Genomic DNA, 57,671 nt, shown 5'->3' with positions numbered 1-57,671 from the left:
TCCGGCTTCTTTCCAGGCGGCTTCCTGAAAGGCGTTCCGATTGGAGGCTTCCCTCAGGGCAGATGTGGCTACTGCACGAATTTCGGCCTTGGAGTTTTCGGCTATAACCTTGAAGCGTTTTAAGCATTCGATGGCGCGCCGAAATGCAGGCGGGTCGATTTCTCCGCCTTCTTCCAAACCGCTTCCTAAGCGGACGTTTTCTTTTTCTCTGGTCAGGGCTTCGAAGGTGCCGTTTTCACGCACCCGGACCACGATCATATGAAAGGAGTTTGTGCCAAGATCGATGGCAGCAAGGGTGTTTGCCCGAACCATAATTTCCGCTAAGTTTCATCGGGCCCGTAGTGTTTCCAATTTGTTTTTCGTTTTTTTTGTTTTGGAATTGCCCGTACGACTTGCACGAGAAATATTGAATTGGATCAACCACGGAAAAATCCTGATGATTTTTCCATTCTTCGCAGATAATACAAAGAGAAAGCCCCCGAAAGTGGCAGAAAGGGAAAGTAATGATATTCGATAAGCTCTACGGACTATTTTCCAATGATATGGGAATCGACCTCGGAACCGCAAACACGTTGGTTCACGTGAAAGGCCAGGGGATCGTACTCTCCGAGCCTTCCGTAGTAGCGGTGCACGCTGCCACCGGAAAGGTTTTGGCGGTAGGACAGGAAGCCAAAAGAATGCTCGGGAGAACACCCGGTGAAATCGTCGCGATACGACCGATGAAGGACGGAGTTATCGCCGACTTCGAAACCGTGGAAAAGATGATTCGTTACTTCATTGCAAAGGTTCATAATCGGACCACATTCGTGAAGCCACGGATTGTGATTGGAGTTCCCTCGGGAATCACCGAGGTGGAACGTCGTGCCGTCCGAGAATCCGCTGAACAAGCAGGCGCTCGCGAAATCTTCCTAATAGAAGAAGCTTTGGCGGCTGCGATCGGCGCAAACATTCCAATTAACGAACCAGCAGGAAATATGATCGTCGATATCGGCGGCGGGACAACCGAGATTGCGGTGATTTCTCTCGGAGGAATGGTAATCGCAGAATCGATCCGAACCGGCGGGGACGAATTTGACGAAGCAATTATCAAATATTTACGGAATCAGTACAACCTCGTCGTGGGGGAAAGAACTGCGGAAGATATCAAACTGACCATCGGTAATGCCTATCCGGAAAAGAAAACGGAGACCATGGAAGTTAAAGGCCGGGATGCTATTTCGGGTCTGCCCAGGACGTTAGAATTGGAATCGAACGAAATCCGCAAGGCTCTCAAAGAGCCTACCGACGAAATTCTAGACGGGATTAAGAGAGTTTTAGAACGGACTCCTCCTGAACTTGCTTCGGATATAGTGGAGCGCGGAATTGTGCTAACAGGAGGCGGATGCCTTTTACGAGGGCTGGAAACCTATCTTTCCAAGGAAACCGGTGTGCCAGTTTTCCGAGCAGAGAACCCTCTAACTTGCGTTGTTTTAGGTACTGGAAAATATCTAGACGAGTTGAAATATATAAAACCAGGAATCCGTTAAGGGTTCCTTCGGGGGACATCCCGCCCGAGTCGCCGGTCCGAGCGATCTAAGGCTGGGCGGGTTGCTAAACGTTACATGCTTTGGATTCAGGTCAGTAAGAGTAAGGAAACTGTCTCCCTCCTTTTTTGTATTCTATTCTCTTTATTATCGCTAACATTTAAAAGTAATGTGCTAGTACGAGGGATTGCAAGCTTTCAAAGAGTGGGGGATACGGTTTCGGGTTCAATCGACGGAATCGGTTCCTTCTTTAAGGGCGCCTATACGAAACTTGAATCTTTCGAAACCGTTCGGCAAGAGCGAGACGCTTGCGTCGCCGCCATGGATGAATATAAACTTCTTCCGCAAGACCTGGATCGTCTAGGGAGGGAAAACGAGACGCTCCGTCGAGAATTGCATTTCAATACGAGGCAAAAGTTTTCCAGCGTGAAAGCGGAGGTTCTTTCCGTTCGTTTGAATTCGATATATAGAACGATCATCATCGATAAAGGTTCCGAAGCAGGGATTAAACCTTATATGCCAGTCACGGCCCGTTCAGTGGATCAAAAGGGCGAAATCATCGAAGCGCTTGTCGGCAAGGTGATAGCAGTCACCGGAGGATCGGCAGTCGTTCAGCCCTTAATCAATTCCAATTTTAATATGGGGGTTTCGATTCCGGACAGCAACTTGTGGGCAAGTCTTTCAGGGAACTCAGGACGCGGAACGGAAGCATTGATGAATTATATCGATAGCGGTATCGTTATCGATCCGAGGGTTTTTGGAGATTATCCGATGGGTCCCACCGAAATGATCCAATATACGGAATCTCTGAGCAAGATCGGAAAGGCCGTTTATTCGTCCGGGTCTTCCGGAGTGTTTCCGCCGGGAATTCCCGTCGGGATCATCACGGAAGAAGGCCCTAGGAACGGAAGTTTCAAGACTGCATTTTTGAAACCTTTCGTTCGCTTTGATATGCTGGAGTCAGTTACGATCGTAATGAAACTTCCGGAAAAATGGGCGGAGACTTGGCCTGAAGGTCAAAATATTAATATTGAAAATCCTTATTTTGGGGAGTTAAATTATCCGAAGGAAGATCGGGAGCCAAAGAATCCGGTTCCTCCGGTGCAAGGCGGAACAATTCCTCCTCAGCCTCAGAATAGAAAGCCTGTAAAACCAAAGGTGGATGGCGGCTCCGGCTTCTCCGAAGAGGAACAAAACGAATGATCCTCGAATATGTAGTCATAGCTGCGGGCATTTTTATTTCTCACTTCCTAAACGGGACAAATGCCTTGGAAATGTGGGGAAATAAACCGGACTTTATGGTCCTGTTCGTACTTTTCTTCGCGCTTCGAAAGGGCGCAATGGCCGGGATTTGGATCGGCTTTTTCGGTGGGTTACTCTCCGACTCCGGTTTGGGGGGAGAGATAGTCGGGAATGTAATGACTTATAAGATCGGATTACATTCCTTAACGTTCTGTGTAATGGGATATTTGATCGGTAAATTCGCCAGGTCGGCATACCATGAGAATTATCTTTCTATAACTCTTTACTCTTTGGTAATCACCCTAATCACGCGAGTGGCCACTTATTTTCTATTTTCGCTTTTCTTTCACGAGAATTTAAGCTATTCTATCTTCAGTACGTCGATTTACAACGCGATCATCGCTCCGTTGTTCTTTTATTTACTCGGTAAATTGTACAGACTGGAACAAGTGGAGGCTTAAGTGCTCGGAGGATCTCCCACATCCACAGAGTTTAAACTAGAGAGGAGCTTTCGAGTTCGTCTTTACGTATTTTCCGGTTTTGTGGTATTTACGTTGGCCTCCTTCGTGATCCAGCTTTTTAATCTGCAAATCGTTCAAGGGACGAATAATTCCTTAAAAGCTGAAAAGTTCGTTCGAAAGAGTGAGACGATTCCCGCAGCTCGCGGAGAAATGTTTGATCGGAATTTTCTTACTCCGGAGACTTCTATGGCACTGGTCTCCAATTATTCCAGTTTGGACGCCGTCTTAAATACGTCTCTTTTAAAATACGATCCTTCGAAAGTTCGAAATTTCTTGCATGAATTCGCTAGAACGCTTTCGATTCCGATGTCGTACTACGAAGAGGATTTGATAGAACCGAGATTCTCCAAGAATATTAAATCGAAAAAGCCCTTCGTTTTGCTTGAGGCGATCAGCAAGGCGCAACAGGAAAGGATTTCGGTATTCGATACGATTTCGAAATACGTAATTTTGGTCCCGTCGCCTCGACGCATCTACAAAATGGGTCCGGCTCTCGCGCATGTCACGGGATATATCGGGAAACCGTCCAAAACGGATCTTTTAACACGAGAGATTAAATCCTATCAATGGCTTGGGAAGAGCGGCTTGGAATTGGAATATGACGACAGATTGCGCGGAACAGACGGTTTTCGAATCCAAAAGCGCAGTTCCGAAGGCAATATAGAAGAAGAGAGAGTCGTGGAGCATTCGACTCCGGGGAACAACCTGATCCTCACGATCGATAAAGACATCCAGATCGCAGCTTATAAAGCGTTAAAGGGAGCGAGGGGAACGGCAATCGCGATGCGTCCTGCTACCGGGGAAGTATTGGCAATGGCTTCTAATCCCAGTTTTGATCCTAACGTTCTATCGGGCAAAAACCGGTCCGAACGAACGGCGCATTATAAACGCGTAGATTCGAACGGCGGATTTTTAAATTTAGCGATACAATCGAAATTTCCTCCCGCGTCCACATACAAAACGTTAGTTGCTTTAGCGGCGTTGGAGAGCGGTCATAAAGTGGATTACACTCCCGAGACCACATACAGTTGTAATGGAAGTTTTATATTAAAATCCACGTTTGCAGGAGTTCCCGATCAGGTTTTCCTATGTTGGGAAAAAGGCGGCCATGGAACAAATGATTTGGCACACGCACTACAAAAGTCCTGTTCGGTTTACTTTTATAATCTCGGCTACAAATTGGGATCCGATCCGATCCTAACGTATTCTCGTCTTTTCGGATTGGATGCAAAATCCAATATCGATCTTCCGGACGAAAAGCAAGGCTTTGTCCCTTCTTCGGCATGGAAGAAGAGAACGTATGGAACGAAATGGTTCGACGGGGATACGATCAATCTTTCCATAGGACAGGGCTTCATGTCCGTAACTCCACTGGGAATGGCGCTTTTTTACGCAGGTTTGCTTAATCGAGGACAAATCTATCAGCCCTATACCGTAAGTGAAATTCGAGATCCCGTAGATAATTCGATTATCAATCGCACTGAACCTCAGATATTAAGAGACATCCCGATCCAGCCTTCCACAGTCGAGGCCATTAAGGCAGGACTACGTTTGGTGGTCAAAAGCGGAACTGCGTCTTACGTTCTTAACAAACCCGGATTACCGGATATCGCCGGAAAAACGGGAACAGCCCAAACTAGAAGAAGAGGTTCGTCGGGATCGAATCATGCTTGGTTTGTAGGATATGCGCCTGCTAGTGCGCCCGTAAGCGAGCAGGTTTTAATCGCAGTCTTCGTCGAATACGGTATCGGTGGGGCCGCGGGCGCGGCACCGGTCGCAAGAGAAATGTTTCGAGCAGCCTTCCCACCGGGTAGTTTCAAACGGGTCGTGGAAGCTCCAGAACCCGGTTCCCCCGTTCTTCCGGAGAAATCCAATGATGTCAGATAGATCCATCGATCGCATCGACTACTTTCTCGTGATCTCGGTAGTTATAGTCGTTTTATGCAGCGTACTTACTTTATATTCTCAGGAATTCAATTTCGACGACCAAGGATCAGGGTTGTTCGCTCATAAATGGGCGAGACAGTTTCTGTATTTTCTCATAGGGTTAGTCGCAATGTGGTTCATCTCTCGAGTGAACTACCAGTTGATCGGTTCGTATGCATTGTTCATTTACTTATTCGTAATATTCCTTCTTGTGCTTACTTTGATTCCGGGAATAGGTTATTTGCCTTCCGGTCGCGGAGCTCGTTCCTGGTTGAAAATCGGACCGGTTGGAATTCAGGCTTCGGAATTCGCTAAATTATCCACGGTAATTCTTCTCGGACAATATCTCGTGCTGAGAGAAAAGGAAATGAAGAAAATCACGGTTTTGATTCTTCCTTTCGTGATCGTGCTCGTTCCGATGGCGTTGATTCTTTTGCAGCCCGATTTCGGGACGGCAGTCTCTTTTCTTCCAATTTTATTCACAATGCTGTTCTTAGGCGGAGCTGACTATCTTCACATTAGTTCTTTCCTGACTTTGGGGGGAATTTCCTTGTTGATTCCTATGTATGTGGAGTATTCACGTTTGACTTTGTTAAACGATATTTTGGCCTTCTTGCAGAGGACTGGGAAAACGGATTTATTATCTATCGTAAACCGACTTGGGGGAAAGATTTGGCAGGTCCTTGACGGAAAAGATATCGCAGGCGTAAATCTAACGCCTAAGACGTTGGGCTCGTTACGAGAAGCCGTCGATCAGGTAATCGATTTAGAAGCGAGTTTTGTTTTTAAACTTTTGTCCAATCAGGGATTGTTGATCGGAGTAGGCGGGACTTTAATCGTACTGAGTGTAATCATGATTCTGCTCCGTATCGCTCGAGGCGCAAAAACTTTAAGAACGTATTATATTCCTCTCGGAATAGTCGGGATCAGCATCCTTTCCGCCGTTGTGGTTATGAAAACAGTTCCCTTTCGTGAAAATCAGGTAATTCGTTTAACGGCGTTCCTCAATCCGGACGAATTTAAGCAGGGAGCCGGTTATCAATTGCGCGCATCCAAACCGGCCGTCGGCTCCGGAAAGCTAGTAGGGAAAGGGTTCTTAAACGCGGAAATGACCGAAGGGAAAATTCCTCACGTTCCCGAATCAAGTACGGATTTTATTTTCGCCTCTTGGGCAGAACAGACCGGATTTATCGGTTCGGTCTTTTTACTTTTCTTCTTGTTTTCCATTCCTTTACGAGGCCTGCAGATCAGTTATGAAAGTAAGGACCGTTTCGGATCGTTACTCGCTTCGGGTATTGTTGCCTTACTTTTCTACCATATGGCGATTAATATCGGAATCGTCTTAGGGCTGATGCCCGTAACCGGGATTCCTTTATCATTCATGAGTTACGGAGGTTCGCACCTAATTATGTCGATGATCGCCGCCGGAATTATTCTTTCGATTAAGATGCGAAAACACGCAAACTGATTCGGCGGATAGAAAATCTCGGCTAAACATATTTTCCTATTCTTCAAGATGAACCGATAATAGTAGGACTACCCCATGGAACGAGTCAAGGATTCCCGATTTCTTTTCGATTTAAAACGTAGATTTCGCTACATATTGGAGGAAGTTGAAAAAAGTACCTTTGATAGAAATACCGAAGTCCGTGAACTGGAAACTTTATGGGAAGAAATGTTCGACGTTGCCAGCAGGAACGATACTCCTTATTTTCGAGCGAGATTGGCTAATTTAAAACGCCAGTTGGACGGCTTCGTAAAGAACAAAGCATATGAGAAGCGCGAGTTCGACATTATTTACCGACAGTTAGAAAAAATTAGAAAAGACGATACCGTAGAATTTTTAGACGATTCGATGAGAACAAAATTGGATCGTATTACCAAGAGCACTGGCTCTTTGACGACGCAAGTGACACCGCCGTTAGGAATCGAAGGAATGACTTTTTCCGGAATTCCTCTATTCTTAACCTTTCGTTGTGGAACCATTAACTTTATTATTAAAAGCGGTCCCAAAAAAATTTTTCGAAACGTTGATAGAAGTAAGGATAGGGTCTTGTACGAAGGAAGAAAGTATCCAGTCTTTCCAAGTCGCACAATCTACTTTACTTGGGAAGGGGAAAGGCATTGGGAGACCGAGCCGGGAAACCTATTAATGATTCGTAATGCAAGAGGAATCCGTTTTTTTCGTTACGATACCTTGGGCGACACGTTTCGCATTCCCGAAGATACATTTAGAAGGCGCTTAAAAGTGGTGGAAGGTTGGACCGGGGAAATTACAAGATACTTTCGAAAGGCTGGAACAAGATACTACTATATCCCTGAAGAAGATTAACTCCGGTCTAATATTTCGGAATGGCCGTTCCGCCTTTTGGGCCGACGGCCCCCACCCAGGTTCGGGTGGTGGAGGAGGGCTTGTGGGAGAAACCCGCAGCCCTTATATCATACATATCCATTTCTTGCAACGGATTTTCTCGCTCTACATCTTTGTTGGAGCTCCCACGGCAATCCTCGAAAATTCTCGTTCGAGATTTAAGAAAAACGCGGAGATATTATTCTTCTCCGTCTTCCATCAGATTGTTTAGGCTCTCAATCAGTACTTCTACTTCTACACCATAGCCCATGCAAACTTGTTCGATCGTCTCCAGTTCATTGATGGAACAATGAGAACAACCGCCTAAGTGGTAACTTGAAAAAACGAGGCCGGCTTCCGGATGCAAAGCAATCGCTTCACCCACCGTCATTTCCTTATAAAATCTTGGCTTGACCGCTTCCGACATGTGGAAAATCTCCTATTAGTACGGGTTTCCTTCCAGTATATAGACTCCCGGACCGTTAGTCAATTCCATGTTTTTTCAAGAAGCAGGCAAATTCTATATCCGGATAGAGGAACGCTTTGAATCCTCACATTTTCTTTATAAATATTTCCCAGACGGCTCTGATGAGCCGATTCATGGCCATTCCTTTAAAGTGGAAGTTTATTTATCCGGAAGAAAGAATATAGGGAAAGACGGGATTAGTTTCGATTTTCTTACTTCCAAAAAGAAGCTTAGGGAGCTGGTCTCCGAATTGGACCATATTCTGATTAACGAACATATCGATTTTAGAAAAATCAACCCTACGTCGGAAAATATGGCTCGCTGGTTTTATAGCGGTCTCAAAGAAAGCGTGAGCGCAGCGGACGGGAGAGTGGAGAGAATTGTGATCCACGAAGGTCCGGAGAATCTGGCCTTTTTTGAACCTTTACAAGGTTAACGTCGTCTTTTTATATTTTTCCGTGAAGAATCAAAAAGGCAAGATGCGCCACAGCAAATGCTAAAGTGAAATAGAAACCGACTCTAAGCGGCTTGGGAAGCTGTTTCAATCCGCAAATAAGAGAGTGAAACGCTAAAAAACCCAGTGCAATAAAGTTCGTCCACAGCGCGGCCTTCACCGGCGCCGGTTCCGGACCGAATAAAAGTAAGAGAGTCGTCGGGAGTAGGCCTAAAAAACTCATAAACCCTCCGGTTGCGATCCAGATCATTAAAATCAGGCGAGATTGCCTTTCGTCTGGATGTTGAAAAACCGAAATCGCCCCTCCGACGATCAGTTGGTGTATGAAACCGTGCCCGGCATAAAGAATGCTAATGCATAAAAACAAAAGAGTCGGGACGTCAAAATGGGTCTGAAAATTGAGCAAGTGAATTCTCCCGCCACATAGTTAAGTGATTCGCTCTACTTACTCAACCAAATTCCTGTTGACCAAAGTGGGATTTTTCTCAAGCATTACGTGCCGAATATGAACGAACCGATTTGGAACCCAAATACCGAACAGATTGCTAATTCCCGAATGACGAACTTCCAACGGTTTGTCGAAAAAAAAACGGGAAAATCATTCCTTAGCTATTCGGAATTGCATTCTTGGTCCGTAACTTCCTCCGCAGATTTTTGGGGACTTCTTTGGCAGTATGCTCCCGTCATTCATTCTCACCCTTACGAGGAAATTTTTCGCAAAGGTAAAACGTTTCGGGACGTAAGGTTTTTCCCTGGCGCGAAACTGAATTTTGCGGAAAATTTATTACGCAGAAAAGACGACAAGCTTGCAATTATTTATGCCGGAGAAAGCGGAGCCTTAGAAGATCTGACCTTTTCCGAACTCTGGCGGAGGGTAGGAGCCTTATCCGAGTATTTTAGATCCATAGGTATTTTGCCAGGCGATAGAATTGCGGGTCTGATGCCTAATGTTCCGGATACTGTCGTTGCGATGCTTTCCGCCACTGCAGTTGGAGCCGTCTGGTCATCCTGTTCTCCCGATTTCGGCGCCAAGGGCGTTCTAGATAGATTCGGGCAGATTCAGCCGAAAGTTTTAATAACGACGGATCGTTACGAGTTTAAGGGAAAGAATCTTCCATTATCAACAATCGTTAAGGAAATATCGGAACAACTTACATATCTGAAAGTTATCTTAGTATCGACCTATCCGTCCGTTCAGAATGCAAATTCTACAGAAGGATTACGAAACTTCCCCTCGATTGCGATGCCTCTCTATGATGCTTCAAAAGCGTTTTTAGGAAAAAGTCCGCGATTCGAGCAGCTTTCTTTCGATCATCCCGTTTATATAATGTATTCTTCCGGAACGACCGGACTCCCTAAATGTATGGTCCAGGGTGCAGGAGTATTTCTCAATCACTGGAAAGAACTCGCCCTACATACCGATCTAAACGAGGAGGATCGGATTTTTTATTATACGACCTGCGGATGGATGATGTGGAATTGGCTCGTCAGCGCTCTATCCATAGGAGCGACAGTTCAACTTTTTGATGGAAATCCTTTTTACCCTGACCCTGGTGTCTTATTTAAGTATGCTACCGAAAAGAGAACTAACGTTTTCGGAGTCGGAGCTAAATACATTTTAAGCCTGGAGAAGGACAAATTTCGGCCGACTCAAAATTTATCGTCCTTAAGGACGATTCTCTCCACCGGTTCTCCGCTACCAGGATACGGTTTTCGATACGTGTATGATTCCTGGAAAAGAGACGTTAGGCTTTCCTCGATCTCCGGAGGAACGGATTTAAACGGCTGTTTTGCATTAGGAAATCCGAATTTACCTGTTTATGAAGGTGAACTCCAATGTTTGGGACTCGGGATGTCGGTTCAAATTTTTGACGATGCGGGAAACCGAATGCGTGAAGGCAAGGGTGAATTGGTTTGCACTCAACCATTTCCTTCCATGCCTCTTGAGTTTTGGAATGATACCGATGGAGAAAAATATAGAAGCGCATATTTCGACGTTTTCCCTGAAATTTGGCGACACGGCGATTTTGCGGAAATTACCGAGCATGGAGGAATGATCGTCTACGGCCGATCCGATGCTACGCTAAATCCCGGAGGAGTCAGAATCGGCACTGCAGATTTATACAGTTTGCTCGAAACGATTCCTGAAATAGCCGATTCCGTCGTAATCGGACAGGATTGGAAAGATGATGTTCGGGTTGTCCTATTTTTAAAGATGAGCCAGGGTAAGAATCTAACTCCCGAATTTGAAAGTTTTATCCGGAAGGAGATCAAGGATAAAGTCTCTCCCCGGCATGTTCCTTCAAAAATACTAGAAGTGCCGGACATACCGTATACTAGAAATATGAAAAAGGTCGAAATTGCGGTTAAGCGGGCGGTCCAACAGCAACCGATTTCGAATAAGGATGCCCTTTTCAATCCTGAGTGCTTGGAATTCTTTTCTCAAATACCGGACTTACAACGGGATTGATCGAAATAGAACTTAGACCGGAATGGCCGTTCCGCCTTTGGGGCCGACGGCCCCCGCCCAGGTTCGGGTGGTGGAGGAGGGCTCGTGGGAGAAACCCGCAACCCCTATATCATACATATCCCTTTCTTGCAATGAACTTTCTTGTGCAGGGTCTTGTGTGAGCTCCCACAGAACTCAGTCCTTATAAGTTCGCGGTTCCTAGTTTTATTCTTTGAAAAATTTTGAGAAAGGAAGTGCGCTTTTACTCCGGTTTTGATTCTGAATGGGAATTACGCCGACTTCGATCGTTCTGCCAAACCAGCTCCCCCGAAATTGGGCAATGATCGGAAAGTCTTAGTTCTTCAGGCGGATTCCCGTCGTAATGTCCGTCGTCGGTTTTGAATTTAAATTGTCGAAAACTTCCGGGTTTCCATTCCTGATCTGTGATCAGATAGTCGATAAATCCTTTTTTATGCTGCCAACAATTTGATTTCGCTTTATAGTTGGCCGTTGCTAAGCGACGCTCTCCTTTCAGCATATTCCAAGACGATCTCTTCGATTTTAAGTTCTCGTTAAAATCGCCTAAAAGGACGAATCTTTTCTTTCTTTCTAAAATTTCTCCTAATACCTTTATTTGCTCTTGGCGTTCGGACTGATCTTCGGCGGATTTACCGGCCTTTAAATGAACGGAAATCACCGTAAGTTTTCCCTGCGGAAAAGAAAATTCAGCCATCAATCCTTTTCTTAAGCCTGGCCTGAGCGAAAGTTGCGGCAATTCGCTTAACATCGGATTCGGGAGCGATTTTTTCCAACATAGGCCCACTTCCTGGGAATATCCATGAGTTCTGGTGGCAGAGCAATTATAGTTTTCGTTGGTAACCATTCTGATCGCGGACTCGTTTTCGATTTCCTGAAATCCTATTATATCCGGAGAATTTTGCAGAACTATCGTCCGAATCGTCGCGAAATCCGCAGGCAATCTCGCTTGCCGATTTACCGGAAATTTACCCATATCCCCCTTTTCATCGTATAAGAACATCGCATTAAAACTGGAAATTGTGAGGTTGGAAGGAGAGTCATCCGCGGCAATGGAGGACATTATTATCAAGGCAGAAAGAGCAATCAGCGGAAATTGAAAAAATATTCGTCTTCGATCGTCGCATTTTAGATTTTTTTTTGCCCGTTTCATCATGATATTCGTCCCTCTATTTTACGTTTTTTGCAAGTTATTAAGAACGATCGTTCTGATCTTTTGTGCATAGAACGCTTTTCTCGACTCTATAGAAGCAGAAAAATTAAAAAGCCGCATTTATCGTTCATCTTTTTTACTAGCTTTTAATTGATACTTAGTCTCAAAGAAATTTTGCAGAGATCGCCGAATCCTTTGCGTTTTTAGGCGTTTACTTGCAATTTTAACCCAAGCCGAAATCTTTGTTCCAAACCTTATTTTGGACTCCACGGGACTTTTCACGAATGAATAAGAAAGCTTTGAAACTTTCGGTTCCGCTCATTGCTATTGCAGCGGTGGCCTACCTGATCTTTTCTCCCTCCAAATACGTGGGCTATTCGCCAGACCAGCCTATACCCTTTAACCATAAGATACATGCCGGAGACAATAAGGTAGATTGCCGCTATTGTCATACGGGTGTGGAAACGGGAGCTCACGCAACCGTTCCTAACACATCGACGTGTATGAATTGTCACTCTATGGTGGCAACTCAGAAGCCCGACATTAAATATCTTATCGAAACTTACCAGAAGAAGCAACCTCTTGAGTGGGTTAAGGTTCATGATCTTCCCGATCATGTTCAGTTCAATCACTCCCGACACATTCAGCGCGGTGTAGACTGTTCCCAATGTCATGGCAACGTTGCCGAGATGGTAAAAGTCAAGCAAGTCGCGTCCTTGAATATGGGATACTGCGTGAATTGTCACCGGGAAAACAATGCTCCAACCGATTGTTCCACCTGCCACAGATAACCAGGAGATAGCATAACAGATGGATAATAAGAATTTCCAGAAAGAAAAGAAAGCACACTGGCTCTCCTTCGAACTTCGCGACAAAGCGGAAGAAACGAAGGAGCTCCAACGCTCCGAATTCTTCACTTCTCCGGATCCGATCATCGCTAGGATTAAATCCGGTGAATTCGACCGAAAAACTTTCCTTAAATTAATGGGCGCGGGAGTTGCTATGACTTCCCTAAATTGCGTCCGTAAGCCTGTAGAAAAAATCGTTCCTTATGTCGACCTAAGAGTCGGTGACGAAGGAGAAACATACGATTTCGTTAAGCACGGCCATTCTTACTATTACGCAACCGTACACCGTGGAAACGGAATTCTTGTTAAAGCGAGAGACGGTCGACCTCTAAAATTGGAAGGAAATCCGGAACACCCGGTTTCTCAAGGGGCTTTGGGCGCGACTACGCAGGCGGCAATTTTCGATTTATACGATCCGGATCGTGCGCAAGATCCTGCGCTAATCGAAACCGGAAAAGAAAAGAAAATCGATTGGTCCGTTTTGGATTCGAAAGTTCGGGAAGCTCTAAACGCAAACAAAGGTAAAACGGTTATAGTAACTCCTCCGCTGGATTCTCCTGCAACGAAAGGACTCATTGGCGAGTTCTTAAAAGCTGTCGGAGGCGGAAAGCATTACGAAGTTTCCTTAACTTCCGCAGAAGAAGCGGTTTCTAAGGGTCAAGCGGCATCATACGGAAAAGCCCTGATTCCTAACTATCATTTTGACTTAGCAAATGCGATTCTTTCTATCGATTGCGATTTTATGGGTGGATGGCTTTCGGGTGAAGAACATCAGAAAGATTTTTCCAAACGTAGAAATCTCAGAAAGGGTGGAAAAGAAGTAAACTTCTATGTCGCGGCAGAATCCGTTCCGACTGTGTCGGGATCCAATGCCGATCTTCGTCTTCCGATTCGTCCTGGAGATCAGACAAAGTTCGCGCTTGCGATCGCTGCCGCCCTTGGAGAACTGGGAGCCAATACTAAAGACGCTCTGAACGGAGCTACGCTGGCAGGTTTGGCTACCGAGCTGGGATTGGATGCGGAGAATATTAAGAAAACTGCAAAAGCTCTTTGGCAAAACAGAGGGAAGTCCTTAGTAGTTGCCGGCGGACTTTCCGCAGCCACTAAAGATGCAGTCGATCTTCAGATTCTAGTGAACTATTTGAACTCCGCGTTGGACAACGACGGAAAGACTGTAGATCATTCCAATCCGAAAAAAGAAGGATCGGCCGATTATTCCGGAAATCTAAAAGAACTCGGCGCGCAACTCAAGCAAACTAAGGTTGGAGTTCTTTTTCTATACGATACTAATCTTGTTTATCAAGCAGGCGAAGAATGGAAAAACCTTCTTCACCAGGCAGCGTTGGTGGTTAGCCTTTCGGATCGTGCGGATGAAACTGCGATCGCATCCAATTACTTGGCTCCGACCACGCATTTCTTGGAATCTTGGGGTGACGCAGAAGTAACGAAAGGAATTTTCTCCATTCAGCAACCTGCAATTAGGCCTCTTTTCCGCAGCCGCTCTTTCGAAGACAGCTTGATTCAGTTCGCTGGAGGTTCTCTCGGCGGAGAAAGCGTATTTTATGAATATCTAAAGAATTCTTGGGTAAAAAAACTCGGCTCTAAGCAAAAATGGGAAGATCTACTTCGCGTAGGAACTACCGTAAAAGCTTCCGATAAAAAGATCGCGACCGGTGCATCTCGTGGATTTAACCGAGGTGCGCTTAAGAAGATTTCTTCCACGTCGGCTGGAATTCGATTGGCTCTTTACGAAAAGATTGCGATCGGCGACGGTAGAGGGGCGAACAATTCTCTTTTACAAGAACTTCCTGATCCGGTCACTAAGGTTACTTGGGACAACTATGTATTGATTTCTCCCCAACTTGCAAAAGAGAAAGGCATTCAATCCAACGACGTTGTTCTCGTTAAAACCGCAAATCATTCTATCGAACTGCCTGCACAGGTTCAACCCGGTATGCACAAAGATACGATAGGTATTGCCGTCGGCTACGGAAGAACCGCCGTCGGAGTCGTCGGAAACGGTGTAGGTAAGAATGCCTATCCGCTTTCGGAAGGCGGTGTGTTCTCGGGAATTTCCGTGACTTCGATAGAGAAGACCGGAAAGACATACAAGCTGGCTTGCACTCAGCACCACCATATGCTATCACCCGGTTTCGGTTATCCGGATCGGCCTTTAATCCAATCCACTTCTATCGAAGACTACCGTAATGATCCGGCCTCCGGAAAGGCGGAGTCTGAAATTCCGAAGATCAAAAAAGACGGAAAATTGGTGGATGCTCGGGGCGGGAATCCGGTGTTCGATTATCCAGGCTATCGCTGGGGAATGAGCATCGACTTGACTGCATGTACGGGATGCTCTGCTTGCGTAATCGCTTGCCAAGTCGAGAATAATATTCCTGCAGTAGGAAGAGACGAAGTTCGAGTCGGCCGCGAAATGCATTGGATTCGAATCGATCGTTATTATATCGGTAATCCCGATAAGCCGGAAGATCTGCAAATCGCGCATCAACCGGTGATGTGTCAGCATTGTGAAAATGCTCCTTGCGAAACGGTTTGTCCGGTTCTTGCGACTGTTCACGGTTCGGAAGGAACCAACGACATGATTTATAACCGCTGCGTAGGGACTCGTTACTGCTCGAACAACTGTCCCTTTAAAGTACGTCGTTATAACTGGGCGCAGCATTGGTATAACGAAACTGGAGCGCAGAAAGGTGCAAGAGCACCTCGCTATTTGGGACTCAATCCTGAAGTTACCGTTCGCGGTCGCGGGGTCATGGAAAAATGCACCTTCTGTTCTTCTCGTATTGCTGAGAAAAAGATCCAAGCTAAGAACGAGGGTCGCACTTTGAAAGACGGCGAACTTAAGACTGCTTGCCAGCAAACTTGTCCGGCCGACGCGATCAGCTTTGGAAATGTGAACGATAAAGTTTCCGAAGTCGCTAAACTCAGCACGGATCCAAGAGCTTATCGCTTGCTAGAATATCTAAACGTCGGTCCCTCGGTTGCTTACTTGACCAGGGTCAGAACCAAGATCTAATCCGGAGTAAAACGAAGCGCTATGTCTATACCTAACGCAATCAAAGAAGCCCTGGATATCCAGCCCCTGGTCACCGGCGGCAAATCCGTTCGTGACGTAACGGAGGATATCCTCAAGCCGGTCGAAGCCTTTCCTACTTCCTTATGGTGGAAGGCATTTCTTTTGGCTTTAACGATTACAGTAATCGATTTGGGTATCATCGGATACCTAGTGTATGAAGGCCTTTATATCCTCGGGATTAATAATCCTGTAGGTTGGGGATTCTTTATCGTCAACTTCGTGTTCTGGATCGGTATCGGTCACGCAGGCACATTGATTTCTGCGGTTCTTTACTTGTTTCGCCAAGAGTGGAGAACAGGGATTAACCGTGCCGCGGAAGCAATGACGATCTTTGCGGTACTAACTGCGGCATCGACATTGATCATCCATATCGGACGTCCGTGGATGGGTTACTGGTTGTTTCCGTATCCGAACGAAAGAGGGCCTCTTTGGGTAAACTTTAGATCGCCCTTAATTTGGGATACTTTTGCGGTATCGACCTACTTAACGATTTCGTTGGTATTCTGGTATATAGGACTCATCCCCGATATCGCTTCGGTTCGCGATCGGGCTACCGGCAAAGTTCGAAGAATGGTATATGATATACTTTCTTTCGGCTGGGTCGGTTCCAATAGGGCTTGGTCGCACTTGGAGACGGTTGCGATGATTCTTGCGGCGCTATCGACTCCTTTGGTTCTTTCGGTGCATACGATTGTATCCTTCGACTTCGCAGTATCGATACTTCCCGGTTGGCATACGACCATCTTCCCTCCGTACTTCGTCGCTGGGGCAATCTTCTCGGGCTTCGCCATGGTGGTAACTCTCATGGTTATCGCGAGAGAGGTATTCAATCTTAAAGATTACATTACTATGAAGCACCTGGAAAATATGAACAAGGTGATCATGGTAACCGGTTTGATCGTAGGACTCGCTTACTCGACGGAGTTCTTCATGGCTTGGTATTCCGGCAACGAATATGAAGGATTTGCATTCGTGAACCGAGCTTTCGGACCGTACGGATGGGCCTACTTCATTATGTTTAGCTGTAACGTGTTTGCTCCCCAGGTATTCTGGTGGAAGAAATTACGGACTAGTATTCCGGTTATGTTCATCATTTCGATTATCGTGAATATAGGAATGTGGTTCGAGCGTTTCGTGATCGTAATGACCCTGCACAGGGACTTCTTGCCTTCGAGCTGGGATGTTTATATTCCGACGGTTTACGACTTCATGATGCTTTTAGGAACCTTCGGTATCTTCTTCACCCTATTTTTACTCTTCTGTAGATTGCTCCCGGTAATCGCCGTTGCGGAAATAAAAACGGTTATGCCCCATAAAGATGGAGGCCACCACTAATGTATAAACCACTTAAAGAACAATTTCATTCCTTTCAGGAAACAGAATCGGGAGTATTCGGTTTATTCGATACCGCTTCCCAGATCGTAGACGCGGCTCAAAAGACAAAAGAAAAAGGTTATACCGGATTCGATTGCTTCACCCCGTATCCGGTCCACGGGCTTGACGATGCAATGGGTCTTTCTCGTTCGGGAATACCTTGGGTGACTTTCTTTATGGGACTTTTCGGTTGTACTGTAGGGTTTGGAATGCAATACCTAACGCATAAGTATGACTGGTCTATAAACATCTCCGGTAAAAGCCTGAATGCTTGGTTTGCATATATTCCGATCACATTCGAATTCACCGTTTTCATGGCGGGGGTTTCGACGGCTGTAGCATTATTCATTCTTGCCAAACTTCCGAGGTTGAATCGGAAAATCTTACATCCGGATATTACTAACGACAAGTTTGCGCTCTGGATTCCTTCCAACTCCGCAAATTATTCGGAAAGTTCCGTCACCGAGTTCATTAAAAGTCTAGGCGCAAAATACGTCGAGACGGTGAAATAGGAGAAACGAAATGATTTCCCTGAATAAGTTTTCCATCCTTTCATTCTCAGCTCTCTTACTTTGGAACTGCGAATCAAAGACGCCACCACTAGAATACATGCCCGACATGGCTGACTCAGTCGCAAGGGAAGCGCAGGAAGCTGAGCCTTTCTTTGCCAATAATTCGGCGGTTCGGCTCCCGCCCAAGGGCGCGGTTCCGGTCGACTACTATCCGTATGAATATAGAGGCCTGGATATTTCAGTAATTCCTAATAAAGGTCTCGCAAATCCATTCAAAGCGGATTTTGCAAATCTTAAGCGCGGGGAAGATAAATACCAGACCTATTGCAGTCCTTGCCACGGAGTCCGCGGTGCAGGAAACGGTTTCGTAGTAGGACCTGCTCCGAAATTAAATGCCGGACAGAGTGATGGAAGTCCTATGGCGGCTCTAATATCAGCGAGTGCGAAAGCGTATTCGGACGGGCAGATTTATCACGCGATGACCGAAGGGAAGGGACGTATGAACAGCTATGCTTCTCAAATCGCTCCCGAAGATCGTTGGAAAATCGTCCTCTATATCCGGAAGCTCCAGGATCACGACAATAAGACCAACAAGGAAACGGCTAAGAAATAATGGACGTTAAGGTAGAACAAAACCTCATCAACTATAAGCTGGATTCCAAAACCAGAACGGCGCTGATCGGAATGATTATTGTCGGTCTCGTCAGCCTCGCGATTGCGGCATTTGGCCTCGGTCATGAAAATCTACGTCATGACGGCGGACATTCCAATCCAGCTTGGTCTGCTTATCTGGTTGGAACCTTTTTCATTCTGGGTATCTCGATAGCCGGAATCTTCTTCACTGCTCTTGGTCATATAACCGGCGCCCATTGGCCCGTAACCTTGCGACGCATATCCGAAGGATACGGTATGTTTCTTCCTGTTGCAGGCGTATTATTGGTCATCCTAACTTTGGGCGCCCATGATCTATACGAATGGACTCACGAAGAAGTCGTCGCCCATGATCATCTTCTTCAACATAAAAAACCGCTGCTGAATATGGGTTTCTTCACCGGGATTCTCATTTTCTTAAGCGTGGTATGGTCCGCATTCGGTTATCTATTCTATAAGAGATCGGTCGCGCAAGATACGGATAAGGACGTAAAGCATACTCAATTCAACGCGAAACTCTCGGGTGGATTTATCGTTTTCTTCGCCTTATCTTTCTCGCTCGTTTCGTTCGAAGTGATCATGTCTCTTACCCCTCATTGGTTTTCCACCATGTTCGGAGTTTATTGCTTTGCGGCAGCTTACCAAGCAGGGCTTTCTTCGCTCGTCGTCGTGGCTTACTTTCTGAAAAAGAAAGGATACCTGGGAAATCTCGTGAATGAAAATCATATTCACGACTTAGGTAAGTTCATGCTCGGCTTCACCGTGTTCTGGGCTTACGTAGGATTTTCCCAATTCATGCTGATTTGGTATGCGAATATTCCCGAAGAAACTTTCTTCTTTGAGCAACGCTTAACCGGCGGTTGGGAATATCTTACGTTAGCGATTCCTGCAATTAAGTTCGCGATTCCTTTCCTACTTCTATTAAACCGCCCGAATAAACGAGATATTAATTTCTTAATGAAAGTCGCGGTTTGGATTCTATTTACGCAAGCTACGGAAATCTTCTGGCTGGTATATCCTGCAAACTTCGTGGATTTCTCGCTCGGCGGTTATATAACAAGTTTAGGTTCCGTAGTTGGAATGGTCGGTCTGTTTGGACTGGTTCTTCTAAAACGGTTGGAGAAAGCTCCGCTGATTCCGGTCGGCGATCCGAGGCTGGAAGATTGCCTCCATCATCACCAATAGAGGAAGGATCATGAAGAATAGAATAATTAATTTAGCGATCCTTGGAACGTTAACACTTGCGTCGGGAGCTTGCTCCAACTCGGCACAAATTGTAGGTAATGTAAATTGTCCTACTTTAGAAAAAGGGTTGGAACCTACGGTTGGAATTCTTTCCGACGAAAAGGAGAATCCAGTAATCGTTAACAAATTGCCAATTGGAACCGTGGTAAGAGTTTACGACTACAGAAATCATTCCATTCATCCAAAACCTTCGGTTCGTATAAAAACCGATAAGACCGAGGGCTGGGTGAGTCCGACTTGTTTGGTCGTAAATCAAAATCCGGAAAATTCCGTTTTTGCATGGGGTTATCGTAAGGATTATAAATATTTCTACGAGCCGGCCGATCTGGATCATTACTCAAAAGGATACGAATTCGAAGTTTATAAGAATCTTCCGAAGGAAAAAATTCCTTTAGCGGAGTTAGCTCCGGAATTAAAGGAAAAGAAAAACTAACAGTGATCTTAGGTTTCGGTTGGATGAATTCCTACCGAAATCTTTTTCTTCGATCCATGGCGAGTTAGTTTAGCGAAAGCCGTCGAGCAAATTGTTCGGCGGCTTTTTTATTTCTTTTCGGTTTCTATGATCCATCTCGTTCTTTTTTCCAGTTTCCCTGTCTTTAATTTGGGCGTGCGAGAATAGATTAATACAATGAAATTTATCCCAAAAAATCTTGCATCCATCTTCGTCGCGGTCTTGTTTCTCCTTTCCTGCAACTCTCATTATATTCTTAAGGAAGGAAAAAAAGATATTTCCTCCTTCGTACTCAAAAAAGGAGTTTCAGTCGTCATTGTAGGTTTTCTACCGTACCAAGTCTCATCAGCGGGTAGATTCTACACCGCGACTGTGAATCCTTCGCAACGGATTCAGCTTTCGGAAAAAATCGGGCAGCCTGCCGGCAATTTGAAAGTAAGAGGGATTCGAAAAGATATACCTCCTGAAAAAGTAAAAGCCTTTGTCGAAACTTATATTAATGCGGTCAAGAAATCGGGGATAGAGGAGATTTTATCCGTTGTCGATGCCACTAAAGAGGATCCGAATGCGAAAGAGTCTACGATTCGATTAAAGGATTTAGGAGCGGACTATTATGTTTTGGGGATTCTTAACCCGCCTTTTCAGAAATCTAATATAGGTCTAGAGATAATACACGCGTTTAGTCACTTGTTTTCCATGATAACCGTAGGATTAGTTCCATCCATTTTATGGTCCGATGCGAAAGCGACCGTCTTAGTTTATGATAAAAATTTAAACCAAATCTGGTCAAAAGAATACGATGCGCCGTATTTTGTGTATCGGGCGATTTGGGCAAAGCCCCATCCTAAAGAATGCGAACAAGGAAGAATTTGCGATTTTGAAAATTTCGGCCCGGTTCCGGCATTTGCGTTCAAACCGGTATTGCCGGAGCTTGAATCCGATTTGGCACAGTTTTTAAATTCAAAGTAAATTCTATCAAACGATATCGATACGCGATTTAAACTGACTTAGTATGAAAATCAAGGGATCGATAGACGGATTTCTTTCGGACCGAAGAATGTTTTTTTAGTGGATTTGTTTATAGATTTCATTTCAAATTCTATTCTTCGGAAATGAAATCTATGCCAAGAACCGTCCTGCTTATCTTTTCGATCTACGCATGTATTTGCACCTGCGCCTCTCGTTATTATACGAAACTACCGCAAGGAAAGCCGGAAATTCCGAAAGTAGATCGAAGTTTGCGAATTGCATATATCGGCTTTCATACCTTTCGTGCCTCGACGTTTAAGAATCCTGATGGCACGGTGGCTTTCGAAGCCTTAACCGAACCCGATTTGAGAACGTTGAAAAACCCTTCTATAGGTATTTTCCCATCGACAGTCGATCTCAAATCTACGGGGATTCGCAAAGATATTCCGCCAGAGAGAGTCCAATCATTCGTGAAAGCGTATCTTTCCGAAACGGGCCCTTCAGGGATAAGAGAATTGGAAAAATTTTTGGATATTAAAAAGGAAAGTCAATCCTATGTGTATTCCTTAAAAATTCTTCCTTTCGATTATTATATTGTAGGAATTCATACTCCGCCGTTGGAGAATTCCTCCCGAATATTTTGGAATTTTGTAACGCTAATATCGGAACTAGTAAGCATTGCAAGTTTGGGAATCCTACCGTCTTACGAAACGTTCGAAGCTTCCACTACTGTAATCTTCTTTGACGCTAATTTGAATCGGTTAAAGGAATTGCATTATAATAATAATTATACCGTCTTGAGAGCTCTCTGGGCCACCGCGAATCCGCCGGAATGTAAAATTGGAAATTTAAGTTGCTTAGGAATGTTTAGCCCGACGATTCGAGCGAATCAACCCATCGTTTTTGAAGGAATGATTCCTAGGATCAATGCAGATATCGTAGAGTCGTTGCGCACTCTTAAGTAGATTGGGGCTAAGAGATTTGCTAGGAGAGATCCGGTAACTCCGTCCCATGAAACGATGGAATTCTCCGCCTCTATCTTCTTTATATTGATCTTGCAAATTTACGGATGATATTAAAAATTTAATTATGGGAATACTGCGTCGGCTCTTTTTGATTTTACTGACATTTTCGATTATAGTGCCGATTTCGGCCCAAACTCTTTGGGATAATTTGAATTCGATGGTACCTGAAGGAAGTGGATTCGTTTATAGCTTCGATCCGAATAAAAAGACCGAAGCTTTCGATAAGACCGCGTTTTTTCTTTCCGATTACCTATATCGGGATCTTTTTTATATTACGGATTTGGATAGGAGAATCGAAGACAATTATAAGTTTAAAATTATCTCGGCTGTGTTGCATAATTTAACCGAAGACAATCCTCAAGTCCTCATATATAAAAATTATGTTGCGGGTAAATCGTTGAATGTGGCCATCCGATTGGTGACGAATAAGGAAAAGCCGACCGAAAGAGCAATTCTCTTCATGACGAACCTTATGCAAGGCGGAAAGTTGGCGGAAACTTCGGAGCAACTGGACCAATCTTTTGGACGAATTTTCGTCCTTACACCGACCGGAAAGCTGGTCCAATTGAACGATTTCGAAGATAAGAAGAAAGAAGAGAAACTGGATCGCAATCAACGAGCGGACGCATATCTTTTCGACGAAAAACTGGAGAATGATCAGAATATTCTCCCTCTCCTAACCGAACACTTAAAGGAAGAAAAGGACCCTTATCGGTTCTTTGTAGGGCATGTTACTATGGCCCAGTATTTCTTATCCGTAAATAAGTTTGAAGATGCGAAAATTTGGATCGAAAAAGCCGAACAACTTCGTATGCGGACAAAAGAAGGCGATGTAAGTTGGGATGCGCCGCTTCGACTAGTGACGTTTAATTACAATTATCTAAAGTTATTTGAAAAAGACGGAAATCAGCTCCCTGAAGGCGATAAGAACGAGTCGGCTGAAAATCCCAAGCCTTCCCAGAAATCAATGAAGAAAAGTAAAAAAGACAATCAGTAATCGCACTAGAGTGAATGGTGATCGCCTTATCCAGGAAGCCGATAATTCTTAAATTCCGGTTAGGGTTCAAAAAAATTCTCTAATCAGGATCAAAGAGGGAATTATGCGTAGAATTAGAGGATTGAGAGGAGATTGATCTAAATCCGTCTTACTCCCTCGAACGAGTAGACAAATTTTTCTTAATTCTTTTTTCTACGTTTCTTTAGATTTCCGAATTTATTAAAACCGTTTCGTTTTTGCTATTCTACTAAACTGACTTGCAGAATAAGTAACGTGTGGAAGTTTAGATGGATGTACAGTGTTAGACTTCTTTCTGCTCTAATCATGCTCTTATCGTTTCCCGTTTTTCCCTGGGGATCTCATTATCTAATCATGGACCGTGTTCTAGAACACAAATCGGTTTCTTACGCAAATGAAGAAGTTCCCGTTGAAGAATTAGAAACATTTGTTTCAGCCGAAGCGAAAGGGCTTAAAGGGGTCTTTGATGATTACTTTACTTGGTTAAAGAATCGAGGTTCTAAGCGATTTTTAAGTTATGAATTCAATATAGACGCTGCCCGTAAATCTCCGTTGGCTGAATTCTTGCGTGCAGCAAGATTACGCCCAGCTCATAAATTTTACTCAGTTCGAAGATTGCTTCCGGGCGAGACCGCCAAATATAATTTAGTAAATTCCTTTTTGGTATATCCTTATCTTGAGAAGAGAGAGATGGATCGATATTCGTTCGAGAATATTAAGACACGTAAAGTAAGCATACGATCGATTTTGACTACTTTTGTCGACGAACCGGATTGGGGAATGGATCACGAGCTTTGGAATGTCGTCGAATACGGATATGGCAAGCAGCCATTCGGGAATCCGAAAGGAGAAAGTAGTAAGGCTCCGTTTCATATGTATTTTCAGCACGAGAATTTTTTCGTCAGCAAATTCGCGCCCGAAATGACCAGCGGTAGCATGCTACCGGATCGCGTGGAATTATTTCGAAGACTTTCCGAATTTGCCGGAAAGACAAATCATCCTTTCTGGAAATATAGATTTGCGGCCTGGGCCTCCCATTATGTTCAAGATATCGCGCAACCGTATCACTCCAAGGCGGTTCCATCCGCAGGATATTATTATTATTTAAAATATGCGTTGGCTTCGAAGGAAAACAAGGTCAAGATAAAGAAGGACACGACGCAGGTTGTTGCTAACCGTCATTTTATATACGAGGATTTTGTTGCGTACGGCTTATATAAATCTTACACGGATAAGAATCCGATTTTTGAAAATTTAAAATCATATTTAACCGGTGGTGATGCATTTCTAACTGGCGTCGATTCGGTCGGCGAGCTATTGGAGGCGGTGGGAGCTAAGGCATCTAGTCATTCCCCCGATATAGATTCTACTATAGTGGCCATATTCGGAAAAACCATTACGATGGACCCGAATTACGATTTAGAACACGACCCTCATTATGAAATTTCGGCTTTCATCCGCGATATCGACCTCGAGAAAGGAAATGAACTCGTTAAAGAATCCGGAAAAGATTTTCAGACGACGGCGCAAGCTACCAGGTCCTTATTGAAATTATTAGGAGCTTATGGACCTCGATAAAAGTTTTGTGGATCGTACTTAAAAGGGAAGTCTTCCTTGATCATCGATAAGGGAATCGAAATCGTTAAAGGAAGAGAATTCGGACCAAACTTCTTTAAATGCGTTTAATAAAAGTTTGCGATAGAATTTTTTATCGTAATGGATTTGTTTGTCGGAAAGTTGAAGCTCTTCTTCGGGCGTATACCTGAGCCCTTTGGATTTCGATGCTTGGTTCAGAACCAGGTATTTGACTTTTTCTCCGGCCTGGACTTGCATTCCCAGTTCTCGAAGTTTATGCAGAGACAGAGAGGTTGCGCTATCCACTTCGTATTCTTCCAGATCTTTTGTAGTCGATCTTTTTACTAATAACTCCTTCCAGCTGACTTTTCCGTGTCTTAGTAGAGAATCATGCTTGGAATAAATCGATAATATTTCATTTTCAGAATGTTTTAAATCCCGCGTTGAAACTTTAGTACGCATCCATTCCAGCATTTCGGTTTGAGCGGTTCGAATAAATATCGGAAGATCCTTTCTCCTAGCGCAGATTCCTCTGAATTTTAATTTTCCGGATTCGAATCTCCCCATATATCGATTTGCAACCGGCATAAGAGGGTCCTGAGAAGAGGGTGGAAAAGCCAACCAAGTATAGATCCCGTCTACTTCGATTTTTACATCCGTTCGTTGAAAGATTTCCGAACAAAGATTTTCTAATTCCTCGGAAGTAAAAGCCGACGAATCTTCTTTACGGATAAAGATACTATCCGTAATAGCGTGTATGAAAACATAACCTCTTTCCTCGGTCGCTTCTTTGGCCGCTAACAGCTTTTCTCTCGCGAAGGCGTTAACGCTTTCGTGGCTTTCTAAACGACCGAACTTAGCATTTCTATAGCCTAGATAACCGAACGAAGTAACCAGCATCCATTTTAAACTAGATTGTCTGGCATCGTATTCGTCCTTCCTATCGTCGTTTTCGATTACTTTTCGTTTATAATAAGCCCTTCGATCCAATACGTGTTTTAGGGCTTCGGAAACGATACCGATTCTTTTATCACAAATATGATAACCGATACCGGGAACGATGGGAGTGTTAGGATCCGATTCGCAGCAGGAGCAATTTACGCATTCGGGAGAAATATTATGTAATACCATAACGCTCGGATACATTTGCGCAAAGTCGAGTTGTGCTACGTTCTCAGCCGTTTTCCCGAAAGATATATCGGGTTGAAAAACCAAACCTCCTTTGTCGGCTTCTAATAGTTGAAGCGCCGTTTTTGGAGATTCGACGGCGCTTTTTTGCCAAGGAACAAGATATCCTCTTCTTAACGCTACGTCCGTTTCTATATAAGTTAAGGCTTTGCCTGTAGAAGCTCTCGCCATTCTTTGAATCGGTAATCTAGATAATCTTGCCAATTCCACGATTCCTGCTAAGTACGCTTCTTTATAAACGAAACTATTGGAGGAATCTATATGCCATCTTCCGAATAAAGGATAGGAAGGTGCCCGGAAAACTATATTACCATAGGTGAAATAACTGGTTCCTTTTGTGGTAATATGTCGACGGATAGGGGCCGTCTTATCCCTATCAAAACAGGGAAGAAAACCCACTTTTTGCGCATAAGAGAATAGTTTCGGAAAGATGATATGGTCTCCGTAAGAGGAAAAAATAATATCCGGATCTTCTTTCTGAAGAATCGAGTCTATTTTGATTAGGAGCTCCCTGGGACTTTCCACGGAGAGTCTATATGAATGTTCGTCGGTTTGTAGGATTAGCGGATTATTTTGAAACCCTATTCTATGACTTTTTTCTAATCTCATATATATGGATTTAAATGTGGGAATTTTATAATCCATATCGGGAATTGAAGAACGGGATTTTATTTTCCTAATTTGTCTTCCGTTATCGAATACGATATAACTCAATTTTACTTCACATAGCGGGAACAGGCCTTTGTGAAACATATAACTCGTGGGAACATCTATATCGGAATGGTAGATATCGAATTTTCCATAAAGAGCATATAATTTTTTCGTAATTCTTGCTAGAATCGAAGGACGAGAAACGACTAATTTTAAAACCGGAACGGTCCGATTTTCGTAAAATAGATTTCGTTCCTCATACTGAGGGTGATCGCCTAAAGCATCAAGTTCATAGAGTCTCCGAACTAACTTTTTAAGAATTCCTTCGTCTCCTCTCGCGTAGATGATCGGCTGATAAGAATCAAAGAATAGAAGCGATTCTCCCGTATATGTTTTTATCCAGAGATAGATTTTATCTTCGGTATGATATACGTCGAATAAATATCCTTTTGCGAATTGAGATCGCTTAGGAGGCATCTCCCGCGTTCCCATTCTTCAATTTCTCGATTTCCCTTTTTAGAAGAGACGTTTCCTTTTTTAGATCTATGACCATTGTAAGTAGCATGGAATCGATCGGATAAGGAGACGAAGCCATAACGCCGGCTTGCACTTGCATTTTTGCGATCCGTATGAGCTCATCAAAAATCGCCTGGTCCGGTCTTCGCAAACCTCTTCTGAATTCATTCAAACTGGATTCCACTTGCTGCATTTGCCTGGAGTAGGGGATAACCGTTCTTCCCATATTTATTCCTCTTCTTCGGTTTTTAAAGGTGCACTTAACGTTCTATCCGAATGTAATAACCCTTTTCTTGTTTTTAAATAGGAGTGACCGCTTTCTATTTTGAGCTCCCAAATATCATCGGCTGTCGATATGAGTTTGGGAAAAAAACGTTGGAATGTGGGGTGGGAGTATCCTAAAGATTCGATCACTATGATAGGTAATTCCTTGTCCTTGAGGAGCTCCAAAACCAAATGCATTTTATCCAATAGGTAACGTCCTTCATCTTCCTGCACGTCCCCGTCGAAGAATTGTTTACATGGTGCCAAAAGGAAATAAATAGTGTCCTCTCTTCTGCTTTTCACAATCGATAATAACGAATCCAAAATTTGATACGGTGTAAAGGCACGTTGGATTAAAATATTTTGTAGGAGTTCCTCAGGGGGGAGTCGGTCTCTCCGTGTTTCTGCAGTGATCGTAAACGGGTTGAAGCGTATCGCACAGTCCAAGTTAAAGATCTTAAATCCGGAAGCCGCAAATGCATATTCCCAACGTAATGCTAAGCGATAAATGCCTTCCCGGCCCGTAAGCATACCGATTCCCTTACGATTCCAGCCCAGGATGGGGCGATATAAATCGGTAGCAAAATCTCGAAGGGAGTCTACATGCATGTATACTACATATACGATATCTATTTAAATGTAAAGTAAAAGATTTTGGGGAAAATCCCACCCTAACTTTGGGTGGGGGGCGGGGGTGGCTTTTTTTAAGAGTCGATTATGTAGCATAAAAAACAGAAATCGTCAATCTTAAATCGGAAAAAAGCCTGTTGGAGCTCCAACAAATTTGTAAATAAAAAAAATCTTGAAATAACGACGGGATGTATTGCGCACGTCGATGCGAATTGCTCATCGTGCTTCAAAGTGGAAAGCGGCCGGTTTCAAATCGGAATTTTTGACAGATCCGCCTCGGAATTAATAGAGCGCTAAATTAAACAAAAGATATATTCTATTTACATAATATTTGCGGCTATTTCTTAAATGTCGAAATTTTAAAGAATACGTCTTCGCATCTAAGATTCTTTCGGATTTGCTAACAGTGGCCCGATTTTAGTTGCTCGACCGATCCGAAATTGCAAAGGAATCACAAAGCTTGGGAGTAAATGCGATATTGTGAACAAGTATCCCAAGTTAAAGGAGCAGACCTATTCATATCGACAAAAGACTGACAAACAAGCGATTCTTAAAAACGCATTAAATGGGCGATCGATTTTAGCGAGAAATGGGGGTTCTATCGAGGACTCTTATTTTTCCGAAAAATTCGTTTATTCAAACGATATGTGAATTAAGACTCCGCAGGAATTCAAAAATATCCGCTACCGAATCGAATGAGAGTTTTTGACGGACCGACTCCTCGCTCGAAAGAGTACGGAACGATTCACTCATTAAACCATTTTTTTCTACGAAAATATAGCATCATCCAGGCAGGGATGCTTCCGATCGTCGCGATAGTGATCCAAAACATAATATCGCTGGAAAATGGCAGGTCGGTGAAATTCATCCCGAAAAAGCCGGTTAAGAAAGTTAAGGGAAGAAAGACCATAGATACCAAAGTCAGTTTCTTGATTATCTCGTTCGTCTTCTGAGACAATAGCGAGAAATACGCGTCCATCGAGTTCCCGATAAGGTCCCTGTCCATGTCGATGGTTTCCACCAGTCGGCTTAAATGATCGTAAACGTCCCTAAAATAGAATCTAATTCTTTGTGTCAGGAATTTGTTCTCATGCCGCATGATCAGATTCAGCACTTCTCTTTGAGGGGAAAGAACCCTTCTCATTCGAACTAGATTTCTTTTTAAAAAGAGCATATCTGTAACGAAGTCGGGCTGAACTTCTTTGGTAAGGATTTGGTTCTCCAGATCGGTGATCCCATCCGATACCTCGTCCAGAATCGGAAAATTCGAATCCACCAAAAAATCGAAAAGAACGTATAAAAGATGATCGGTTCCTTTGGCAACTAAGCTTGCCTCCGAACAACATCGGTTCCATAAGGTATCGATTATATTTTCATGATGTTCATGTACGGTGACTATGAAGTTATGGTTGAAAAACGCGTGGGTCTCTCTCGCTAAAAGCTGCTTGCTTCCTGGCGGGGATGAAAAGTTGTGTAGTACGATAAACGCATGATCTTCGTAATCCTCGAATTTCGGCCTTTGATTTCGATTAACGCAGTCTTCGATCGCTAAAGGGTGAAACCCGCAATTTTGGGAGAGAAAATAAAGATCTTCTTCGTTCGGATTTTCAAAGTCGATCCAAATCTTGGCTTTCTTACTTTCCTTATGTAAATCGAATTTGCGTCGTTGGTCTTTCTGGATTTCTAACGGAGAAGCTTTGGAGCCGGAAGGGAATTTTCCATTTCGGTTCATTTTCGGGAAGATTAGGATTCTCATCATAGAAAAACTCTTTATATAATCCGACGAGAAATCCGAGTTTTCTCAAAGTTTGATTTTACGTATTTTCGAGCGCATATACGATATAAGCTCGAAAATCTTCCAAACTGAATTCTTTCCTATTCGTGAGGTAATTTATCATATAACCGATGGTGGAAGAGGACAGATTTTTCACTTCGAATTCGGTATAGTTCGGTTTTAATGCGAGAATTACCTTCTTTGAATTTTCGTAAAAGATCAAATTTACGAGGTGAATATTCCGACGCTTCAGTCTATGTATTTTGGGTTGAAGCATAAGATTCCAATAGAGTCTTAAATATTCTTCGTTTTCCTTTACTAGCTTTATAATCTGTCCGGCAAGGAATTCTATCAATTCTTTTCGATCGTCGGGAGAGGTAAGATTCTCGGGAAGATACTTTTTTAGAATTTTATCATGCGATTGAATGATGCCCACTAAAATGGATTCTTTGGACTCGAAGTAGCGGTACGCTAAACCTAACGATAACCCGGCCCTTTGCGCGATTTGCCGCATCGTTGTGCCGTGATATCCCTGCTCCGAAAAAAGCCGAAGAGATGTTTTTAGGATTAGGTCTCGTGTATCCTTCGCCATTTTTTACCGGATAGAATAAAGAACCTTGCGAGATCCAATTCTTTCACGGTTTGTTTCCATGCGATTCTTATAAGCGAACGCTTTTTCCGGTTTTAAAATCGAAAGAAGATCATAGAGTTCGATTTCGAACTGAAGCATAGCCTCCGCTACTTCTTCAGCCCCTTTCTCTACTGACCGTTTGGCATCCACGCAAACGTGTCTCGAGTTTATTTTATCGGGCCCGATTTCTTCGGCTATTTTCCGGAAGTTCTGCTTCGTAATCGTTCCGCCGACGGAGGTTTTTTTCCCACGATCCTTGGAAATAGTCACGATCGTTTTGGTGACTTTCATGACTTCCTCATCGTCGGGAATCAGGCCCATCGAAGCGGATAAGTCGGATCGAGCTGCAGTCACTTGATCCAGCTCTTCGAAGGATTTTGAATCCACGATTTCGAGCAGATTCTTATATCCGGTAATCGTTTCCAGATTCATGGCTTTGAATACTTTTCGAAAAGTAACAGGGGGGAGCATGCTTCTGAGAGTGGCGATGAAGTTCTTGAGCGCATAGGCCGATTCGATCATCGGAGCCGAAATGCCTTCGATTTCCTCTTTTACGAGCATTCGGATATCCGTCCGCGCTTCCGGTCCCCCGATTTTGACCGTAACCGGCACCACGTCTTTGGCAACCAGGTGGAGAACCCTGATTTCCTCTGCGTCCATATCCTCGGTTTCCGTTCCACCCTTTAAGCCGACGATAGGATAGGTCGTCGTCAAAGAAACAAGGTAGCGGCGAAGTTCGATGATTTTACGGTCAATCTGCTCTTTCACCTTTCTAGTATCGTCCTTTCTATGAAAAGCGTAAGGATTTTTGGTGCGTGATTGACGGGAAATCCTAATCTCCTTTCAATAGACCTATGAGCGAGCCCCAGGGCATTCCATCTAAAAAAAGCCTAATTTCGGGATTTGTAGAAGACGAATCGATTTCTTCCACTTTTTCATTCATCGTAATCGTTGTTCTGGTTTTGGCATTTAAATCCTCGGTATTAGATGCCAATAATATCCCTTCCGGATCCATGATCCCGACTTTAAAAATCGGGGACTTTCTTTTCGTTAATAAGATGAGGTATTCCTTTAGAATGCCATTTACGGAAAAGGAACTGTTTCGATACGATAATCCTAAAAGAGGGGATATCGTAACATTTATTCCTCCGCAAAGGGCAATGACGGAACCGGGAGATACTCGGGACGGTTTTTTTCCTAAGCGTTATGTAAAACGGGTCATCGGTTTACCCGGGGACACGATTCGAATCACTTTGACGAATATTCGTAGAGACAATCACTATTCCACATACTCGGCGTTAGAGTACAAGGAAAAAGGGAGTTCCGAATTTACGAAGTATAAATATAGGGAGATCCAACCCGGCACCCTTTTGTATGACCTGGATAATACGCGGGCCTTGAGCGGCTTCTTATACAAAGAAGAAAAACCCGGTTTTGAGCATTACGTTTTAGAAGGGAGCGATTCCCTTTACTATCACGGGTCCGATTGCTATAAACCTAGCGGTTGTGAAATTCCGGCGGACCATTATATGATGGAAGGAGACAATCGCCCCGATTCTTCCGATTCAAGATATTGGGGATTTGTTCCTAGGGAAGATGTGCTCGGAAAAGCTGCCATGATTTACTTTTCCGTAAATTGGAAAGATTCCGTCTGTCAGTACAAGAGCGGTCAAGAATTAGCCGAGAAAGGTGTCCAGTATGCGGAACAGTACGAAGGCGCAGAACTAAAGAGTAGCTGCGGAGATCCTTCCGCAAATTGGATTCTCCGAACGATTTTATATAGAATTCCTAGAATGGAAGTTCGATGGTCCAGAATCGGGACTATCTTGCAGTAGGCAAACGTTATGCCCGAGCCCGAATCTAAGAAGCCGAAAGAAGCCTCCCCCTGGGAGTTAGCCGGGCTTGGAATGGAATTCTGCTTTATCGTTGTCGGATCAATCTTTATAGGGAACTACCTGGATTCCAAATTCGGGTTTTCTCCCTTCGGAATTTTAGGCGGCTCCGTGATCGGTTTTACTTACGGGATTTATTACATTCTCTATCGTGTCGCAAAGCATGAGAGAGGAGAAAAGTAGCTCTACCTTCGATGCAAGAAGGTCTATTAAATCCAAAAAAATACCTTTTCGGAGCGTTGCTAATAAGCCTTGCATTCCTCACCCTATTTCAGTTCGGACCCGACTTAAATTTTAGTTTCTGGAAAGGCGTTGTCTCATCTCTTCTCCTTTCTTTTTTCTCATATTCAATACGATTTTATATCCTTTTGAAGAATCCGACGGATGGTGTGAACGCGCAATTAGGAACGAACGTTCTATTTTTTTTCATTCATACGGCTTGTTTGTTTACGTTTTTATGGATGGGGGAACGTGAAGGATTTGTAATCGGTTTTTTTATTGCTCATTTCGCGAACATATTAATATTGGTATTCGCAAGGTGAAGGGACGAGCGCCGTTTAGAAGCGTTTTCGACCGATCCGAGCTGAACGTTAGAACCCCGGGGCTTTCTTCCCGGAAACCTGTTTCCCACAAAAGGAAACCGCGCATCTTTTTAAACGTATGTTGAAACGACTCTTTGCTGCAATCCTACTTCTTTCCGCCCTACCTGCGTTCGCGTCCGAATCTGCCGGAGAGGGATTTGATTTAAACGAAGTCTTGGTTCATCACTTGATGGATCACGCCGAGTTTCCTTTGAACATCGGCGGCCATAAGATCTATGAGGATCAGGAAGGTTTCGATCCTTCTAACGATACTATTTTCTTGGACCATCATCACAATAAAAGGTTCCATTTCGTTGGAGGTTTCGATCTCCACATCACTCGCAGGGTGACAATGATGTGGATCGTTTCACTCTTATTATTCGCAATTTTTATTCCTGCTGCTAAAATCATTTCCAAAAATCCTCTGAAAATCCAAGGCCGGTTTGCAAACGTAGTGGAAACTTCCGTCGACTTCCTGAAAAAGGATGTGGTGGATTCCAATATGGACGGCCACGGTCACGGATATTATCATTACATATTTTCTCTGTTCTTTTTTATACTTTTCTGTAACCTCTTAGGTCTGATTCCGCCTGTCGGAGAAATCGTAGAGTTAGGTTCCGAATTTGTACATAGTTACGTTCATGTGGGCGAAGAAGCTGACGAGGCGGTTTCCTCTAACTCGGCTAACGCTCATCACGAACCGATCTGGTTCGCGAAAGTTTGGAACGGGATTACCGTTACGGGTGACGTGTCGGTAACAATGACATTGGCGCTCATGACCATGGCGATGATTTATGCTGCCGGGTTTATATACCAAGGACCTAAGTTCGTGATTCATTCCGTTCCGAACGGGGTTCCTTGGCCTTTATATTTCTTAATGTGGCCTTTGGAGTTTATCGTTTCTCCCGCCGCAAAAACTTTCGCGTTAACCGTGCGTCTTTTAGCTAACATGACTGCCGGTCACGTTATTATTTTGGCATTGATGGGCTTTATTTTCCAATTCAAGGCCTGGGGAATTATTCCCGTATCAATGGCAGGAGCTGGAGTAATTTACGTTTTGGAACTTTTTGTGGCGTTCCTGCAAGCGTATGTCTTCGCCCTTTTAACTTCGCTCTTCGTGGGCTTAAGTATGCATAGGCATTAATTTTTAATCATTGTAAGTTCAAACAGGAGATAGTAGCAATATGGAATTCGGACTAGGATATATCGGAGTAGGAATCGCAGCTGGAATCGCCATCCTCGGTGCAGGTTTAGGAATCGGAAGAATCGGTGGATCTGCTGCAGAAGGCATTAGCCGTCAGCCGGAAGCCGGTGGTAAGATTCAGACCGCGATGATCATTTCTGCGGCTCTTATCGAAGGCGCGGCGCTTTTCGCTCTCGTTATCGCATTCCTCGCAGCAGGAACCTTAAACGACGCCGTTAAGTCTAGCGTTGAAAAAGCTAAAACTGCAGTTTCCGCACCAGCCGAAGGTAAATAATCTTGTTTCTCTTAGCAGCTAAGGGGCTAAACGGTCTTCTTGACGTAAATCCGGGTCTAGTTGTTTGGACCCTGATTACTTTCGGGATCGTCGTACTCGTCCTAAAGAAATTCGCCTGGGATGTTATTCTCAAAGCGCTCGATGAACGGGCTGAGACCATTCAAAACGATATTCGGAAAGCTGCGGACATCCGTTCGGAGGCAGAAGCGCTGCTCAAGGATTACGAAGCAAAAATCGCAGTAGCCCGCGATCAGGCAAACGGAATCGTTTCGGAAGCAAAATCCGATGCGACGAACCTTCGGAATAAGATGTTAGAAGATGCAGCTAAAGACGTGAAGCAATTAAAGGATAGCGCGGTAAAAGATATAGAGCTAGCAAAGTCCAAAGCCCTGGCGGAACTCCAGGAGCAGATCGTAGGTATGACCGTCCAAGTCGCGGGCTTAGTATTAGAAAAGCAGCTGAAAGCGGACGATTATAAATCATTTATCGAAAACGAGCTAGGCAAGATTAAGAAACTGAGTGCTTAATTGATATGAGCTATTCCGCGATTCCCAAAACCTACGCTGCCGCATTTGCGGAGGCAAGTACTTCCCTGGAGGAAGCCGAGCAAGAATTGGACTCGGTACTCCAAGTCATAAAATCGGAACACCAGTTTCGCGACTTTTTTGAGATCCCGTCCGTGACGAAGGAAGAGAAAGAACGCGTCCTAACCAAAACGTTTAAAGGAAAGATTTCGGAAATCACTTTAAACTTTCTGCAAGTGTTATTAAATAGAGGAAGATTTTCCTTTTTATCCGAGATTCATGATGCTTTCAAAGAAGAATTGGATCGGAAAAAAGGACGGGTTCGCGCGAAAGTTCGGAGCTATCCCGCTCTCGATGATGCGCAACTGACGAAATTGCGCGATGTTCTAAAGGATAAATTCAAGTCAGATTTCATTCTGGAAGCTACGGAGGATCCGAGCCTAATCGGTGGTTTTGTGGTCCGTTTCCATGACCTGGCGATCGATTCTTCCATGAAGAACCAGCTAAAGAAGGTAAGACAAGCCTTGCTGGAAACTAAACTACCGGTCGGAGTTGTGTATGAAAATTAAAACAGACGAAATTGCGTCGGTTCTTAAACAAGAAATTCTAAATTATAAAAAAGATCTAAGTGTAGAAGAAGTCGGAACCGTTCTGGAAGTAGGGGACGGTATCGCGAGAGTTTTCGGACTTAGAAACGTTATGGCCGGAGAGCTTGTTGAATTTCAAAACGGAGTTCGCGGACAGGCGTTCAACTTGGAAGATAATTCCGTAGGTGTGATCATTTACGGGGAATATAAGAATATCCAAGAAGGACATACCGTAAAACGGACTAATAAAATCTTAGAAGTTCCGGTCGGACCGGAACTTCTAGGCCGAGTGGTAAATCCGTTAGGCGAGCCGCTCGACGGAAAAGGCCCGATTAATACCAAGCAAACCAGACCTGTGGAAAGCCCCGCACCAGGTATCTCGATGAGACAACCTGTGGAAGAGCCGATGCAAACCGGTATCAAAAGTATCGACGCTATGATCCCGATCGGTCGAGGCCAACGTGAGTTGATCATCGGCGATCGTGGAACAGGTAAGACTTCCATCGCACTCGATACGATTATCAATCAAAAAGGATCCGGAGTGATCTGCGTGTATGTGGCGATCGGTCAGAAAGCCTCTACAGTAGCTACTACCGTCGAAAAACTCAAGGCTGTCGGCGCTATGGACTACACTATCGTAGTTTCCGCTACGGCTGCCGATCCTGCTCCTATGCAATACATTGCCCCCTATTCAGGTTGCTCTTTTGCCGAGTACTTTATGTATAACGAAAAAAAAGCGACCCTGGTGGTGTATGACGACCTTTCTAAGCAAGCAGTTGCATATCGTCAGATGTCTCTATTGCTTCGTCGTCCTCCAGGTCGCGAAGCTTACCCTGGAGACGTTTTCTATCTTCACTCTCGCTTATTAGAGCGCGCGGCGAAATTGGATGAAAAATACGGTGCAGGTTCTTTGACCGCACTTCCGATCATCGAAACGCAAGAAGGTGAAGTTTCCGCTTATATCCCTACGAACGTGATTTCCATCACAGACGGACAGATTTACCTCCAATCAAACTTGTTTGCTTCCGGCGTAAGACCTGCTGTCGACGTTGGTATTTCGGTATCTCGCGTGGGTTCTGCGGCACAGATCAAGGCAATGAAGCAGGTCGCCGGAAAGATGAAGTTGGAATTGGCTCAGTTCCGGGAACTTGAAGCGTTTGCCCAATTAGGAACGGAATTGGATCCTATCACTCAGTCTCAGCTGGATCGCGGTTACAGAATCGTAGAAGTCTTAAAGCAACCCGTATCGAATCCGTATCCCGTGGAAGAGCAAGTAGTGGAAATTTTTGCGGTAACTCGCGGACATATGGATAAAGTTCCGGTACCGAAGGCGCGTGAATTCGGCGTCCATCTGTTAAATACGATTCGTGCGCAATATCCTGAAGTTTTCAAAGCGATTCGCACAGAAAAGAAAATAGCGGATGAAAGCAAACTCGGCGAAGTCGTTTCTAAAATTGCTGGCGACTTCGTCAGGAACCTAAAGTAAGCGGGAGAAGATCTTGGCTACACAAAGGGAAATAAAAAAACGGATCGTATCCGTTAAGAATACCCGAAAGATCACTCGGACGATGGAGATGGTGGCAACCGCTAAATCCAAGAAGTTGAGTGATAGGGTAAACGCTTCCCATCCCTTTTCCAATAAGATTAAGGAGATGGTTGGATCTCTTGCTTCTCTTTCCGAAGTAGTCAAGAGTCCTTATTTGCGGAGACCTAAAACGATTCGCAGCGTGGCGCTTCTTGTAATTACCGCAAACCGAGGGCTTTGCGGCGGCTATAACTCGAACGCCAACCGTTTGGCAAAAAGTCGAATTCTCGAATTAAGAGGAAAGGGCATCGATGTAAGATTGTTCGTAGTCGGGAAGAAAGGTACTTCTTTCTTCAAATTCGCCGGCGAGAAGATCGAGAAATCGTACACTCATATCAACGACAAATCGGGATATAAAGAAGCGGAAGAATTTGCCGATTTTTTCCTGAATCTATTCGCGAAGGAAGAGGTAGATTCGGTCGAAATCGTATCTACGGTTTATCACTCTTCGGCTTCCCAACGTGCGGAAGTAACTAAGATTCTTCCTTTTGAACCGAAAGGAGAAAGCTCTGTCGGAGACAGCGTGGTTTATGAGCCGAGTCCCGAAAGCATTTTGGAATCCTTACTTCCCTTGGTAGTTAAGACGGCTTTTTTAAAGGCGATTTTGGAAGCGAACTGCTCGGAACAGATCGCGCAGCGCATAGCTATGAAGTCCGCAACCGACGCGGCCTCCGATATGATCAAGGTGTTGACCCGCGGATATAACCGTGTCCGTCAAGCTAAGATCACTCAAGAGATCTCGGAGATAGTTGCAGGAGCGGATTCGCTAAACTAGTTTTTATTGGAATTGGAGTTATTTGGATGAGCAAAGGTAAGATCAAACAAATCATCGGGTCGGTTTTGGATATCGAGTTTGAATCCGGGCACCTGCCTGAAATTTTTAACGCACTTGAAATTCAGTCCTCTGCCGGAGGAAAGAAGGAAAAAATCGTAGCGGAAGTCCAGCAACACATAGGTGGTGCTACGGTTCGCGCGATCGCCCTTTCTTCCACCGACGGATTGATTCGGGGTCAGGAAGTTATCGATACCGGGACTTCAATTTCCGTTCCTGTGGGTGAAGTAACTCTCGGGCGGATTTTCAACGTATTAGGAGACGCGATCGACGAGGGGCCGGCAATTCAAGTAAAAGAACGTAAACCGATTCATCGCGCTGCTCCAGGATACGAAGATCTTTCCTCTCGCACGGAAGTCTTTGAAACTGGAATTAAAGTGATCGATCTTCTTGCTCCTTATATCAAAGGAGGAAAGACCGGACTCTTCGGAGGTGCCGGTGTCGGTAAGACGGTTCTTATCCAAGAATTAATCAATAATATCGCCAAGCAGCACGGAGGTTTTTCCGTGTTTGCCGGGGTTGGAGAAAGAACCCGTGAAGGAAACGACCTTTGGCGCGAGATGAAGGAATCCGGCGTTATCGACAAGACTGTCCTTTGCTACGGACAGATGAATGAACCTCCAGGTGCTCGTTTACGAGTCGCACTCTCTGCACTTACGATGGCGGAACATTTCCGTGATTCGATCGGAACGGATGTACTATTATTCGTGGATAATATTTTCCGCTTCTCGCAAGCAGGTTCCGAAGTATCGGCTCTTTTAGGAAGGATGCCTTCTGCGGTGGGTTATCAGCCGACTCTATCTACCGAGATGGGCGCCCTTCAAGAGAGGATTACGTCGACTCGCAAAGGGTCCATTACATCGGTTCAGGCTATCTACGTTCCAGCAGACGACTTGACCGACCCTGCTCCTGCGACAGCTTTCGCTCACTTGGATGCGACTACGGTTCTTTCTCGCGCAATTTCCGATAAAGGAATCTATCCTGCAGTGGATCCATTGGATTCAACATCTCGGGTCATGAATGCGGAAGTTTTAGGACAAGAGCATTACGGTGTGGCTCGAGAAGTTCAGCGGATTCTACAGAGATATAAGGATCTTCAGGATATTATCGCTATTTTGGGTATGGACGAACTTTCCGAGGATGATAAGGTTCTTGTGGCTCGGGCCAGAAAAATCGAGAAATTCCTGTCCCAACCATTCCATGTTGCGGAAGTATTTACGGGATTCCCTGGAAAATATGTCAAATTGGCAGATACTGTCCGTTCTTTCAAAGAAGTGATTTCCGGAAATTACGATCATCTTCCCGAGCAAGCCTTCTATATGGTAGGAACCATTGAAGACGCGATCGAGAAGTCCAAAAACCTGAGGGCATAATGGCTAGTCCTAAGCTAAAGGTTTCCGTCATTTCTCCGGAAAAGCTTCTCTATACGGGAGATGCCGACAGTCTGATCGTGCCAGGAAGCGAGGGATTCTTCGGAGTCCTTCCTGGACACACATCCCTAGTTTCTTTGCTCGGGATCGGTGTTCTGGAAATCAGACAAGGAAGCAAAACCAAGATCGCGGTGATTGAAGGCGGTTTCTTTGAAATCCGTAATAATAATGTTACGATCCTAACGGACCACGGTAGTTTGAAAGAAGAGATCGATTTAGAAGCCGCCAAAAAAGCTCTGGAAGATGCCGAAGTTCTTCCTCTATCCCAGGAGAAAAATCTCCTCCTCCAAAAGGCAAAAACCCGAATTTTAGCGGCTTCCCGCTAACTTTTAGGGTCCTCATATTCCGAAAATCAGTATAAGAACTCTTCTTTCCGAAAATATCGGGAAGAAGAAACGGAGCTCATACGGACTCTCAATCTTGAGATATCCTGTGAGATAATTTTCGGATTGTATTTCCCTGGAAATTTAGGGATCTTCCGGTATAAGTGATATATTGTAGGAAGTATGGCGGACGATTTTAGGATAAACAAAGGAAAGAATCTTCCCGAAGGAAGCGAGGATGAATTTGATCCGAATGAAATGAGTTTGGATGATATAGATTCTCTTCTCTCTTCGGGGGACGATTCTTCGGCCTTTGACTTCGATTCCATACCGGTAACTGAAACGTCGGATCCCGGCGGTTTCGAAGAGTTATTAGCGTCTTCCGGGGAAGAGTATCCGACGGCGTTCGGCGATTTAGAGCCCGCGCAGGATTTTACGGATAACGATCTAAGTATTAATTTAAACGAATTGGATGAAGAAGTCCACCTTGACGAAGATTTCGATTTTGAACTGACCGATCCTCTTATCGATGCGGAAATAGATCGCCTCTTAGATATCGAAGAAGAGGAAGATTCCAATACTTCGACCGAAGCGACGGCACCATCCTGGAAAGATACTGCAGCTGCGTCTTCCACTGCCACCGATCTCGAATCTAAATCGAGTACGGAAAACGCGTTTTCCGATTTGGGATCCTTGGATCTGGGAGATTTTTCGCAGCCTGGGGAAGTTCCTTCCTCGGCGTTTCATTCCGATGATGAACCGTTTGAAACGGATGAACACGAAACCGGCTTTGGCGATCTGGAATTGGAGGACGAAACTCCGATTTCTCTTTCCGATGATGAATTACAAGATATTAATATAAGTGCTAATCTCGCCGATTTCGATATGGAAGAAGAAGAGTCGGAAGACTCGGTCGGACCTACCGCTACGCATCCTATCGAGGACGAATTTCTATCGGATGACGAAGGTCCGATCTCTCTTTCCGACAACGAATTAGGCGATTTATTAGGCGAAGCCCCGCAGACTATCGAGTCACACGAAACGGTTGATAATGCTTTTGCGGATATCGGCGGAGATGACTTTCCGGTCTCCGGCTCGACTCACTCCACATTAGAAGAACCGAATGAAGAAGGGGATATTGCTCTCTCGATCGACGAACTCGACCATTTGCTAACCGACGAAGGTACTACCTCCGAAATCGATTTCGGTCCCGATATAATCGCATCGGAAGAGCCGCAGTCTACGGCGGGATGGGCGGATTTCGAGCCTTCCTCCGAAGAACCGACTCCAGTTATTGCGGAGGATTTTTCCCTTGAAGTACCGGAACAAAATTTGTTATCCGAAGAAGATTCCGACGAACCGATCGCTCTCTCGGATGACGAATTAGGCGATTTGCTATCTTCGGGATCGGAAGAACCTTCCGATTCGCTTTCTTTAAACGATTTGGAAATTCCGGAAGAAGAAATTCAGGGGGCAGAGATGGACTTTGCCATAGGCGAACCGGAAGAGGAGTTGCTGGGGGAACCTATCGCTTCCGACTTCGATTTCGGAGCCGACCTGGAAGCGCCGACCATTTCGGACGAAGAGGAAACAATATCTTTACCTGTCAGCGAGTTCAGCGATTTTACGATTCCGGAAGATGAAAACGATCCGTTCGCTGCGCGAGTGCTGGATGAGGTGGAAGATACCGACGTAATTCCTCCCGGATCCGACTTTTTAACGCATGAAGACGAATCGGAGGAACCGATTGCTCTTTCCGACGACGAATTAGGAGATTTACTCTCTTCCGGAGAAGAAGAAGCTTCCGTACCCGCGACAACACCGGACTTTCTTTCCGAGGAAGAAGATTCCGACGAACCGATCGCTCTTTCCGACGATGAATTAGGGGATTTACTCTCTTCCGGAGAAGAGGAAACTGCGGAAGTCTCGGCGGAACCGGACTTTGGAGATTTATCATTTTCCGATATCGGTGACGGTGAAGAAACGGAACGTCTGACAAAAGAGATGGATCTTCTTTCCGACGAGGAGGCCGACGAGCCGATTGCTCTTTCGGATAACGAACTAGGAGATCTGCTCTCATCCGCGGACGAGGCGATACCTGTCGCCGCAAACGAACCGGATTTCTTCGCCGATGCCGACGAGCCGATTGCTCTTTCCGAAGATGAATTAGGTAATTTGTTATCCGAAGAGGGAAAAGAGGAATCCACCTCCGAGTTCATGTCTGAGGAAGAAGACGAAGGCGGGCCGATTGCGTTGCCAGTCAATGAATTGGACGAACTCGGAATGTCTTCGGAACCTAAAACCGATTACGACATAGACTGGGACGGACCGGTTGCAGATTTAAACGAGTTGTCCGAGGTAAAAACGGCGGCCCCGTCCGACTGGGATCTGGGAGAAGAGGCCGACGAGCCGATCACTCTTTCCGACGACGAACTGGGTAATTTGCTCGCCGACGAAGAACCGAGAGGAATGGAAGTTGGAGAATTGGACGCGTTGCTCTCCGAGCCTCCTCCAGCCTCCGACTTGGACGCGTTAGGTGCTACCGGAGACGAGGCTCTTATCGCGGATTTGAATTTTTCGGAAAAAGAAAGTCATCTGGATACCGTACCGACGGTCGAGGCGTTACCGCCCGATCCGGAGCTGCTTATCGTACTGGATGAATTCGCCGACGAAGGAGAATTATCTCCGATCGAAGAAATTCGTCAGACTGCGGCTCCTGCGAGTGAGGGAGCTCCTGCAGGTGCGGAAGGTGGCGAAGTTCAACCGTCTCAAGAAGAGATGAAAAGAATTTTACTATATCTCGACGAATTGCTAGGTAATTTACCGGACGATATGATTCGAGAATTCTCTCGTTCCGACTACTTCGAACTTTATAAGAAATTAATGAAACAAATCGGCGTCTGACGACTATGGGTCTTCTAGACAAAGTCAGTCGTATGATTCGTTCCGAGACGGCTGTCCCAGCCGGGGATTCCGTTTCGCCTTCGAAGTCTGCAGCGGTTTCCGAAAAGCCCTCCTTATTAAGAAAGTCCATGGCGGCCAGAGCAAAGGGCCTTCTAGAAAAGGCAAAGGAATTCACTAGCAGAAAAGAACCGGAAGAATTCAACTCGGCTTACGGAGATCCGGCGGAATTCGAACCGGCTCCTTTGTCCGCATCCAGTGAAGACGAATTTTCTTACGATTCTCCCGCTGCCGCTTCGGACTTTGCTCCAAATGCAGAATTCGAACCGATGGATGAAGACGGAGAGGGGGGCTCTGAACCCCCCGAATTCGATTTTCCCGATTCGACGTTCGGGGATTTGCCGACCGATTCCAAAAAAGAAGATGCGTTTTTAAATGACTTAGAGTCTTTCGAGCCGGGTCATACCGCCGATACTTCGTTTAACGATTTGCCTTCCTTCGAGCCCGACGAAAAGGATGCGATCGCAACGTCGGAACTTGAAGCCCCGATTTCCGAAGCGGAATCGTTAGGCGAGGCGGACAAAATCGATGATCCATTCTCGGATTGGATTAAGGACGCGGAGACACAAGCAACTAAGGAAGCGAACCGTCCTCATCGTAGAGACCAGGAGGAAAGGGAGAAAGCCGAATTCCTTTTTGACGACGACTCAGATTATTCCACGTTGCCGATCGATTTGCAGATTGCTTCTCGGAAGAAACTTGAAAACTACCTGTCGGTCTTTGAAATTTCGAAAGAAATCGCCGCATCCAGGGATTTTACCAGTTTTTTTGAAAACCTGTCCTATTCGATTTTAGGTCAAATCGGAGCCGAAGCCGTTGTGATTTTCTCTTCTACCAACGGTGATTTTGACGCACTAAGAGTCGTGGATGCGCAAGGATTGGATGCGGATCCCACCTGGGTATTGGAATCAGGCGACGAAATTTACCAAGCGGTTCGGCGCGCTCCTTCCGTAATTTATGCGAAGGAGATGCTTAAGCTTATCGTTCCTAGGAAGGAAAAAGAAATTTTGGAAAAAACTTCTGCGGAACTCTTAGTGCCGATTCGAAGCCACGAGGAATTTTATGGAATTATCCTTCTCACTAAAACGGTGGCCGGTGAAGATTATACGATCGAGGATCTTGAATTTCTTAAGATCGTAGGCGAGATATCCGGTTCGGTTTTTCGGCGTATAATGGACGTGGAAGCTGTCCATCAGGAAAACGATCATCTAAAGGAAGTTTTAAAAAGTAACGAAAGAATTTTATCGACTGCTCGTGATTTGGCTCAAGTTCGCGATATGGACGAGGCTTACGATCGATTGATTGAAATTTTAAAGAAAGAACTCGGATTGAGAAGATGGACTTTACTTCTTTTGGATCGGATGAACAGAAAAGAATATAAGGTTTTTGGAACGAACCTATTGACTCCGGATACGATCGGGAGATTTAGATTAGGATTAGATTCCAATCTAGTCGGAATCGTTGCGAATGTTCCGGGTGTCTTTAGGATCGCAAATTTTAGAAAAAATCCGGAACTACTCGCTCAACTAACGAACGACGAGTTGGGGCTGATGCATGAGTTCGATATCCTCCCGTTTTTAAATTTGAATTGGCTGGTCGGAATGCTCGTCATTCACGAAACGGAATTTCCTTGGACGGATACTGATCGAGAATCCGCGGTCGGTATTTCCGAAATAACCGCCCCAATCCTTTCCAATCTACTGATGCTGGAAGAGCGCGATGCGGTTTTTAGAGATCCGTTCAGTCCGGTAGAATCGAAGATTAACGAAGCGATTGCGCGTGCTTCTAAAATAGGAACCCCGTTCAGTCTTACTATTTTCAAGGTTCAGAATGCGACCCGAGTGGTTAGGATGAAAGGAGCCGGCTATTTTGCCTATTATTGTGAAGAATTAAGAAACGCAATCCAAGAAAATTTGGGAGAGAGTGACTACTGTTATAGAGTAGGGCAGGGTAAATACGTCGTGGTCTTGGACGGTAAGGATAGAGAGGAGACTCAAATCGTAGTGCGAAAAATTCGGAATCGAATCGTTGAACTAGATCGCCAAAGTAAAGACTTCCAAACCTCGACCGCCAATCAGACCTTATGTTTCCCCGCAGATACGAAAGAGAAAGAACGATTACTTGAATTGATCGAAGAATCGTAGTTTTCTTATGTTATTTCACTCCTTGGGATTTCTGCTCTTCTTCGGAGTAGTTTATTTCCTATACAATCGTTTCGATACTAGAGGTCAGAATTTTTTATTATTAGTTTCCGGTTTGGCGTTTTACGTTTCTTGGGGTTGGGAGCCGACCTTGATTTTGGTATTTTCGGTACTGGGAAATTTTCTAGGAGGACTTTGGCTCTCCAACGTAACCGATTCACGCAAAAGTTTGGTCGCTGGAATCCTAATCGGATTGAATCTGGCTCTTCTCGGTGTCTTTAAATATAGTTCCTTCGGCGCCCAAGTGTGGAATGATCTAGCTTTTATGTTCGGCGGCCAAGGAATTCGAATACCGAAGCTTTTGTTGCCCCTGGGAATTTCCTTTTATACGTTTCATAATATAAGTTATATCGTCGAAATCAGAATTAATCGAATTCGGGCTTCGACCGATCTGGTACAATTTTGCGTTTATGATTTATTTTTTCCGTTGCTTCTGATCGGTCCGATTGAAAGACCTAATTCCCTGCTTCCACAAATCGCAAATCCTCGCGTCATAGTAAACGAAGAAGTCTGGGCAGGGATATGGCTATTTTCTTGGGGGATTTTTAAGAAAGTCTTTGTCGGAGACAATCTGCTCTTCTTCGTAGAAAAAGTTTTGCAACCGGGAGTCGTTTGGCCGGACGGGATCGTGTGGTGGTTAGCTTTCGTGATGAGTTTACAATTGTACGCCGATTTTTCCGGTTATACGGATGCAGCGAGAGGATTGGCGAGGATGCTAGGCTTTAAACTTACCAACAATTTTAATTTTCCTTATCTAGCCTCGAACCCCACCGAATTTTGGAAGCGCTGGCATATTTCCCTATCGAGTTGGCTCCGGGATTACATATATATTCCTTTAGGAGGAAATCGATCAGGCCTCCTTCGGCAAATCTTTAATATCATGTTCGTTTGGCTCTTAGGCGGTTTATGGCACGGTGCGGCATATGGATTTTTAGTTTGGGGTTTGTTTTGCGGCCTCCAGATTTCTTTCTATCTAATCGGGGCAAAGACTTTGGGTAGATCGGAATGGACTTCGAAGATCTGGATCCAAAAATCGAGCAAATTCGTCGGCGCCATTCTGACATGGACTTTGTTTTCATTCGGTTTAATTCTTTTTAATATTACTCGTCCGAGCGATTGGATTCCGTATTTCCATAATGCATTTTCCGGATATTATTGGTCGCCCGAATTGGCTGCTAAGGTCCTCTTTTTCGGATTTCCTTTGATCTTTGTGGATATTCTGCAGATTAGGGCCGGAGGTTCGGATGAATTTTTCTCCAGATGGAGTCGATCCCGATCATTCTTAAAATATTCGGTTCTCGCCTTTCTCTTTGCGTTACTATTTATGAGCGCGGGTGTTTTCGAAAAAAAAGTCTTCTTTTATTTCCAGTTTTGATATGAAAAAATTAGGGAAACATAAAATTCTTTTTTGGGCGGGGTCATTTCTTTTCCTTTTGATCTTGGCCTCTAATTTTCTTTTCGAGTATTTCCTACCGTTTCAGGAAAAGAACGCTTTTTTGTACGATCTTCTGCGGAAAAAGTTCGAAAGACGGCTAGTCTACGATGGGATGAAAAATAAGGAGCCGACTTGGCTTTTTCTGGGGGATAGTCAGTTGATGAGCGGTATAAATCCCGCTGAATTGCAAAAATCCACAGGGAAAAGGATTCTTTTTTTACCACGACCTTCGGAACAACCGGAAGGGATCTTGATTCGGATAAACGAACTTCTTTCTTCAGGATGGAAACCCGAAAAAATATTCCTGAATGCGAATTATTTCAATACCGCGGATGTGGATATTGTTCCCGCGCATCGTTCTCTTGTATTGAATTACGATTCTTTTCGTTGGAGCCTATACTGGAATTCTCAGGAGCGAACTTTTTACTTTCGGAATATAGGAGACGCTTTATTTTTCGCCCTGGCAAGAATTTTCCCTTTGATGAAATTGAATTCGGCGATTTCTTCGGAAATTCGGACGATTCCTAAGACTGAACAATTTCTGGAGACGGATCCCAGACTTTCGGAAATCTTATCCGTAAATCCGATCGAAAGATGGAAGACGAATCGGGATAAGAATGAACGACTAGTCGCGGAGTTGGAGAGAAACGAAGGATTTCTGGAATGGAATAATTCGGAGATTTATACCGGCAAATGCGTTCCAAACCATTCTCCTCAAGCATTGCCAGGTCGGGGTTGGGAATCGAATTATAAAAAAATGAGGTCTTCCTCGCTTGCGGCCTGGAAATCGATTTTTAAAATATTAAAAAAAGAGAATATTTCTTTCGAGGTATTATTAATTCCTTCTCGCCCTGACTTTGTTACCGCAGTTGGAGAAGATAATGCGCTGTCCCAATTCGAAACCGTCTTAAAGAAGGACGAAATTCCGTTTGTAAAGCCGGAAGAACCTTTCGAAATCTCCGTCTTTGGGGATTATACTCACTTGAATGCATGCGGGGTGAAAAAATTGACTCGTTGGTTTTTGACTATAAATACCCGATCCTATCTATAATGAAAATATAATTCTTTTATCAGAAAATCTATTTGAGAAGATTGCTCGCCCAAAAATCGAATCACTATGATTAAGATTTCAAGCTATAAGATGCTAGTTAGCTTTAGTCCGTTCTTTGTAGAGTCCACTAAGTCGTAGAACTTCTTGAACAGATACCTACTGTCATTAGGTCCGGGGGCGCTTTCGGGGTGGTACTGGACAGAAAGTAAAGGATAGCCGGATTTTAAAATCCCTTCGACCGTCTGATCATTCAGATTCACGAAAGATACCGGTTCTTTTTCCGAGGATTCCGCAACCACCGCGAAGCCGTGATTCTGAGAGGTGATTTCCACTTTGCCGGTTGCCATATTCTTAACCGGTTGATTTCCCCCCCTATGACCGAATTTCATTTTTTCGGTTTTCTTACCCATGGTTAGGCCGATGATTTGATGGCCTAGGCAAATTCCGAAGAGTGGATATCCTTTTTCTAGGATGGCTCTCGTCGATTCAATGGCATAGGTACATGCGGCAGGATCTCCCGGGCCGTTGGATAGGAAGAATGCATCGACTCCATCTTTCATAATTTCGTCAGCAGGAGTTTCTGCCGGATAAACGGTCACTGCAAATCCTACCGCATCTAAAAGCCGCAGAATATTGGTTTTTACTCCGTAATCGTAAACTGCGAGTTTATATTTCTTTCCTTCTAAAGTGCCGAATTCGTATTTATGATTGGTACTGACTACTTTCGCGAGATCTGCGTTCGCGATTCCGGGAAACCTCTTCACTTTCTCCAGAAAGGAATTCGAATATTCTTCAGCAACGAAGATGCCTCCGTTTGGCGCGCCGTTAGTGCGGATAAAGCGAGTTAATTTCCGGGTGTCTATTCCTTGAATCCCGGGAATTTTATATTCTTTCAGAAATTGTGAGAGAGTTTTTTCGGATTTGAAGTTGGAAGGGCGATCCACGTACTCTTTAACGATCATCCCACTAGCCTGAATCTTAGAAGATTCCATATATTCGGGACTGATACCATAGTTCCCTATCATTGGGTAGGTGAGCGTGATAATTTGGTTGGCGTAAGACGGATCCGTTAAAATTTCTTGGTATCCTGCCAATGACGTATTGAAGACGATTTCCCCGACAGATTGGGTCTCGTAGCCGAAGGACTCGCCCTCGTATACGTCCCCGTTTTCCAAAACCAAGAACGCTTTCATATACGGACAGGGTTGTCCGACAGAGATAGGGGTCAATCGAGAAATAGAGAATAGGAGGTACGCTTAGATTCCGATTCAATCTTCGAACGATTGAGCGAGCGGGATGGCCGCCTTATAGGTTCTAAATGGTTGAGGAAAAACCCCGCTTTTGGCGTTATGGAAGAAGGGCTGGGTAAAGAACTGTGGAAGTTAGCAATAAGATCGTAAAATTCGTTCTGCCTGACGGCAGCCAGAAAGAGACCTCAATCGGTTCCACCTATAAAGAATTTATAGAATCGAATCTCCCATTTTTAAAGAACAAGGCCTTGGCGGTTCGTTTAAATGGAACCCAGGTTTTGGATTTAAGCCGTACTATCGATATGGATGCAAAGCTGGAAGTACTCACCTTTCAAGATAAAGAAGGCTGGGAAACCTTTCAACATTCTGCGGCTCACTTACTCGGAATGGCAGTCCAAAATCTATATAAGGATGCAAAGTTAACCGTCGGCCCAGTGATCGAAAACGGACCGGGTTTCTTTTACTACGATATAGATTTCGGCGATACAATAATTACTCCGGAAGACTTTCCCCAGATAGAAGTCGAGATGAAAAAAATCGTAGAAAGCGATTACGAGATATTTCGTAGAGTCTTGGATAAAAAAGAAGCCGTTTCCACTTTTGCGAAGATGGGGGAAAATTATAAGATCGAGATTATCGGTCAAATACCCGACGAGCAAGTTTCCATCTATGGAATGGGAGAATGGTTCGATCTTTGTCGCGGCCCGCATATCCCGCGTTCCGGTTTTCTAAAGGCGTTTAAATTGACCGCTCTCTCCGGGGCGTATTGGAAAGCGAATAAAGAAAATCGAATGTTGACTCGCATTTACGGAGTCGCATTTCCTTCCAAAAAGGAATTGGACGAGTATCTCTTGCGATTGGAAGAGGCTAAGAAGCGCGACCACCGCAAGCTCGGGAAAGAGTTGGACCTTTTCTCTTTTCAACCCGAGGCTCCCGGATTTCCGTTTTGGCATCCTAAAGGAACCATCCTTTGGAATTCGCTGGCTGATTATATTCGAAAAGAATGCGCTAAGCGAGGATATCATGAAATAAGGACCCCCGCGGTTCTATCTTCGGATTTATGGCGTAAAAGCGGTCACTGGGATAATTTTTACGAAAACATGTATTTCGTTTCGATTGATGAAGAGGAATTCGCCATCAAGCCGATGAACTGTCCCGGTTGCAGTCTGATTTACAGGCATCATTTACATTCTTATCGCGAGCTTCCGCTCCGATTCGCGGAACTCGGCAGCGTGCACCGCCATGAACTTCATGGAGTTTTGCACGGACTCTTTAGGGTGCGAGCATTTACTCAGGACGACGCTCATATTTATACTCCGCTTGATTTTATGGAATCGGAAGTCGTGGACATCATCGACTTTACGTTTCATGTATATAGAAAATTCGGATTTACTGAATTTAAAACTTATATCGCGACGCGCCCCGAGAAATCTCAGGGCAAAGACGAGGACTGGGAATTTTCTACGAATGCCCTTAAGCAAGCATTGGATAAGAAGGGAATTCCTTTCGAAATTAAAGAAGGCGAGGGCGCCTTTTACGGACCGAAGATCGAGTTTAATATTAAGGATTCTATCGGAAGAATGTGGCAATGCGGAACAATCCAAATCGATTTTTCGATGCCTGACCGTTTCGAGTTGGATTATACCGATTCGGACGGATCAAAAAGACGTCCAGTGATGATTCATAGGGCCATTTACGGATCTTTGGAACGATTCATCGGCATTTTAACGGAACATTTCGAAGGGAAATTCCCTCTTTGGGTCTCTCCGAACCAAATTCGAATCCTTACCGTCACCGATTCGGTCCAGTCGTATGGACAGGAAGTCTTAAAGAATTTGATAGACCTGGGCTTTAGAGTCGAAGCGGATTTTCGTAACGAAAAAATCGGAGCGAAAATTCGAGATTCAATATTAAAAAAAGCCAATTACTTACTCGTCTTAGGCGAAAAGGAAAGAGAGTCGGGTACTTTAGCGGTTCGGAAGAGGGGATCGGAGGAAACAATAAACCTTTCATTTGCAGAATTTGTAAAGCAATTGGAATCGGAGATTCAATCGAGTATTTGAGTGGGAGCTCCAACAGAAAATCTCGTATAAAAAGCGCTTGGCGAATCGAAGGAATTATGATATGGAGCCGAGGACCTCGCCCACGAGCCCTCCACCACCACCCGAACCAGGGTGGGGGCTTGCCGAACAAACCCCTAGTACAACCTAGTACCGCGCCAGGGATGTGTAGGGCAACGTCCCGTGTATCTTTCATGTGAAATATACAAATGACCGTCCGGAATCCGCATAGAACTGAAAATCTCGTTTTTTGCATATACGATTCGGTACGAAGAATCCTGAAATAGGATACAGTTCGATTAAAACGGCTTGTCGCATAGGGGGAGCCGATTCAGGTAGGAAAGAAGGGATGCAAAGCGTTCATAATCTTTTAATCTCGGCGAAATGAATCTTTTAGAAGATGTGTTCAAAAGAAATATTCGAATTACTTTAGAGCGTAGAAGGCATTTTGAAGAAGATCATCCCGAGATGTTCGGGCAGGATGAAAAAATTGCAGAGTGTTTGTCACAACCGGACCAGGTGAGAATATCCAAGGCAGATTCGAGCGTTGAGCTGTTTTATAAACTTTTCGAGGCAACTCCAGTAGGTAGAAAATATCTTTGTGCGGTAATAAAGAATCGCGGAGAAGATTTATTTCTTGTCACCGCATACTTTACCGATAAGGTCAAGGAAGGGGTCGTTTTATATGGATAGAGAGATCAAGATATATTTCGATAAAGAATCGGACTATTTAGAGGTTCTTTTTGAAAAGAAAGAAGGGTACTTTAAAGAGACGGAGAACGATGCAGTAATGGAAAAAGTCGATACGTCAGGTAATGTAATTGGTTTTTCCATCTTAAAGGTAAGTGCTTTTCAGGCCGAGCCTGTATCAGTTCTGTTACGAAGCGGAGCCGCGTGAGCAGAACAAAACAATCGGAGAAATACTTTTAACGATGTGTGCGTATTAAGCGAAGCGTTAGGAACGTGCAGAGCCGTAGCTCCATACTAGGTATTTGAGAGGGAGCTCCAACAGAAAATCTCGTATAAAAAGCGCTTGGCGAATCGAAGGAATTATGATATAGAGCCGAGGACCTCGCCCACGAGCCCTCCACCACCACCCGAACCAGGGCGGGGGCTCGCCGAACAAACCCCTAGTACAACCTAGTACCGCGCCAGGGATGTGTAGGGCAACGTCCCGCATGCCAATATTCGGAATTCGTTACTGCATCGGATTTCCATGCGGGATGAGGCGGATAGCCGAACCCGAAACAGCCCGATCCCTGCGAACGCAGGGAGGCGCCCTCAGATTCCTTTGCATATCTCTTAAATTCTACTTGATGAGAGGCCCTGTCTTCCCCTATGCTGGGAGAAAATCGCTTGAATGCAGGCCCAAGAGCCAAAAAATTGGAAAAATAGCCGGAGACTGAATGCAGAGGAAGCCCCAACCTAAACCCACGGATAAACTGTTTAGCCATAGAATTAATGAAAAAATTACTGGGGTTGCCCAAGTAAGATTGGTCACAGATGACGGTGTCATGATCGTCGGCTTTGAAGAAGCCCTCCGGAAGGCGAAGGAAGAAAACCTGGACTTGGTAGAAGTATCTGGAGACCAGGAAATTCACGTTTGCAAGCTGATCGACTACGGTAAGTATAAGTTCGAGCTACTTAAAAAAAGCAAAGAAGCGAAGAAGAAACAACACGTAATTAATGTAAAAGAAGTGAAGATTCGTCCTCGGATCGATCAGCATGATTATGAGATTAAAAAACGCCACGCAGTCGAGTTCCTTCAAAAAGGGGACAAGGTGAAAGTGAGCCTCCGCTTCCGGGGCCGAGAAATGATGCACTCGGAATTAGGGATGAACGTAGTCAATCGAATGGTTGAAGACTTAAAAGGTTATGGTACGCCTGAACGGGAACCGGTGTTAGACGGACGTCAAATCGTCGTCGTGATCACCCCCGCCGTCGCGAAATAGTGAGCAGGAACTTAGGAGTTATTGAGGTAGGAAAATGCCCAAGCTGAAGACAAACAGGGCCGCAGCAAAACGGTTCAAGTTTTCCAAAAATAATAAGATTAAACGGAAGAGCATGAACACCCGTCACATTCTTACCAAAAAAGGACCTAAGAGGCGCCGTCGTCTCCGGGGAATGACTTTGGTAGTGGATGCCGATTGGAAATCAATCGTTAGATTAATGCCTTACGGAGTGCGCTAATGCCAAGAGCTACAAACGGAACCATTCATAAGAACCGTCGCAAAAAAATCCTGAAGCAAGCTAAGGGATTTAGGGGCGCTCGTTCTAAGCTTTATAGAACCGCTAAATCTGCCGTAATGAAAGCCGGCCAGTGGGCATACCGCGATCGCCGTGCTAAGAAACGTGATTTCCGCAAATTGTGGATTATCCGTATTAATGCCGCCGCGCGTGAAGCAGGACTTTCCTATTCACAATTCATGTACGGTTTGAAAAAAGCTAACATCGATTTAGATAGAAAAGCGTTGGCTGAACTTGCTTTTAGCGATAAAGAGACATTCAACGCTCTGGTCGAAAAAATCAAAGTAGCCGTTTAATTCAAACCGTTGAATTTTCTTTCTCCTCCAAAGGGAGTTGGAAGCACCGAAAAAACCTTGTTTTTTGGTAAGAAATCAAAAAAGGGCCCGGATTCTCCTGGGCTCTCTTTGTTTTTCTAAAAAAAGGTTTTTCTCTTTTGCCGAAAATAGAAAAATAGGATGGATTTCGCCGATTTGGCGGTCCAAAAAGATTCAGGTCGTTCTTTAAGAATGATCTTTATGCGTCCTATTAAAAATCACGTACCGGAAGGATGAGGTTCTCATTATGCTAACAATGGAGACCATCGAAGAACTCGAAAGTAAGGTCATTAAGGCTCTCGAACTGATTAGCGATCTTCGGGCCGAAAACGGCCGGCTAGAATCGGAAAACGAAACTCTCCGTGCGGAAAATGACCAGATGAAACTGGCCATGGAGGAAAAAGAGAAAGAGCTCGCTTCCGTTCGCGAGCAGCTTCAAAAGACTACAAAAGAACTCGAGGAGATGAAAGAGAGGGAGCGGGCGCTCGAAGGGAAGATCAATCAGCTTCTCGGACGCTTGGACGGTCTGCCGACTTCACCCGCGAGTACATCAAGTTCTAGTAATTCTCCGTCTTCCTCGCCTGCAGTTAGTTCTTCTGCACCGCCAGCTAGTTCCGTTCCTCCTACAGCTGCTGCTTTTGCCGGAGGCTCCGCCATTCCGTCCGCTAGTTCTATTCCGACTCCTTCGGTCATTACCGATTCATCCGAAGAGGATTTTAACGAGGATGATGAAATTATCCTTTTGGACGACGAAGACGACGATATTGCGGTAATTTCCGAATCGTCCGAAGATAGTTCCGGAGGAGATGATGAAATCATTATCACCGACGAGCCAATCGACGATTTTAGTCCGGTATCCGCGGACGATGATGACATCATTATCGAAGACGATGACGATGCGATCAGCGTATTCGACGCGGATGAAGACGATGATTTTTTAGTCATTGAAGACGAACCGAAAGATCACAAAGATCACAAAGACTCCAAACCATAGCAATGAGCGAAAAGATTACGACGCGCATCTTAGGCGACGATTATACGATCGTTGGAGATGCGGATCCGGAATACATCAAACAATTGGCGGAAGTGGTTGATCGTAAAATCCGGGAACTCAGCTTGGGGATGCCATCTTCCTCAAAGCTGAAGTTGGCGGTCTTAGCAGCCTTGAATTTTGCGGACGAACTAGAGCAACTGAGAAACGCTCAGCCTTCTTCTTCCGGTTCCTCTTCTCCCGAGGCGGAAGAAAAAACGCGAAAACTGATTACCCTTTTGGAAGAAGGTCTCATAGGGGACCTTTAATTTGCTATCGAAGCAAGAAGCGAGAAAGATCAGTAAAGACTCGATTCTCCGTCTTCCTGATCGAACGACAAAAGAGAATCTAATTCGAGAACGGTTGCGTGAAATTATTACCTATTCTTTGGGACAACGGACCTCCCTACGGATAATTTCCTATGTCGCGGACGAATACGAAATCGATCCGCTTCCTTTCGAAGAATCACGGTCGCTAAGCGGAAAGGGCATATTTTTCTTTTTTCCGAAGGTCCAAAACCTGGATTTGGCGTTTATAAAACCGGAAAGATTCGAAATTGGTGCGTTTAACATCTTGGAGCCAGTCGGGAAAGAAATAATTTCTTCGAAAGACGCCGATTTGATCCTAGTGCCTGCTTTGGCCTGGTCTTTTGAAGGAGCAAGATTGGGTCGAGGGAAAGGGTTTTACGATCGTGCGCTTTCCGGGGTTCCGAGGGCAAATCTGATCGGTCTAACGTTCGAATCTCTGTTTCCCTGCGAATTTTCAGCGGAAGAGCACGACATTCGAGCCGGAACGATTCTGACTGACAAAAAAAACCATTGCTTTCCAAAGAAAAGCGATGAAAATTCAGTCCGATAAATTGAAAATCTGAGAATTCCGCGCTTCCGAAATCCGATTGTATATGGGAGCCGCTGAACCCCCGAGAAGGAGTTTTTACTTTATTTTCGGAATTACCTACGTGGAGGACCGGTGAGAGCCATCGAAAAATTGAATCCCGCAGAAGACGATCAAACCGGTAAGGACGTAGAAGGATTGAAGGAATTCTTGACCTTCGAAGTGGATAAGGAGCTTTTCGGAATCGATATCTTGCACATTCATGAAATCTTAAAACCGGTTCCTATTACCCGCATTCCGAATGTGGAAGGTTTCATTCTTGGAGTGATTAATTTGCGCGGCGAAATCATTCCGATTATGGATTTAAAGGAGCTGTTCGGTCTTGGATTTTGCGATGTCCTTTCTTCTACGAGAATTATCGTAGTCGTCAACGGTGAAAAACGAGGCGGATTGCTGGTCGATTCCGTAAAGCAAGTAGTTAAAATCCATAGAGATAAAATTAGCGAGGCCGGCGCGGAATTGAGCGTAAGCTACAGTGAATTGATCGAATCCGTAAGCCAATACGAAGAAACTCTGGTTCTTAACTTGAATCTCTCCAAGCTAATCGACTTCACTGCGGAGGAAAATTAAGTGGCAGGAGTACTAGGAGAATATACCGAACTCTTTCTGGAAGAATCGGAAGACCAGATCGAAGAACTAAATGCCAATTTATTAAAGTTGGAAAAAGACCAGTCCGATCCGGCGACGATCAACGATATATTTCGAGCCGCACACTCTCTCAAAAGCTCGGCCGCTTTCGTAGGACTATATAATCTTTCGGATTTAGCTCATAAAATGGAGAACCTTCTCCAAAGTATTCGAGACGGAAAACTAGCCGTAAAACTTTCGCTCGTAAATCTATTATTTCAATGTTTTGATCTTATCAAGAATGTAATCGTTAACGTTTCTCAGGGGAAGAAAGTCGACACGCCTTATACGGATATGATCCGTAGATTAGAGGCGTATGAAAACGATCCCGAGGCGACCAAGGAATCCCAAGAGAAGTTGGAATCTCGTGCGAGGACTGTTTTGGCGGAACAGAATCAACAATCGCATTCCTCGCATCTGGAACTGGACGGAGACGATCAGAAAGAACTGGAAGAAATGCTTAGGGCAAACGGGGGAAATTTTTGGATTCTCAAAGTCGGCTTAAAATCGGACGCTCCGATGAAAGGTCTGCGATATTCTCTTATTCTTCAGAATTTAAAACCAATTGGAACCATCTATAGAACCAATCCTAACTTGGAAGAATTGGAAAAAGGAACGGAGGCCGCCGTTCTGACGATTCTCATCCTGAGTCATAAACCCCAGGATGAATTGACCAAAGCCGCCAATGTGGATATGGTCGAGACTCTTACAATTGAAGAATTTCATCCTAATTCTCAGCTCGGTTATACGACCGAATCGAACGCGATCACTTCTTTTCAACTAGACGAAGAGGAGAAAACCGGTGATGCGAAAATCACATTAAAGAGTATTAAGGTTTCATCGGATAAACTGGACCAATTAATGAATAATGTCGGAGAATTGGTTATCACCAATTCCGGCTTTCAGAAGATTTACGACGATTTATTACGTACTTTTGGAGAAGATCAGCTCTTCAATGAACTCAAAGGTAGAATCGATTTAATCAATCGGATTTCTAAAGAACTGCAATCCGGAATTATGAATATCCGGATGGTTCCTATTTCGACGGTCTTCCGCCGCTTCTCCCGTCTTGTGCGCGACCTGTCACTCGAGACAGGAAAAAAAGTGGACCTGATTCTTAACGGAGAATCCACGGAACTGGACAAGAAAGTGATCGATGCGTTAGGGGAGCCTTTGTTACATCTCATTCGCAATTCGGTCGATCATGGAATCGAATCTCCCGAAGAAAGAAAACGTATCGGAAAACCCGAACTGGGAATAGTAGAATTGAACGCCTATCAAGGCGGAAGTAATATCATGGTGGAAATTCGAGACGACGGAAAGGGTCTCGACGTGGAACGAATCCGCCTAAAGGCCGTCGAGAAAGGTTTGGTTTCGGAGACGGACGCCGCGGCTCTTTCTGAAAACGACGTTTATCAATTTATTTTTGCCCCGGGATTTTCCACGGCGGAGAAGATTACGGACATATCCGGTCGCGGAGTCGGAATGAATGTCGTGAATAATTTAATTCAGGAATTTAAGGGAAAGATCTTGATTCAATCTCTGAAAGGACAGGGAACTTCTTTCGTATTATCTTTCCCGCAAGCTTTGGCGATTATCCCTTCCATTCTAATAATGATGGAAGAGGAAGTTTATGCATTCCCGTTATCCGAAGTGAACGAAACTATCAAGGTCAACAACGAACAGATAACGACTTTGGAAGGAAACGAAATCATCAATCTTCGCGGAGAAGTGCTGCCGATTTATCGATTGAATCGGATCCTCGGATTGCAGGATAAAACGGATCGGGAAGAATCTCCGGTCGTAATAGTTCAATTTAAAGGAAGAAAACTC

General features: G+C 44.6%; 55 protein-coding genes (2 of these 55 cut by a window edge). 44 read left to right on the top strand and 11 right to left on the bottom strand.

Going from position 1 to position 57,671, the window contains the following annotated elements; all coding sequences use genetic code 11:
* Positions 1-312: the 5' portion of a Ppx/GppA phosphatase family protein gene (locus LEP1GSC050_RS07235; protein WP_010570572.1), read on the bottom strand. The gene continues 1,242 nt to the left of window position 1, outside the view; only the first 312 of its 1,554 coding nucleotides appear in the window; it begins with the start codon at positions 310-312; its stop codon lies beyond the left edge, outside the window.
* Between the two features lie 191 nt (positions 313-503).
* Between LEP1GSC050_RS07235 and LEP1GSC050_RS07230 the strand changes: the two genes are divergently transcribed.
* The 6 genes from LEP1GSC050_RS07230 to LEP1GSC050_RS07205 all read left to right on the top strand — a co-directional run bounded on the left by LEP1GSC050_RS07230 (position 504) and on the right by LEP1GSC050_RS07205 (position 7,544).
* Positions 504-1,526, top strand: a complete 1,023-nt coding sequence (locus tag LEP1GSC050_RS07230; RefSeq protein ID WP_010413872.1) for a rod shape-determining protein — start codon at positions 504-506, stop codon at positions 1,524-1,526.
* Positions 1,527-1,601: 75 nt separating this feature from the next.
* On the top strand, positions 1,602-2,726 hold the full coding sequence (mreC, locus tag LEP1GSC050_RS07225; RefSeq protein WP_010570571.1) for a rod shape-determining protein MreC: 1,125 nt from the start codon (positions 1,602-1,604) through the stop codon (positions 2,724-2,726).
* Positions 2,723-3,226 (top strand): rod shape-determining protein MreD, encoded by a 504-nt coding sequence (gene mreD / locus LEP1GSC050_RS07220; protein WP_010570570.1) that lies wholly within the window; start codon positions 2,723-2,725, stop codon positions 3,224-3,226. The genes mreC and mreD overlap by 4 nt, the downstream gene beginning before the upstream one ends.
* Positions 3,227-5,173, top strand: coding sequence for a penicillin-binding protein 2 (gene mrdA / locus LEP1GSC050_RS07215; protein ID WP_010570569.1), 1,947 nt, complete (start codon positions 3,227-3,229; stop codon positions 5,171-5,173).
* Positions 5,160-6,680, top strand: coding sequence for a rod shape-determining protein RodA (rodA, locus tag LEP1GSC050_RS07210; RefSeq protein ID WP_040911216.1), 1,521 nt, complete (start codon positions 5,160-5,162; stop codon positions 6,678-6,680). Before mrdA ends, rodA begins: the two co-directional genes overlap by 14 nt.
* 75 nt (positions 6,681-6,755) lie before the next feature.
* On the top strand, positions 6,756-7,544 hold the full coding sequence (locus LEP1GSC050_RS07205; protein WP_010570568.1) for a hypothetical protein: 789 nt from the start codon (positions 6,756-6,758) through the stop codon (positions 7,542-7,544).
* A gap of 217 nt (positions 7,545-7,761) precedes the next feature.
* On the opposite strand, the gene LEP1GSC050_RS07200 is transcribed toward LEP1GSC050_RS07205, so the two are convergent.
* On the bottom strand, positions 7,762-7,989 hold the full coding sequence (locus LEP1GSC050_RS07200) for a DUF1858 domain-containing protein (RefSeq protein WP_010413863.1): 228 nt from the start codon (positions 7,987-7,989) through the stop codon (positions 7,762-7,764).
* 67 nt (positions 7,990-8,056) lie between these two features.
* Between LEP1GSC050_RS07200 and LEP1GSC050_RS07195 the strand changes: the two genes are divergently transcribed.
* Entirely contained in the window at positions 8,057-8,464 is a 408-nt protein-coding gene (locus LEP1GSC050_RS07195; protein ID WP_010570567.1) for a 6-carboxytetrahydropterin synthase, read from the top strand.
* Positions 8,465-8,474: 10 nt separating this feature from the next.
* Here the strand turns inward: LEP1GSC050_RS07195 and LEP1GSC050_RS07190 are convergent, their stop codons facing one another.
* Positions 8,475-8,888 carry a hypothetical protein gene (locus LEP1GSC050_RS07190; RefSeq protein ID WP_010570566.1) on the bottom strand — a complete coding sequence of 138 codons (414 nt, stop codon included), beginning with the start codon at positions 8,886-8,888 and terminating at the stop codon, positions 8,475-8,477.
* Positions 8,889-8,987: 99 nt separating this feature from the next.
* Here LEP1GSC050_RS07190 and LEP1GSC050_RS07185 point away from each other — a divergent pair, with 99 nt between their 5' ends.
* A complete protein-coding gene (locus tag LEP1GSC050_RS07185) occupies positions 8,988-10,952 on the top strand; it encodes an acetoacetate--CoA ligase (protein ID WP_020987652.1) in 1,965 nt (654 codons plus the stop codon).
* Positions 10,953-11,193: 241 nt separating this feature from the next.
* On the opposite strand, the gene LEP1GSC050_RS07180 is transcribed toward LEP1GSC050_RS07185, so the two are convergent.
* Complete coding sequence (locus LEP1GSC050_RS07180; protein ID WP_020987770.1) at positions 11,194-12,120, bottom strand: endonuclease/exonuclease/phosphatase family protein; 927 nt, start codon at positions 12,118-12,120, stop codon at positions 11,194-11,196.
* Between the two features lie 284 nt (positions 12,121-12,404).
* Between LEP1GSC050_RS07180 and LEP1GSC050_RS07175 the strand changes: the two genes are divergently transcribed.
* From LEP1GSC050_RS07175 to LEP1GSC050_RS07125, 11 genes are all read left to right on the top strand, one after another.
* Positions 12,405-12,911 carry a cytochrome c3 family protein gene (locus LEP1GSC050_RS07175; RefSeq protein WP_010412238.1) on the top strand — a complete coding sequence of 169 codons (507 nt, stop codon included), beginning with the start codon at positions 12,405-12,407 and terminating at the stop codon, positions 12,909-12,911.
* 19 nt (positions 12,912-12,930) lie between these two features.
* Positions 12,931-16,005, top strand: a complete 3,075-nt coding sequence (locus LEP1GSC050_RS07170; protein WP_010570563.1) for a TAT-variant-translocated molybdopterin oxidoreductase — start codon at positions 12,931-12,933, stop codon at positions 16,003-16,005.
* A 27-nt stretch (positions 16,006-16,032) separates the two neighbouring features.
* Positions 16,033-17,400: an NrfD/PsrC family molybdoenzyme membrane anchor subunit gene (gene nrfD / locus LEP1GSC050_RS07165; protein WP_156895985.1), complete on the top strand. Its 1,368-nt coding sequence runs from the start codon at positions 16,033-16,035 to the stop codon at positions 17,398-17,400.
* On the top strand, positions 17,400-17,951 hold the full coding sequence (locus tag LEP1GSC050_RS07160; RefSeq protein WP_010570561.1) for a DUF3341 domain-containing protein: 552 nt from the start codon (positions 17,400-17,402) through the stop codon (positions 17,949-17,951). The genes nrfD and LEP1GSC050_RS07160 overlap by 1 nt, the downstream gene beginning before the upstream one ends.
* 13 nt (positions 17,952-17,964) lie before the next feature.
* A complete protein-coding gene (locus LEP1GSC050_RS07155) occupies positions 17,965-18,564 on the top strand; it encodes a c-type cytochrome (RefSeq protein ID WP_408605398.1) in 600 nt (199 codons plus the stop codon).
* Complete coding sequence (locus tag LEP1GSC050_RS07150; RefSeq protein ID WP_010570559.1) at positions 18,564-19,787, top strand: membrane protein; 1,224 nt, start codon at positions 18,564-18,566, stop codon at positions 19,785-19,787. Before LEP1GSC050_RS07155 ends, LEP1GSC050_RS07150 begins: the two co-directional genes overlap by 1 nt.
* A 10-nt stretch (positions 19,788-19,797) precedes the next feature.
* Positions 19,798-20,280 (top strand): Lsa16 family lipoprotein adhesin, encoded by a 483-nt coding sequence (locus LEP1GSC050_RS07145; protein ID WP_010570558.1) that lies wholly within the window; start codon positions 19,798-19,800, stop codon positions 20,278-20,280.
* 195 nt (positions 20,281-20,475) lie between these two features.
* Positions 20,476-21,267: an Lp29 family lipoprotein gene (locus LEP1GSC050_RS07140; protein WP_040911214.1), complete on the top strand. Its 792-nt coding sequence runs from the start codon at positions 20,476-20,478 to the stop codon at positions 21,265-21,267.
* 152 nt (positions 21,268-21,419) lie between these two features.
* Positions 21,420-22,232 (top strand): Lp29 family lipoprotein, encoded by an 813-nt coding sequence (locus LEP1GSC050_RS07135; RefSeq protein ID WP_010570555.1) that lies wholly within the window; start codon positions 21,420-21,422, stop codon positions 22,230-22,232.
* Positions 22,233-22,356: 124 nt separating this feature from the next.
* The gene (locus LEP1GSC050_RS07130; RefSeq protein ID WP_010570554.1) at positions 22,357-23,289 is read left to right on the top strand and encodes a hypothetical protein; all 933 of its coding nucleotides are present in this window, start codon (positions 22,357-22,359) and stop codon (positions 23,287-23,289) included.
* 273 nt (positions 23,290-23,562) lie between these two features.
* A complete protein-coding gene (locus tag LEP1GSC050_RS07125) occupies positions 23,563-24,885 on the top strand; it encodes a phospholipase C/P1 nuclease family protein (protein ID WP_232225670.1) in 1,323 nt (440 codons plus the stop codon).
* Positions 24,886-24,903: 18 nt separating this feature from the next.
* On the opposite strand, the gene LEP1GSC050_RS07120 is transcribed toward LEP1GSC050_RS07125, so the two are convergent.
* The 6 genes from LEP1GSC050_RS07120 to LEP1GSC050_RS07095 all read right to left on the bottom strand — a co-directional run bounded on the left by LEP1GSC050_RS07120 (position 24,904) and on the right by LEP1GSC050_RS07095 (position 31,304).
* Positions 24,904-27,198, bottom strand: a complete 2,295-nt coding sequence (locus LEP1GSC050_RS07120; RefSeq protein WP_010570552.1) for a DNA polymerase domain-containing protein — start codon at positions 27,196-27,198, stop codon at positions 24,904-24,906.
* A complete protein-coding gene (locus tag LEP1GSC050_RS07115) occupies positions 27,188-27,463 on the bottom strand; it encodes a hypothetical protein (RefSeq protein WP_010570551.1) in 276 nt (91 codons plus the stop codon). Before LEP1GSC050_RS07115 ends, LEP1GSC050_RS07120 begins: the two co-directional genes overlap by 11 nt.
* Positions 27,464-27,465: 2 nt before the next feature.
* Positions 27,466-28,110 carry a hypothetical protein gene (locus LEP1GSC050_RS07110; RefSeq protein WP_010570550.1) on the bottom strand — a complete coding sequence of 215 codons (645 nt, stop codon included), beginning with the start codon at positions 28,108-28,110 and terminating at the stop codon, positions 27,466-27,468.
* Positions 28,111-28,876: 766 nt separating this feature from the next.
* On the bottom strand, positions 28,877-29,890 hold the full coding sequence (corA, locus tag LEP1GSC050_RS07105) for a magnesium/cobalt transporter CorA (protein WP_040911213.1): 1,014 nt from the start codon (positions 29,888-29,890) through the stop codon (positions 28,877-28,879).
* 55 nt (positions 29,891-29,945) lie between these two features.
* A complete protein-coding gene (locus tag LEP1GSC050_RS07100; RefSeq protein ID WP_010412197.1) occupies positions 29,946-30,497 on the bottom strand; it encodes a TetR/AcrR family transcriptional regulator in 552 nt (183 codons plus the stop codon).
* A gap of 3 nt (positions 30,498-30,500) precedes the next feature.
* Positions 30,501-31,304, bottom strand: coding sequence for an aldolase/citrate lyase family protein (locus LEP1GSC050_RS07095; RefSeq protein ID WP_010570548.1), 804 nt, complete (start codon positions 31,302-31,304; stop codon positions 30,501-30,503).
* An 86-nt stretch (positions 31,305-31,390) separates the two neighbouring features.
* Here LEP1GSC050_RS07095 and lepB point away from each other — a divergent pair, with 86 nt between their 5' ends.
* The 14 genes from lepB (at position 31,391) to LEP1GSC050_RS07020 (ending at position 47,416) form a co-directional block, all read left to right on the top strand.
* Positions 31,391-32,371, top strand: coding sequence for a signal peptidase I (gene lepB / locus LEP1GSC050_RS07090; protein WP_040911212.1), 981 nt, complete (start codon positions 31,391-31,393; stop codon positions 32,369-32,371).
* Positions 32,372-32,380: 9 nt separating this feature from the next.
* Positions 32,381-32,611, top strand: coding sequence for an AtpZ/AtpI family protein (locus LEP1GSC050_RS07085; RefSeq protein WP_010570545.1), 231 nt, complete (start codon positions 32,381-32,383; stop codon positions 32,609-32,611).
* A gap of 477 nt (positions 32,612-33,088) precedes the next feature.
* Positions 33,089-34,153 carry a F0F1 ATP synthase subunit A gene (gene atpB / locus LEP1GSC050_RS07075; RefSeq protein ID WP_010570543.1) on the top strand — a complete coding sequence of 355 codons (1,065 nt, stop codon included), beginning with the start codon at positions 33,089-33,091 and terminating at the stop codon, positions 34,151-34,153.
* Between the two features lie 40 nt (positions 34,154-34,193).
* Positions 34,194-34,487: an ATP synthase F0 subunit C gene (locus tag LEP1GSC050_RS07070; RefSeq protein ID WP_010412179.1), complete on the top strand. Its 294-nt coding sequence runs from the start codon at positions 34,194-34,196 to the stop codon at positions 34,485-34,487.
* A gap of 2 nt (positions 34,488-34,489) precedes the next feature.
* The gene (locus LEP1GSC050_RS07065; protein WP_010570542.1) at positions 34,490-35,014 is read left to right on the top strand and encodes a F0F1 ATP synthase subunit B; all 525 of its coding nucleotides are present in this window, start codon (positions 34,490-34,492) and stop codon (positions 35,012-35,014) included.
* 5 nt (positions 35,015-35,019) lie between these two features.
* Positions 35,020-35,580 (top strand): ATP synthase F1 subunit delta, encoded by a 561-nt coding sequence (atpH, locus tag LEP1GSC050_RS07060; RefSeq protein WP_010570541.1) that lies wholly within the window; start codon positions 35,020-35,022, stop codon positions 35,578-35,580.
* Positions 35,570-37,084: a F0F1 ATP synthase subunit alpha gene (gene atpA / locus LEP1GSC050_RS07055; protein ID WP_010570540.1), complete on the top strand. Its 1,515-nt coding sequence runs from the start codon at positions 35,570-35,572 to the stop codon at positions 37,082-37,084. The genes atpH and atpA overlap by 11 nt, the downstream gene beginning before the upstream one ends.
* Positions 37,085-37,097: 13 nt before the next feature.
* Entirely contained in the window at positions 37,098-37,958 is an 861-nt protein-coding gene (gene atpG / locus LEP1GSC050_RS07050; RefSeq protein ID WP_010570539.1) for an ATP synthase F1 subunit gamma, read from the top strand.
* 26 nt (positions 37,959-37,984) lie between these two features.
* Positions 37,985-39,388: a F0F1 ATP synthase subunit beta gene (atpD, locus tag LEP1GSC050_RS07045; protein WP_010570538.1), complete on the top strand. Its 1,404-nt coding sequence runs from the start codon at positions 37,985-37,987 to the stop codon at positions 39,386-39,388.
* The gene (gene atpC, locus LEP1GSC050_RS07040; RefSeq protein WP_010570537.1) at positions 39,388-39,771 is read left to right on the top strand and encodes an ATP synthase F1 subunit epsilon; all 384 of its coding nucleotides are present in this window, start codon (positions 39,388-39,390) and stop codon (positions 39,769-39,771) included. The genes atpD and atpC overlap by 1 nt, the downstream gene beginning before the upstream one ends.
* A 180-nt stretch (positions 39,772-39,951) precedes the next feature.
* The gene (locus LEP1GSC050_RS07035; RefSeq protein WP_010570536.1) at positions 39,952-42,672 is read left to right on the top strand and encodes a midas domain-containing protein; all 2,721 of its coding nucleotides are present in this window, start codon (positions 39,952-39,954) and stop codon (positions 42,670-42,672) included.
* Positions 42,673-42,677: 5 nt separating this feature from the next.
* The gene (locus LEP1GSC050_RS07030) at positions 42,678-44,873 is read left to right on the top strand and encodes a cyclic diguanylate phosphodiesterase (RefSeq protein WP_010570535.1); all 2,196 of its coding nucleotides are present in this window, start codon (positions 42,678-42,680) and stop codon (positions 44,871-44,873) included.
* Positions 44,874-44,880: 7 nt separating this feature from the next.
* Positions 44,881-46,305 carry an MBOAT family O-acyltransferase gene (locus LEP1GSC050_RS07025; protein WP_010570534.1) on the top strand — a complete coding sequence of 475 codons (1,425 nt, stop codon included), beginning with the start codon at positions 44,881-44,883 and terminating at the stop codon, positions 46,303-46,305.
* A 172-nt stretch (positions 46,306-46,477) separates the two neighbouring features.
* Entirely contained in the window at positions 46,478-47,416 is a 939-nt protein-coding gene (locus tag LEP1GSC050_RS07020) for a hypothetical protein (protein WP_232225669.1), read from the top strand.
* Between the two features lie 83 nt (positions 47,417-47,499).
* On the opposite strand, the gene carA is transcribed toward LEP1GSC050_RS07020, so the two are convergent.
* Positions 47,500-48,609, bottom strand: a complete 1,110-nt coding sequence (gene carA, locus LEP1GSC050_RS07015) for a glutamine-hydrolyzing carbamoyl-phosphate synthase small subunit (protein ID WP_010570532.1) — start codon at positions 48,607-48,609, stop codon at positions 47,500-47,502.
* A gap of 182 nt (positions 48,610-48,791) precedes the next feature.
* On the opposite strand from carA, the gene thrS reads away from it, so the two are divergent.
* The 11 genes from thrS to LEP1GSC050_RS06955 all read left to right on the top strand — a co-directional run.
* Positions 48,792-50,729 carry a threonine--tRNA ligase gene (thrS, locus tag LEP1GSC050_RS07010; RefSeq protein ID WP_010570531.1) on the top strand — a complete coding sequence of 646 codons (1,938 nt, stop codon included), beginning with the start codon at positions 48,792-48,794 and terminating at the stop codon, positions 50,727-50,729.
* A 381-nt stretch (positions 50,730-51,110) separates the two neighbouring features.
* Positions 51,111-51,419: a hypothetical protein gene (locus LEP1GSC050_RS07005; protein WP_010570530.1), complete on the top strand. Its 309-nt coding sequence runs from the start codon at positions 51,111-51,113 to the stop codon at positions 51,417-51,419.
* Positions 51,412-51,624: a DUF2283 domain-containing protein gene (locus tag LEP1GSC050_RS07000; protein ID WP_010570529.1), complete on the top strand. Its 213-nt coding sequence runs from the start codon at positions 51,412-51,414 to the stop codon at positions 51,622-51,624. The genes LEP1GSC050_RS07005 and LEP1GSC050_RS07000 overlap by 8 nt, the downstream gene beginning before the upstream one ends.
* 508 nt (positions 51,625-52,132) lie before the next feature.
* Positions 52,133-52,678, top strand: coding sequence for a translation initiation factor IF-3 (gene infC / locus LEP1GSC050_RS06990; protein ID WP_010570527.1), 546 nt, complete (start codon positions 52,133-52,135; stop codon positions 52,676-52,678).
* 34 nt (positions 52,679-52,712) lie between these two features.
* Complete coding sequence (gene rpmI / locus LEP1GSC050_RS06985; protein ID WP_010412116.1) at positions 52,713-52,916, top strand: 50S ribosomal protein L35; 204 nt, start codon at positions 52,713-52,715, stop codon at positions 52,914-52,916.
* Positions 52,916-53,269, top strand: a complete 354-nt coding sequence (gene rplT / locus LEP1GSC050_RS06980) for a 50S ribosomal protein L20 (RefSeq protein ID WP_010412114.1) — start codon at positions 52,916-52,918, stop codon at positions 53,267-53,269. Before rpmI ends, rplT begins: the two co-directional genes overlap by 1 nt.
* Before the next feature lie 265 nt (positions 53,270-53,534).
* Positions 53,535-54,281, top strand: a complete 747-nt coding sequence (locus LEP1GSC050_RS06975; protein ID WP_010570526.1) for a hypothetical protein — start codon at positions 53,535-53,537, stop codon at positions 54,279-54,281.
* A 2-nt stretch (positions 54,282-54,283) separates the two neighbouring features.
* Entirely contained in the window at positions 54,284-54,586 is a 303-nt protein-coding gene (locus LEP1GSC050_RS06970; RefSeq protein WP_010570525.1) for a cell division protein ZapA, read from the top strand.
* Between the two features lies 1 nt (position 54,587).
* On the top strand, positions 54,588-55,175 hold the full coding sequence (locus LEP1GSC050_RS06965; RefSeq protein ID WP_010570524.1) for a 5-formyltetrahydrofolate cyclo-ligase: 588 nt from the start codon (positions 54,588-54,590) through the stop codon (positions 55,173-55,175).
* A gap of 111 nt (positions 55,176-55,286) precedes the next feature.
* Positions 55,287-55,781, top strand: coding sequence for a chemotaxis protein CheW (locus LEP1GSC050_RS06960; protein ID WP_010570523.1), 495 nt, complete (start codon positions 55,287-55,289; stop codon positions 55,779-55,781).
* Positions 55,782-57,671, top strand: partial view of a chemotaxis protein CheW gene (locus LEP1GSC050_RS06955; RefSeq protein WP_010570522.1) — the 5' portion only. 1,293 nt of this gene lie beyond the right edge of the window; the window shows 1,890 of its 3,183 coding nt (coding positions 1-1,890); it begins with the start codon at positions 55,782-55,784; its stop codon lies beyond the right edge, outside the window.

This window comes from Leptospira broomii serovar Hurstbridge str. 5399, from assembly GCF_000243715.2.
Classification (GTDB): Bacteria; Spirochaetota; Leptospiria; order Leptospirales; family Leptospiraceae; genus Leptospira_B; species Leptospira_B broomii.
The sequence above is the reverse complement of the archived record's forward strand: the minus strand, read 5'-3'. Positions and strand labels throughout refer to the sequence as shown.

What these genes read in the sequence shown, in the direction of transcription:
- LEP1GSC050_RS07145 (WP_010570558.1), top strand. Translation starts at nt 19,798, where the DNA reads ATGAAGAATAGAATAATTAATTTAGCGATCCTTGGAACGTTAACACTT.
- LEP1GSC050_RS07100 (WP_010412197.1), bottom strand. Translation starts at nt 30,497, where the DNA reads ATGGCGAAGGATACACGAGACCTAATCCTAAAAACATCTCTTCGGCTT.
- LEP1GSC050_RS07030 (WP_010570535.1), top strand. Translation starts at nt 42,678, where the DNA reads ATGGGTCTTCTAGACAAAGTCAGTCGTATGATTCGTTCCGAGACGGCT.
- LEP1GSC050_RS07025 (WP_010570534.1), top strand. Translation starts at nt 44,881, where the DNA reads ATGTTATTTCACTCCTTGGGATTTCTGCTCTTCTTCGGAGTAGTTTAT.
- LEP1GSC050_RS07020 (WP_232225669.1), top strand. Translation starts at nt 46,478, where the DNA reads ATGAAAAATAAGGAGCCGACTTGGCTTTTTCTGGGGGATAGTCAGTTG.
- LEP1GSC050_RS07005 (WP_010570530.1), top strand. Translation starts at nt 51,111, where the DNA reads ATGAATCTTTTAGAAGATGTGTTCAAAAGAAATATTCGAATTACTTTA.
- LEP1GSC050_RS07115 (WP_010570551.1), bottom strand. Translation starts at nt 27,463, where the DNA reads ATGGGAAGAACGGTTATCCCCTACTCCAGGCAAATGCAGCAAGTGGAA.
- mreC (WP_010570571.1), top strand. Translation starts at nt 1,602, where the DNA reads ATGCTTTGGATTCAGGTCAGTAAGAGTAAGGAAACTGTCTCCCTCCTT.
- LEP1GSC050_RS06975 (WP_010570526.1), top strand. Translation starts at nt 53,535, where the DNA reads ATGCTAACAATGGAGACCATCGAAGAACTCGAAAGTAAGGTCATTAAG.
- LEP1GSC050_RS07150 (WP_010570559.1), top strand. Translation starts at nt 18,564, where the DNA reads ATGGACGTTAAGGTAGAACAAAACCTCATCAACTATAAGCTGGATTCC.
- LEP1GSC050_RS07130 (WP_010570554.1), top strand. Translation starts at nt 22,357, where the DNA reads ATGGGAATACTGCGTCGGCTCTTTTTGATTTTACTGACATTTTCGATT.
- rodA (WP_040911216.1), top strand. Translation starts at nt 5,160, where the DNA reads ATGATGTCAGATAGATCCATCGATCGCATCGACTACTTTCTCGTGATC.
- lepB (WP_040911212.1), top strand. Translation starts at nt 31,391, where the DNA reads ATGAGCGAGCCCCAGGGCATTCCATCTAAAAAAAGCCTAATTTCGGGA.
- LEP1GSC050_RS07195 (WP_010570567.1), top strand. Translation starts at nt 8,057, where the DNA reads ATGTTTTTTCAAGAAGCAGGCAAATTCTATATCCGGATAGAGGAACGC.
- LEP1GSC050_RS07230 (WP_010413872.1), top strand. Translation starts at nt 504, where the DNA reads ATGATATTCGATAAGCTCTACGGACTATTTTCCAATGATATGGGAATC.
- atpD (WP_010570538.1), top strand. Translation starts at nt 37,985, where the DNA reads ATGAGCAAAGGTAAGATCAAACAAATCATCGGGTCGGTTTTGGATATC.
- LEP1GSC050_RS06970 (WP_010570525.1), top strand. Translation starts at nt 54,284, where the DNA reads ATGAGCGAAAAGATTACGACGCGCATCTTAGGCGACGATTATACGATC.
- LEP1GSC050_RS07070 (WP_010412179.1), top strand. Translation starts at nt 34,194, where the DNA reads ATGGAATTCGGACTAGGATATATCGGAGTAGGAATCGCAGCTGGAATC.
- LEP1GSC050_RS07175 (WP_010412238.1), top strand. Translation starts at nt 12,405, where the DNA reads ATGAATAAGAAAGCTTTGAAACTTTCGGTTCCGCTCATTGCTATTGCA.
- LEP1GSC050_RS07140 (WP_040911214.1), top strand. Translation starts at nt 20,476, where the DNA reads ATGAAATTTATCCCAAAAAATCTTGCATCCATCTTCGTCGCGGTCTTG.
- LEP1GSC050_RS07205 (WP_010570568.1), top strand. Translation starts at nt 6,756, where the DNA reads ATGGAACGAGTCAAGGATTCCCGATTTCTTTTCGATTTAAAACGTAGA.
- LEP1GSC050_RS07180 (WP_020987770.1), bottom strand. Translation starts at nt 12,120, where the DNA reads ATGAAACGGGCAAAAAAAAATCTAAAATGCGACGATCGAAGACGAATA.
- LEP1GSC050_RS07110 (WP_010570550.1), bottom strand. Translation starts at nt 28,110, where the DNA reads ATGCATGTAGACTCCCTTCGAGATTTTGCTACCGATTTATATCGCCCC.
- infC (WP_010570527.1), top strand. Translation starts at nt 52,133, where the DNA reads ATGCAGAGGAAGCCCCAACCTAAACCCACGGATAAACTGTTTAGCCAT.
- carA (WP_010570532.1), bottom strand. Translation starts at nt 48,609, where the DNA reads ATGAAAGCGTTCTTGGTTTTGGAAAACGGGGACGTATACGAGGGCGAG.
- atpH (WP_010570541.1), top strand. Translation starts at nt 35,020, where the DNA reads ATGAGCTATTCCGCGATTCCCAAAACCTACGCTGCCGCATTTGCGGAG.
- LEP1GSC050_RS07185 (WP_020987652.1), top strand. Translation starts at nt 8,988, where the DNA reads ATGAACGAACCGATTTGGAACCCAAATACCGAACAGATTGCTAATTCC.
- corA (WP_040911213.1), bottom strand. Translation starts at nt 29,890, where the DNA reads ATGATGAGAATCCTAATCTTCCCGAAAATGAACCGAAATGGAAAATTC.
- LEP1GSC050_RS07085 (WP_010570545.1), top strand. Translation starts at nt 32,381, where the DNA reads ATGCCCGAGCCCGAATCTAAGAAGCCGAAAGAAGCCTCCCCCTGGGAG.
- atpC (WP_010570537.1), top strand. Translation starts at nt 39,388, where the DNA reads ATGGCTAGTCCTAAGCTAAAGGTTTCCGTCATTTCTCCGGAAAAGCTT.
- LEP1GSC050_RS07135 (WP_010570555.1), top strand. Translation starts at nt 21,420, where the DNA reads ATGCCAAGAACCGTCCTGCTTATCTTTTCGATCTACGCATGTATTTGC.
- mreD (WP_010570570.1), top strand. Translation starts at nt 2,723, where the DNA reads ATGATCCTCGAATATGTAGTCATAGCTGCGGGCATTTTTATTTCTCAC.
- LEP1GSC050_RS07035 (WP_010570536.1), top strand. Translation starts at nt 39,952, where the DNA reads ATGGCGGACGATTTTAGGATAAACAAAGGAAAGAATCTTCCCGAAGGA.
- rpmI (WP_010412116.1), top strand. Translation starts at nt 52,713, where the DNA reads ATGCCCAAGCTGAAGACAAACAGGGCCGCAGCAAAACGGTTCAAGTTT.
- LEP1GSC050_RS07120 (WP_010570552.1), bottom strand. Translation starts at nt 27,198, where the DNA reads ATGCCTCCTAAGCGATCTCAATTCGCAAAAGGATATTTATTCGACGTA.
- LEP1GSC050_RS07000 (WP_010570529.1), top strand. Translation starts at nt 51,412, where the DNA reads ATGGATAGAGAGATCAAGATATATTTCGATAAAGAATCGGACTATTTA.
- rplT (WP_010412114.1), top strand. Translation starts at nt 52,916, where the DNA reads ATGCCAAGAGCTACAAACGGAACCATTCATAAGAACCGTCGCAAAAAA.
- LEP1GSC050_RS07160 (WP_010570561.1), top strand. Translation starts at nt 17,400, where the DNA reads ATGTATAAACCACTTAAAGAACAATTTCATTCCTTTCAGGAAACAGAA.
- LEP1GSC050_RS07200 (WP_010413863.1), bottom strand. Translation starts at nt 7,989, where the DNA reads ATGTCGGAAGCGGTCAAGCCAAGATTTTATAAGGAAATGACGGTGGGT.
- LEP1GSC050_RS07170 (WP_010570563.1), top strand. Translation starts at nt 12,931, where the DNA reads ATGGATAATAAGAATTTCCAGAAAGAAAAGAAAGCACACTGGCTCTCC.
- atpB (WP_010570543.1), top strand. Translation starts at nt 33,089, where the DNA reads ATGTTGAAACGACTCTTTGCTGCAATCCTACTTCTTTCCGCCCTACCT.
- atpA (WP_010570540.1), top strand. Translation starts at nt 35,570, where the DNA reads ATGAAAATTAAAACAGACGAAATTGCGTCGGTTCTTAAACAAGAAATT.